Origin of the sequence: Winogradskyella ouciana (assembly GCF_009709615.1) — a bacterium.
GTDB lineage: Bacteria > Bacteroidota > Bacteroidia > Flavobacteriales > Flavobacteriaceae > Winogradskyella > Winogradskyella ouciana.
The window spans coordinates 57672-115342 of the sequence record NZ_WJYA01000002.1; the positions used below are offsets into that span (position 1 = coordinate 57672).

Consider the following 57671-nt stretch of genomic DNA (forward strand, 5'->3'; position numbering starts at 1 on the left):
CGGAAGTGTTCAACCAACAATTAGAAGAAGTACGTTTACAAGCTGCTTTTGAACGTATTTCAAAAAGCAAAATCATTTTGAAACATGCCAAATCTTTTACACCTTTGAGCTTCCCGCTTAAAGTTGATAGTCTTCGAGGAACTATGAGCAACGAGAGTTTGGATAAACGAATTCAGCGTATTAAAGCACAAGCATTTAAGATTGATTAATTGAATATCATTACCGAAAATATTTCCGTAAAAAACGAAACGTTGACACTCACCAATCAACGCGCCATCTTTTGGAAACGTGAAAACGCGCTAATTCTATCCGATGTACATATCGGCAAAACCGCACACTTCAGAAAACATGGTATACCCATGCCTGATGGTGTGCTTCAGAACGATTTAGAACGTTTGAAACAACTGATTCTTTATTTTAACGCTCAAAAACTGTTGATTGTTGGTGATTTATTCCATGCAGAAGCCAATGTCGACATAGACACTTTTCAATTATGGCTGAACCAGTTTGAAGATGTACAAATTGTTTTAATCAAAGGAAACCACGATCGACTTTCAAAAAGCATAGTTTCAAAGTTTGATTTTGAGATTGAAAAAGAATTGGAAATTACACCTTTCACCTTTGTGCATGAGCATTTAAAAAAGCATTCAGAACAATTTACAATTTCAGGTCATACCCATCCTGGTGTAAGGATAAAAGGTAGGGGCAAGCAATTCTTAAAATTACCTTGCTTCCAAGTGAATGAACATCAAATTATATTACCTGCTTTTAGCTTATTAACTGGGTTAAACACGCGCTCTCAGCTAAAGGACTCGGTTTGTTATGCTTTTACAGATACCTCGATTTTTAAATTTTAGAGCAGATTAGAATTATTTTTTCATCTTCTAAATTAGTAGTAAAAAACAAAAAAATAGTTCCACCATCCTTTACTTTAAATTTTTTACGAATGTTAGAAACAGATAGTGGAAAATTCCGAGTCGTGATATTTGCTTTTTGAATTTTTAATTTAGAAAAAGCCTTTTTATTAAAAGGAACAACATTTTCAATATTGAAACGTCTTCCGGGAAAATCAATTAATGTTTTAGAAGTATATAAATGCGAATGTTTATGAAGTTTTTTAACTCCCAAGTCATAGCTAACCGATTTAAAGGCTCCAGCTTTTAAAATAGCTGAATTTGGCTCGTACAAATAATTAGAAGGTCGGGTGTATTCAACTTTTGCAGTAGATTCTTCATCATAATAGAAGTCAAAAGTTTGTTGATTTTCTTTTTGAATATTGACGGTTTTGATTAAAACGGATCCAGAATAGTTGCGTTCTAAAATCCACAATAATTCTTTCACTTCGTTATTAACTGCAACGACGTGAATTTCCTTGACGTTACTTATTTCTAAAAGTGTGGCAGAAATATCCAATAAAGGTGATGTTTTTATCATCACGTTTTCTGCATATTTTAAAAATAACCCCTGATACGTTTTAACGTTTGGCGTACAATCCGTTATTAAAAACACCTTGTTTTTGGAATCGTCCCGTCGAGAAGGATCGATGTAAATCCAATCGAACTGCTGGTCCAATTTTTTTAAGGTTTCAATTCCATTTTCATTTATACATTCAACATTTGAAACTTGTAATTGATCAAAATTGTGTGCTACTATTTTAGATAATCCACTTTTGATTTCACAATGGATAACATTTTCAACTTGTTTTGAAAAATAAAACGCATCAACCCCAAAGCCGCCTGTGAGGTCTATTAAATTTTTTCCAGAAACCAAATCAGCTTTGTATTGTGCTGTGATTTCAGAGGATGTTTGCTCAGTGTTCAGTTTGTTGGGATAATAAATGTTTTCAGTTTTAAACCAGGTTGGTAACTTTTTTTCTGAACGTTTTTTCGCTTCAATCTGTTCTATAATCAGTTTGGCATCAATACCTTCAAAAGGTAAACCTTTCAACAATAAACTGGAAACATCTGAATTGATATGTGAATTTATAAATTCCTGTACTTCAATATTTAAAATAGCCTTGTTCAAACTATAGCTATAATCCTTTGGTAAGTTTATTCACTACTTTGTATTCTGATAAAAATTCTTTTAAAATAACCTTAATAGCTGTATAAGCTGGTATGGCAACTATCATACCAACGACACCGAATAAAATTCCGGCAATAATAATTATAAGGAAAATTTCTAACGGATGCGATTTTACACTTTTAGAGAATATAAACGGTTGGCTGAAAAAATTATCAATCAGCTGTGCCGCGATAAAGCCTATCATTACATAAGTAGTTTTAGGTAAAATCACCAAGCTAAAACTTTCACCTAGGTTACTAGACATACTTAATAAAAGCATTAAAAAACCACTAACCAAAGGGCCAACATATGGCACTAGGTTTATTAAAGCGCATAAAAACGCTATAACAACTGCATTGTCAATACCAAAAATCAATAGCACAATGGTATAGATTACAAATAGAATAAAAATCTGAAGAATAAGACCCACAAAATAACGTGACAATAGGTCTTTAATTTTTGTGAATGAGCGCTTAGATCGCATTTCGTTGCCCTTAGGAACGAAGGTCATAATACCGTCTTCAAATAACCTACTGTCTTTTAAAAAGAAGAAGGAAATGAACAGAACAGAAAACAGGCCAATACTAAAGCTTCCCAATCCGCTAATTAGACCATTGAAGAAATTTGGAATCAATGAAAAATCTAGCTTAGACAGTAAGTTAGAGTCCTTAATAGATTGTTCTACGTCAATATTATTGAACTCAAAATAGGTTACGATTTGCTGATAAAGGTTTTCAACATTGCTCTCTAGTTGTTGAAGGTTTAATAACGATAATTTTTGTCCTTGATCCGCAATTAGAGGAATAAACATACCAATGAGCCCAATCAACAACCCAATAAAAAAGACCATGGTAACTACAACGGCAATGGTATTGTTAAACTTCAATTTCCGTCTTAAAAACAAGACAATAGGTCTTCCGATGAGCGAAATCACAGCTGCAATAGCTATATAAACTATAACAACTTGAATTTTATAAAGAAAAAATAAAATCAGGGTAATGGCCAGCAATATACCTAAAGCTCTTAAAATACCATTTGCGATGATTTTTGAATTCATTAGTTTTAATTTACTCAAAGATGCTGAAATAAATTCAGCAAGACAAATTTAAAGATTGAGTTGCTTTGTTAATTCGTAAAGCGCAATGCTTGTGGCTTGTACTACATTCATACTACTATTGTTCCCGTACATATTGATATGTAAAATAGCGTCACATAGCTTTATTACATGTTCTGAAATCCCAAAATTTTCATCGCCTAATACTAATACAATAGATTGGTTTGTTTCTAATGTAAACTGACTGAGTTCAGTACTGCTTTCAGTGATTTCTAAAGCGATTATAAAATGGTTTGTTGCTTTAAAGTTTTTAATAACCTCATTAATGTTCGCTTCAACGCTATAATTCACATATTTTTCTGTAGAGCGTGATGTTTTGGTCATGCGCTTTCCTAAAGGAATATTATCTCCACAAAATATAATTTGCTCAATACCAAAAGCATCGGCTGTACGGAATAGACTCCCAATATTTGGTGCGTTGGTAATGTTGTCACATACCAAAGTAATGGGATGTTTTACTTTTTTAAAGTTGGAAGTGTAATGGGTGAGTTGCATTTTAAGTAGTCAGTGTTGAAGTCTAGCTTCTAGTTTTCCTCTCTAAAGTCTCAAGTCAGTTTTCAAAAGCATACTTCACAATATTAGCTCCCATTTTCAGCGCTTTTTCGCGTACGTCATCAGGGTCGTTATGCACTTCTTGGTCTTCCCAACCGTCACCCAAATCGCTTTCAAAAGTAAATAAGAGCACAAGTCTCCCTTCATGAAAAATCCCGAAAGCCTTTGGTGCTTTGCCATCGTGCTCATGGATTTTTGGTAAACCATTTGGGAAATCAAAGGCAGTACTAAAAATAGCATGATCCTTTGGTATTTCTCTCAGTTCATTATTAGGAAAAACTTTTTTGAGCTCTTTTGTGATGTAAGGTTCCATGCCGTAGTTGTCATCGATATGAAGAAAACCACCTGAGATGAGATAGTTTCTTAGGTTTTCGGCATCATCATCGTCAAAAAACACATTGCCATGACCTGTCATATGCAAGAGCGGAAATTGATAAATATCAGTACTACCAACTTCTACTGTTTGTATGTTTTCATTGATATTGGTGTCAATATTATCATTGCAATATTTTACCAAATTTGGTAGTGCTGTTGGGTTGCTATACCAATCGCCACCACCTTTGTATTTTAGTACTGCAACATCTTGGGAAAAAAGTTGGGAAGTAAAAAGTATTACAAATAAAGCGATTAAGTTTCTCATAAATTATCCATTTACAAAAGCTATGGAATGGCAAGCTGTAATTGCGGCTGTTTCAGTCCGTAAGCGCGTGTCACCCAAAGTTACTGGAATATAATTAGCTGCCAAAGCCATTTCAATTTCCTTAACACTAAAATCTCCTTCTGGCCCAATTAAAACAATACAGTCCTCATTTGTTTTCAACTCTGATTTCAAAGATTTTTTATCAGTTTCCTCGCAATGTGCAATAAACTTTTGACCTGAAAATTCTTGATTTACAAAATCCTGAAATGACATTGGAGCATTGAGCTTTGGCAAATAACATTGAAGAGATTGCTTCATAGCGGATTGAATGATTCTTTCAAAACGCTCTAGTTTTACAACCTTACGTTCACTATTATCACAGATAATCGGTGTAATTTCCTCAATGCCAATTTCTGTGGCTTTTTCTAAAAACCATTCGTAACGGTCGTTCATTTTGGTTGGTGCTACGGCCAGATGCAAGTGAAAATTCCGTTTAGGTTGTAAACTTTTTGAAGTAATATCCACAGAACAATGCTTTGCGTCTGCTGAAATTAACTCAGCTTCAAATAGCCAGCCTTTTCCATTAGTAATGTGCAATTGGTCTCCAACTTTTTTACGAAGTACTTTTACAATATGTCGGCTTTCGTCCTTATCGAAACTAAATACACTATCGTTTTCAGATATATTTGGGTTGTAGAATAATTGCATTAATCGGTAGCTTCGGTATATTTTAAAACTGTAATCTCTTCTATAGGTTTGGCATCGTAAGTTTTAAGTACAATATAATACCATTTGCCTTCTTCAATGTCTAAGGTAAAGATATCATTAGTATTATGATTTTTTATGGCTTCTTCAAATTCTGGGTGCATTTTCCCTTCAGGAAACCAGCCTAAATCACCACCACGATTGGCACTTATGTCCATGGAGTGTAGTTTTGCCAAAGCGTCAAATCTATAGCCTTGTTTGTATTGTGCCATAATTTTTGCTCTCTTTTTATTGATGTCCTCCAGGCTCATTTTATTACCGTCAAAATAGATATAGCTGGCTCTGTAGTGTAGCACGTTTTCTTTGTCAATAATTTTATAATAGGTGGTTTTATCCTCGCTTTTAACAACTTTTTTGGCACCTTTTGAGAGTTTAAAAAGGTCGTCTGCCAATCGTGTTTTGTGCTTTTCTTTATTGAAGGTATAGAGTTTGCTCTTATTGGCTTTTTTATGGGTTTTGGCAAATGTTTTTGCTTCTTCAGTAGTGCTTATGGAATCTAATTCTTGTTCTAATGAATCTTGTGAAAAACTTAAGACTGGAATAAAAAACAGTAATGCTAAAAGTTGCTTCATGTTATATAGAGATTGATTGTACCACAAAACAAATAAATTTTAAAGTGAAATTGAGCTATAGTGATTTAGCTTATCAACAGATGTTTTAACAATTTAACCTAATCTGTTTTTTGAAAGTACTTCACCAAACTAATAACAATATTTAAAATTAATATTAGCTGAGAAACAGATACTGTTACTATAATAGTAACTAATACCTTAGTATTTTTTATTGGATTGTCAAAAAGTGGAAATCGAGAATTCGCACCTGATGGACTGACAAAATCATAAAAACTTAAAAATATTGTAAATAATAAAACGCCAGCTATTGTTATCGTAGTGTGAATTTTAGAAAGACCATCTATCAACTTTATATTTCCTTTAAAAAGAGACCAATAAATTAAGGCTAATATTAAAACTGATAAAAACATAAATACAAAAATATCCGAATATAGAATGACAGAATATGTACCAACGATATTAAAAACAAAAGTCAATTTTAGAAGCTTAGATATTAAGTAGGCTAAAGCCATTAGCAATGCTAAAAAGAAATAATATTTATGAGTTTTTAGTTTTAGCATTATATCTTCAACCGAGCCGTAGCCATTACATCAAAATCAGCAAAATTCTTTTCCAGATACTTTAAGTAGCCGACAATAGCAATCATAGCAGCATTGTCTGTGGTATATTCAAATTTTGGAATGTATGTAGTCCAACCATGTTTTTTTTCGGCGTCTTTTAAGGCTTTTCTTATTCCTGAATTTGCCGAAACACCACCACCTATGGCAATGTGCTTTATGCCAGTTTGCTTTACGGCAAGCTTTAATTTATCCATTAAAATACCAATGATGGTGTATTGTATGGATGCGCAAATATCATTCAGGTTTTCTTCAACAAAATTAGGATTGGCTTTCGTTTCGCGCTGTACAAAATAGAGGATGGCAGTTTTTAATCCTGAGAAGCTAAAATTTAAGCCATCAACTTTTGGTTTGGTAAACTTATAGGATTTTGGGTTTCCGAGTTGTGCTCTTCTGTCAATTTCTGGACCAGCAGGATAACCTAAGCCTAAAACTTTTCCGCTTTTATCATAGGCTTCTCCAACCGCATCATCAATAGTTTCTCCCAAGACTTCCATTTCAAAATGGCTGGTCACTTTCACTATTTGTGTGTGGCCACCAGAAATGGTCATAGCCAAAAAAGGAAAAGGTGGTTTATTGTGATTATCCTCAGCAATAAAATGTGCTAAAATATGCGCTTGCATGTGGTTAACGTCTATCAATGGAATATCCAAACCATAAGCCAAGGATTTTGCAAAGGAAGTACCCACAAGAAGTGAGCCCATTAAACCAGGTCCACGAGTAAAGGCAATAGCACTTAATTGGTCTTTGGAAATACCGGCCTTTTCTAGCGCTTGATGCACAACTGGGACAATGTTCTGTTGATGTGCTCTCGATGCTAATTCTGGCACCACACCACCATATTCTGCATGTATTTTTTGGTCTGCAACAACATTGCTTAAAATTCTGTCGTTACATAGTACAGCAGCCGATGTATCATCGCAAGAAGATTCAATACCAAGGATATAAATATTTTCTTTTTCCATAGTCGATATTAGGCACAATAATTGTTAATTTTACCAGATAAGGTAAAACATTGTACAATACGGCATTTTGTGGTGTACAAATGTAGTGAAGATTTCATCAATTCATAAGCGTAAATTCTATCAAAAGAGTACTCAAAATAATAGGAAAAATAGTGGGCATATTTTTGTTGCTGTTTCTTATTATTTTTCTAATTCTGGGAATTCCTGCCGTACAGACCAAACTGGGTCAATATGTAACGGATAGGCTCAACGAGGATTATAAAACAGATATCAATGTTGGTCGCGTTGGACTTCAACTTAATGGAGATGTAGAATTAAAGGAAATTCTTATAAGAGATTATAAAAGGGATACGCTCTTTAGCATTGGTGAGCTCAACACATCGATTATCAGTTTCAGGAACCTTTATAACAGCAAATTGAATTTTGGAGATATAGACATTCAAAATTTGATATTTAACCTAAGAACTTACGAAGGTGCAACGGATACAAACCTGGATGTTTTCGTGGCAAAGTTTGATGATGACAATCCACGAAAGGAAAAAAGTGAATTTTTGTTTTCATCGAGTGATGTTTCTATAGAAAATGGTGTATTTCGGCTTATTGATGATAATAGAGAAATTCCTAAAATATTAGAGTTTACAGAACTCAATGCCAATACAACTAATTTTTTGATTGATGGGCCAAATGTTAGCTCACGTATCAATACCTTCAATTTTAACCATAGCCAAGGCGTTAGGGTAGAAAATCTTACAGCAGATTTTGAATATACTCTAAGCCATATGAACTTTGGTAATCTCGATATTAAAACGAAAGGATCACAATTAAAAGGGGATTTAAGGTTTGGTTATAAACGAGAGGATTTAAAGGATTTTACAAATAAGGTAAATGTTGATGCGAGTTTTAGGGATTCAAAAATCAATTTAACAGAATTAAATGCATTTTTTGATGAGTTTGGGGTTAATCAAAGTGCAAGTTTCAATGCTGATTTAACAGGCACTTTAAACAATCTAACAGCCAATAATCTTAATACCAGCACAACACGTAATACAAGAATTATAGGTGACGTCACTTTTAAAAATCTTTTTAGTAATAATGAAGAAGGTTTTACTATTGAGGGCGAGTTTCAAAATTTAGCCTCTAACTACAATGATTTAGTTGCTTTGCTTCCAAATATATTAGGGAGATCCATGCCTACTTTTCTTTCAAAGGTTGGAAATTTTAAAATCGTGGGAAAATCTTATGTTACTGCAAAGCAAATTGATGCAGATATTACCATAGATACCGATTTGGGTTTTATCGATTCCAATCTTAAACTTACAGAGATTAATGATATTGATAATGCTGTATATGTAGGTAATGTTGTATTTGATGAATTTGATATAGGTGCATTAATTGATGATCCGTCATTGAAAAAGGCTTCGTTAGATTTAGATGTAGACGGTAAAGGTTTTACAGTAGACAACCTAAGAACTGATGTAAAAGGCGATATTTTTAGTTTAGAATATAATGATTATGTATATCAAAATATAGTTGTGTCTGGTGATTTAGGTAATAAAGTGTTTAATGGAGAGTTAAAAGCAGATGATGCCAACCTACAACTAGAGTTTAATGGTTTAGCGGATTTCTCCCAAGAGCAAAAAAAATTCGACTTTAACGCTAATGTAGGTTACGCCAATTTAAAAACGCTGAATTTTGTCACTAGAGACAGTATATCAGAATTCAAAGGACTTGTAAATATGACCGCAACAGGCTCTACATTTGACAATGCCAGTGGAGCCATTAACATAACAAACACAACGTATAAAAATCAGGATAACACATATAACTTTCAGGATTTTGACATTGTATCTTCCTTTAATGGTAATGAACGTACCATTGCAATTAACTCTCCAGACATTATTAATGGAAATATAAAGGGGCAGTTTAAAACCAACGATATTTTGGATTTGGTTGAAAACTCCATAGGTAGTATATATACCAATTACATTCCCAATGAAGTTGAAGGTGGTCAGTATATAGACTTTAAATTTAATATATATTCTAAAATTGCCGCAGTCTTTTTTAAGGATCTAATATTAGGTAAAAACACGTTTATAGAGGGTAGGGTAGAAACAGACGAAAGAGGCTTTGAACTAACTTTCAATTCTCCCGAGATTAAATTTAAAGATTATTTTGCCAATAATATTAATGTATCAGTAGATAATAGCAATCCACTTTACAATACTTTTATTGAAGTAGATAGTCTTGGAGCTGGAGTATATAATGCTTCAGATTTCACACTTATAAATGTTACTAAAAGAGACACCTTACTCGTTAAGACCGAATTTAAGGGTGGTAAGAACAATCAGGATGAATTTAATCTCAATCTATTTTATACCATTGATGAAGCCAACAAATCTATAGTTGGTTTTAGAAAATCTGATGTAAAGTTTAAAGGTTATGATTGGTTTGTTAATTCAGAAAAAAATAGTTTTAATAAAATACGTTTTGATAGGCAGTTTAAATCCTTTGATATTTTTCCAATAACCATAAATCAGGGTAATGAGGAGATAGAGCTTTCGGGTATTATTAATGATAAAGCCAATAAAAATATAAGAGTAGATTTTAAGGATGTACAATTGGTTAAGATTACGCCTCGTATAGATAGTCTTTCATTGAGAGGTATAGTAAATGGTAAACTAGATATTGTTCAGAATAATGGAGTGTATCTTCCTAAGTCAGATGTAGAGATAAGCAGTCTTTTTGTAAATGATTACGATTTAGGAAATTTAACAGCAAGTATAGAGGGCAATAACTCAATTACAGATTATAATGTAGATGTGTCTCTTGTCAATGATAACTTAACATCGCTATTGGCAAAAGGAACAATCGATGTCGCAGAACGCAACCCGAAAATAAACTTAGATGTCACTTTTGAAGAGTTTTTACTAGATCCACTGAATCCGCTCGGAGAAGGTGTTATAAGTAATATAAGAGGTCTTGTTTCTGGAAATGCAAAAGTCACAGGCAGCTTAAGACAACCAAGTATAGATGGAGAACTATTGCTTGATAGAGCTGGTCTTTCCATTCCGTATCTTAATGTAGATTACGGATTTGATTTCGATTCTAAAGTTTCACTTCGTAATCAGCAGTTTATTTTTAATAATGTTGCAATGACCGATTCTGAGTACTTTTCTAAAGGTACGCTCAACGGCTATATTGAACACAATAATTTTTCTGATTGGAAATTAGGTTTAAGCCTAGAAACGGATAGACTTCTGGTGTTAAACACAGAAGAGTCTGAAGATGAGCTCTATTACGGAACAGCTTTTGTTTCTGGGAATGCAGCCATAAAAGGGCCAACAGATCAATTGGTTATTGATGTCGACGGAAGCACAGCACCTGGCACTGTGTTTAATATTCCCTTAAATGATTCTGAAAGTTTTGGTGATAACTCATTTATTCATTTTTTAAGTCCAGAAGAAAAGAAAGCTAGAATTAACGGCGAAATTACCGAAGCTATAGAGGTTAAAGGACTAGAGCTTAATTTTGATTTAAATGTAAATCAGAATGCAACAATAGAAATAGTAATTGATAAGGAGTCTGGTAGCACTATAAGGGGTAAAGGCGAAGGTAACCTGGTGTTCTTAATCAACACTAACGGTACCTTCAATATGTGGGGAGATTTCTCAGTATTTGAAGGGGTTTATAATTTTAGATATCGTGGTTTAGTAGAAAAAAGATTTGATGTAGAACAAGGCGGAAACATTGTTTGGGAAGGTGACCCAATGAAAGCTCAAATAGATATTAAAGCTGTTTACCAAGGCTCAGCAAACCCATCGGTATTATTAGACAATCCAATAAATCAAAGCATTCCTGTTGAGGTTGAAATTCATCTTACGGGTCAATTGGAACAACCAGATCCACAATTCGATTTTAGGTTTCCAACCGTAACCTCTACGGTAAAATCTGAGTTAGATTACAGGTTAGCTTCTAAGGATGAGCGCGATAACCAAGCATTAATATTCTTGGCAACAGGAAGTTTTGCAAGCGGTGTAAATGATGTCAATTTCTCTGGTACAATAGCAGAAAGGTTAAGTGGGATAGTAAATAATTTATTAGGTGGCAATAATGATAATTTAAATCTTAGTTTAGATTTAGAGCTTGGACAAGATACGCCAGAGTTACAAACTGATAGTAGAGTTGGATTTGTATTACAGACTAGAATATCCGATAAAATTTTAGTTAATGGGAAAGTAGGTGTTCCATTTGGGAGTGCACAACAAACTACTATTACAGGGGATGTGCAAATAGATTGGTTGCTCAATGAAGATGGAACATTTAGAGCTAAAGTATTCAATCGTGAAAATAATATTCGGAATTTTGGTGAAGAAATAGGTTATACCCAAGGTGTCGGATTATCGTATAATGTAGAATTCGATACTTTTAAAGAGTTGATAGATATTATATTTTCCGGAAAGAACAAAAAGGATAAAAAGGCAAAAAAAGAAGAAGAAAAAAAGAACAAGGAAGAGGATTCTATGATGCCAGAATATATGTCCATGAAGAAAAAAGAAGACAAAAACTAAGTCCTAAACTACACTTTCCTGCTTTTTATTAAAATACTTATTAACGAAAACGTTTGAATTAGTTTTCGCTCTGTTTTTTTATCATAATAGCCGCTTTTTTGTTTGCATTGTTTCTTAATTTTACTTTCAAAAGAAATACGTTAATGTCAAATTCAATTAAAAAAATAGGAGTAATGACATCTGGAGGTGATTCTCCAGGAATGAATGCAGCCATTAGATCTGTGGTAAGGGCATGTGCTTATCATAAAATTGAATGCTATGGAATCTATAGAGGTTATGAAGGAATGATTGATGGAGATTTTGTGCAAATGGATGCGCGTAGCGTTAAAGGGATTATTAATAAAGGAGGCACTATCTTAAAGTCTGCAAGATCACAAACATTCAGAACAAAAGAAGGAAGAGCCAAAGCACACGAGGAATTAATTAAAGCAGGTATTGATTCCCTTGTAGTTATTGGTGGAGATGGAAGTTTTACAGGTGCCATGATATTTAATCAAGAATTTGGTTTTCCGGTAATGGGTATTCCTGGAACCATAGATAATGACATTTTCGGTACAACACATACTTTGGGGTATGACACTGCGCTGAACACAGTTGTAGATGCCATAGATAAGATACGAGATACAGCAAGTTCACATAATCGATTATTTTTTGTTGAAGTTATGGGTAGAGATGTTGGTCATATTGCTCTAAATGTAGGTATTGCAGGCGGTGCTGAAGAGATTTTAATTCCAGAAGAAGACTTAGGTTTAGATAGATTAGTTGAATCTTTACGAAGAAGTAAAAAATCCGGAAAATCATCAAGTATAGTTGTTGTAGCTGAAGGTGATAAAATAGGAAAAAGTGTATTTGAGCTAAAGGATTACGTCGATCAGAATATGGAAGGTTACGATGTAAGGGTATCAGTTCTTGGTCACATGCAACGAGGTGGAGCTCCATCGTGTTTCGATAGGGTTTTAGCAAGTAGAATGGGAGTAAGGGCTGTTGAAAGTTTAATAGCAGGAAAAAGCAACTTTATGGTTGGTCTTAAAAATGATATTATTGATTTAACGCCATTTGACCAAGCCGTAAAAGGAAAATCTAAAATAAATATGGAGCTTCTTAGAGTTTCAGATATAATGTCAATTTAATATAAACGAAAAATTAATTAATAGTAAGATATATGTCAAATTTAAAATTAGGAATCAACGGTTTTGGTAGAATAGGTAGAATTGTATTTAGAGCTACTGTAAACCGTGATGATGTGGATGTTGTTGCAATAAATGACTTATTGGACGTGGAGCATTTAGCATATTTATTAAAGTATGATTCCGTACATGGAAGGTTCGATGGAGAAGTTGAAGTAAAAGACGGAAATTTGGTAGTTGATGGTAAATCAATTCGTGTCACCGCAGAGCGCGATCCTAAAAATTTAAAATGGGATGAAGCTGGTGCTGATATCGTAGCTGAGTGTACAGGTATTTTTACAACTTTAGAAACTGCTCAATACCATATAGATGGTGGTGCAAAAAAAGTTGTTATTTCTGCACCTAGTAAGGATGCACCAATGTTTGTTATGGGTGTGAATGACAATGAACTTAACGCAAGTCATACCATTGTATCAAATGCATCTTGTACTACAAACTGTCTAGCGCCTTTAGCTAAAGTTATAGAAGATAATTTTGGTATAGAAGAAGCGTTAATGACCACAATACATGCTACTACATCTACTCAATATACTGTAGATTCACCTTCTAAAAAGAATTATAGGTTAGGACGTAGCGCTCTTAATAATATTATCCCAACTTCTACAGGTGCTGCAAAAGCAGTGGGCAAAGTAATTCCTGAGTTAGATGGTAAATTAACAGGTATGGCGTTTAGAGTGCCTACAGCAGACGTTTCTGTTGTGGATTTAACTGTTAAGACCAAAAAAGAAACATCATTAAAAGAGATTAAAGCTGCTGTCAAAAAAGCGGCTGAGGGTTCTATGAATGGTGTTGTAGGTTATACTGAGGATGCTGTTGTTTCTCAAGATTTTGTAAGTGAGGTAAGAACGAGTGTTTTTGATGCTGACTCTGCGATAGAGCTTAACTCTACGTTCTTTAAGCTTGTAGCTTGGTACGATAATGAGTTTGGTTATTCAAATAAGTTAGTCGATTTAGCTCAGAAAATCAATAGTTTATAAAATGAATTTGAAGTTCTGTAGAAGTTTGAACATCTCTCTTTCTACAGAATTTTGATATAAGAAAGCATATGATTTTAATTACTGACGGTGGATCTACTAAGTGCGATTGGATTGCTATAGATAAGAAAGGAAAACAAGCAGCCGATAAAATAAGGACTAAGGGATTAAACCCTGCCATTATTGAAGAAAAAAAGCTCAGAAAAACCATTAGGAAGAATAAAGAGCTCATGGCTCTAGTTTCTGAAGTGACGCACATCTTTTTTTATGGTGCAGGTTGCGGAACCGAAAAACCTCGTCTATTACTAAAGTCTGTTTTAGAAGATTATTTTCCTCAATCTTTAGTTGAGGTTAGGGAAGATACATACGCTGCCGTTAGAGCTTGTATTAATACTAAGGACGAAGCCGCAGTGGTGTGTATTATGGGTACTGGTTCTAATTGTAGTTACTTTGATGGAAAGCAACTGCACCAACGTGTAGATAGTTTGGGTTATACTCTTATGGATGATGCCAGTGGTAATTATTTTGGCAAACAACTCATAAGAGATTACTATTTTAACAAAATGCCAGAAGTAATTAAGTTGGCTTTTGAACACAAGCATAACTTAGATGCAGACTTTATTAAGTACAACCTGTATAAACAAGCCAACCCAAGTGCTTATTTGGCGGACCATGCAGAGTTTATGTTTTTGAACAAAGATTCTGATTATGTTGTCAATCTAATAAAAAAAGGTGTTCGTCTTTTTACCGAAAATATGATACTTCAATTTAAAGAAGAATTAAAGAAGGGAGTTCCTGTTCATTTTGCGGGTTCTATAGCTTTTTTCTCTAAAAATGAAATTGAAGAAGTTGCAAAAGAGTACGGTTTTAAAGTCGGGAATTTCGTTAGAAGACCTATTGAAGGACTCGTAGATTATCATGTAAAGAATTTATAGTATTTAATAAGCTGTTAATAAATCTTAGTAGTGCTATTGTAAAACTTATTATTTGGTTATATCTTTGTGCAGCAATAAAAAATGAAACGCAATTATGTTCGAATTTGATCAATATTTAGGATTTTTAGCATTTTTAACCATATTAACAATTGGGTTTTGGTTAATGATTTTCCTTTTAACCTTTGTTATCCCTTACTGGGTATTTGGTTCGGCTATAGAGCGTTTTAAGGAAATTAGAGAAGAGAAGAAAGCAAAGCGTGAAAGTCTTTCACACTAAACATAACTACATATAAATTTAAGAGCGCAATTAGCGCTCTTTTTTTATGCCCAAAAATTAGGTAATTTAGTGAGCTAAATATCAACTTATGAAATTCCTATTCGTCTTCATTTTACTTTTTTCAATAAATCTCGATGCCCAACAAATATTACCAGAGCGTCAACGCGCTGAAGTAGTAGATGATATTTTGAAGGATAGATTTGATAATCTATTGCCAAAATTGATGGATGACACGGGTTTTGATATGTGGATTTTAATTTCTAGAGAATACAATGAAGATCCAGTTCTTAAGACCATGTTGCCTGCAACATGGCTTAACGCAAGACGAAGAACAATTTTAGTGTTTTACAGAGACAAAGAGAACAATACAATTGAGAAATTAGCTGTGGCGCGTTATAATTTTGGTGAGAATGTTATTTCTGCTTGGGACAAAGAAAAGGAACCGAACCAATGGAAACGATTGATTGAAATCATTGAAAAACGGAATCCTAAATCAATTGGATTAAACTATTCCGACCATTTTAACATTGCTGATGGTTTGGTAAAAACAGATTATGAAGCGTTTATGGCTCATTTGCCAAAACAATTTAAATCCAAAGTAAAATCAGCAGAGCAACTCGCTATCGGATGGATTGAAACCCGAACTGAAACCGAAATGGTGATTTACAACCAGTTGGTAGATATTACCCATAATATTATTGCAGAAGCATTTTCAGAAAAAGTCATTACACCCGGAATTACGACTACAACAGATGTGGAGTGGTGGATGCGCGATAAGGTAACTGCTTTGGGCTTAGAAACATGGTTTCACCCAACAGTAGATGTACAGCGCACAGCAGAAGAATTAGGGAACCATCTCTATGCATTTTCAAACCGACCAGAAGATATGGTTATTCTTCCTGGTGATTTATTGCATTGCGATTTTGGAATCACCTATTTAAGATTGAATACTGACTGCCAAGAATTAGCTTATGTCTTAAAACCCAATGAAACTGAACCTCCAAAATTTTTGATTGATGCGTTAAAAGAGGGAAATAGGGTACAAGATATATTTACCTCAAATTTTGAAACAGGAAAAACAGGTAACGCAGTTTTAAAAGAATCCTTAGATGAAGCAAAAGCTGAAGGTTTGCGACCTGCAATTTACACACATCCTTTAGGAACCTACGGTCATTCATCTGGTACCACTTTAGGTATGTGGGATTCGCAAGGAGGTATTCCTGTTAATGGAGATTATCCGTTGCATGAAAATACAGTATATGCCATAGAGCTAAATACAACAGTTACAATACCAGAATGGAAACGAGATATCAGAATTATGCTAGAAGAAGCAGGATTCTGGGGAAAAGATGGTTTTAGATATGTTAATGGTAGACAGACTAAATTATTAACTGTTCCTAGAGTTAAAGAACACTTAGGTGATTAAAATTAATCTGGATGAATAAAGCGACCAGCTGGCAATCCTTTTCTTAAATTCTCTTTACATTGTCTATGTTGGGCTTCAAATGTCTTTAGACTAGTTCGTTTACAAATGCCGTAAGAATAATGGTATCTTAAAATCTCTAAATCTATGGCTGTTAAGTGTTTACTGTCAGAATAACAATTTGCTACATAATTATCACAATCTAAATCGTCTTGTAGATAGAACCAACCTAGAGTTCCAAAAAATAATTCTCTAATCTTTTGAGTTGTTAATTTTTCTGAAAACATACGACTTTTTACAATTCTTAAATAACCACGTTCAATTTGATTTTTTCCATTCCATGAGATCCAATAATCAGATTTTTTTTTATTCTTTATCTCATTAAGATATTCGTAATCGGTATCATAGTAAATGACATAGTTAGAATCTTCTATTTTTTTAACCTTAGTGATTTTAAGACTATCTACTTCCTCATCTATTTTATGAGCAAACTCCATAACATCACGTATAACCGATTTAGACATATTTTCTGAGAAATAGATTCTAATATCATCTTTCCAATATTTCATTGGTTTTGTATTGGAAGAGTCTTTATGTATAGGCTGAAATGCAATCTTCTTATACAATTCTAAAAAAGTAGAATCTTTATATTCATAAGGTACAGAGGGACTTTTAGACTCTATATAATTTTCAACACGTATCAATGTATCACCGTCTCTGACAATAAAGCCTAAGGAATCCTTAGATTGATATTTCATGTTAAAGTGTTTTTTGGGCACATAGAACCGTCTTTCAATATTTTTATCCTGTGTGTAGGCAAGTATTGTAATAGTTAAGCAGATAAACGATATGAATATTTTTTTACTGTTCATTTTTGCAGATGGATTTAGCTAAATTGTTGAGTCTCATCAAATCAAATCTATCGAAAGTTTTGGGATAAATTTTATAATAGTGAGTGCTAAGTAAATTTTTGTCATAATTAGAAAGTTTGGATGTATCAATATACTCTGGGTTGAGTAAGCTCTTTTTTGAAATGTTTTTACGATAAGTAAACTGTCCCAAACTCATAAAATATAATTGTTTCAACTTTTTCAAAAGCAGATCTTCGTTATCTAGTAAACTTCGATCTACATACATATAGCAACCATAGATTTTATCATCGTTGTCCACTAAAACTCTATAATTACCCTTACTTAGAGGGTGATTTTCATTATATTTTTTCTTTTTGGTTTTTAAATTTGGCACTACAGTATCTGAGAATTTTATTATATAATTGGCCTTGTTTAATGAATTTGAAAAAGACATATTAAAATTGTTGATACTGTCTAATTGACGAAAAAAGTTCATAAATTCTTTGCGAATGTTTCTCGGAATGCGTTTATCTAAATATGTTATCACCTCACTATTCCATTGTCTAAAATGGGCTATACTTGAATTCTTTAGATAATAATATTGTATGGAAGATATTAATTTTTGAAATGACTCTTCCGATGCAAAATATTTACAGAAAGTTTCCAAATTATCAACTTTAGCTCTGTTATTAAGATTGACGAGTGTATCATTGTCAATGATTAAATAATCTTCAGTTTTATCCTTTAATTCTTTATCTAACGATTTAATTGAAACATAATCCTTCTTTTCGTCAAAGTCTAATACAAGATTTGATTGTGAAAAAGATAGTTGATATACTAATGTTGTTATAATTAAAACGAGAATTTTTTGCATTCCTAAATATATAAAAAAGTAAGAATTATAACACTTTTTTTGAATGCCAATAAAACAAATAAGAAGCCAATAATCCTACAAGGGTAAATATGCCCATAATACCAAAAGCATGTTGTAAACCAACAGCACCAGGATTAGCATCCAAGAAAAAGCCCATCAACAAACCAGCGAAGATATCTGGTGTATAGCCCACAACAGAAATAAAACCAACTGCAGTTCCTGTGACGGCTAAAGGGATTTTTGCTTCTTCGAGCGTAGCAAAATATAATACTCTTGCAGAATACACACCAATTGCCATGGTACCGATTGATAATACAAACAGTAGAGTGGTGCTATCATCTATAATTCCTAAATAAAATATAAGGCTTGTTATAGTCATTAATAGAAACCCTATGATTATCCATAACGAAGCTCTTGTTCTGTCAGCAAGTAAACCGATAACGACACCAATTACTGGTCGCATATATAAAAGAGACGTTCCAACTTTTGCAGCTTCAATTTTATTGTAATTCATAACTTGTTCAGCATACTTACTAAATAGATCAGTCATTTTGTATCCGTAATAGGCGCAAAGAATTATAATCATTAGTAGCCAAACCGCACGGTACTTCATTACGATTTTAAAATTCTCCATCGTCAGCAGTTTGGCATTAGGCTCTAATTTAATATCCTCTTCTTCGTTAAACCTTAGTAAAAAGAAAACTATAAAACCTATTAGCATTACTGCGATTGAGGTATATCTAATGACTTCTTTAAACGCTACACGACGCTCTTCAATTGAGGTCAGCTCAATGTCCTTTGTGATAAACAGAGAGAATATTACTACTCCAGCGGAGCCAAAAAGTGCGGCAACCAATCCGCGACCACCATCTAAAAATCCAAAAGCTATGCCTTGTTTGTTTGAGCCTCCCCAAATTCTGGTCGCTTTTATCATTGCTGCCCAAAACAAGAAAATAGTAGTAAAACCCCAAAATCCATAGAGGATATGAAGATTGACAAGGGTTGGGTAAGTTGATAAATAAAAGCCTCCTAAAGCAGTTAAAATTAATGCTACTGAGATTAAAACATTCGGTTTGAATCTATCTGCCAACGGTCCGCCAAAAAGATATGATACCAAGGCAACGGTTCCGTATGCTGCAAAACAACTACCTATTTGCGTATCATTAATTGAGAAGGATTCTAAAAAGGTAGTCCTAAAAATACGCTGTAATACAAACGGCAAAATAAAAACAGCCTCTGCTGCTAATATCAATAATAGTATTACATACAGAGGCTGTTTTTTGTTGGTGTCTTGCTGCATTTAAACCTGTAAAACACCTAAATTAAAAGGCTTTTCAATTGGAGCGTGGTTGGCAGCTTCGATTCCCATACTAATCCAAGTTCTTGTGTCTAACGGATCAATTACGCCGTCCGTCCACAATCTTGCTGCCGCATAATACGGTGAGACTTGGTTATCGTATCTCGATTTTATTTTGTTGAATAGTTCTTCCTCTTTTTCTTTAGTAATGGTTTCACCTCTCTTTTTAAGTGAAGCGGTTTCTATTTGCAATAATACTTTTGCTGCAGAGTTTCCGCTCATTACAGCAAGTTCGGCGCTAGGCCAAGCCACTATTAATCTTGGGTCATACGCTTTTCCACACATAGCATAATTACCTGCTCCATAACTATTGCCAATCACGATTGTGAATTTTGGGACCACAGAATTACTAACGGCATTAACCATCTTCGCTCCGTCTTTAATGATGCCTCCGTGTTCGGATTTACTTCCTACCATAAAACCTGTAACATCTTGCAAGAAAACAAGTGGAATTTTTTTCTGATTACAATTCGCTATAAAACGTGTGGCTTTATCTGCAGAATCATTATAAATCACTCCACCAAATTGCATTTCACTTGGTTTAGTTTTGGCACCAGTGGTTTTTACAATATGACGTTGATTGGCAACAATTCCAACTGCCCAACCATCTATTCTAGCATAAGCAGTGATGATGGTTTTACCATAACCTTCTTTGTATTCCTCAAATTCAGAGTTATCAACCAAACGCTTTATAATGTCTTTCATATCGTATTGGTCGGCTCTGCTCTTTGGAAGAATGCCATAAATATCTTCAGGATTTTCTTTAGGTTTTGCAGATTTTGAACGGTTATAGCCAGCCTTGTCATAATCGCCTATTTTATCCACTATGTTTTTAATAGTATCTAAAGCATCCTTATCATCTTTTGCTTTATAATCAGTAACTCCCGAAATTTCGCAATGTGTAGTCGCGCCACCTAAAGTTTCATTGTCTATAGTTTCACCAATGGCAGCTTTTACTAAATAGCTCCCAGCAAGAAAGATGCTTCCGGTTTTGTCAACAATAAGCGCTTCATCACTCATTATAGGTAAATAAGCACCACCAGCAACACAACTTCCCATTACGGCAGCAATTTGGGTTATGCCCATACTGCTCATCACAGCATTATTTCTAAAAATACGACCGAAATGTTCTTTGTCTGGGAAAATTTCATCTTGCATCGGTAGAAACACTCCAGCACTATCAACGAGATATATAATGGGTAATCGATTTTCAATAGCAATTTCCTGAGCTCTTAAGTTCTTTTTACCTGTAATAGGAAACCATGCTCCTGCTTTTACGGTGGCATCGTTGGCAACTACGATACATTGTTTACCTTTTACATATCCGATTTTTACAACAACTCCGCCAGATGGACAACCTCCATAATTTTCATACATGTCTTCACCAGCAAAGGCACCGATTTCAATGGACTTGGATTTGGGATCCAAAAGATAATCAATCCGCTCGCGAGCTGTCATTTTTCCTTTGCCATGATGTTTGGCGATACTTTTTTCGCCACCACCAAGTTTTACTTTAGCCAAGCGTTTTTTAAGATCAGAAAGTAGAAGTTTATTATGGTCTTCGTTCTTGTTGAATTTAATATCCATAGGCATTGCCCACACAAGTGGGTATCTATTTGTTGTAATTTTATTTTGCACGAATTTACGAAACCAATTGTTGTATAAAAAGTGAATGTTTTGTTAAATAATATTACATGGAAATATATTCCTTGGAATATAAATTTTATTTTCTTAAATTTGATAAACTAAAAAAACAACAGATGAAAAATATATTAGCCTTTGCAGGCAGCAACAGTTCAGATTCAATAAACAAGCAATTATCTATATATGCAGCATCCTTGGTTGAGGGTGCTAAGGCAACTATATTAGATCTTAATGACTTTGATTTACCTATTTACAGCAAGGATTTAGAAGCAGAAAAAGGCATACCAGAGAATGCTACAAAATTTTTGGATTACATAAAACAAAGTGACGGAATTGTATTGTCTCTTGCAGAAAATAATGGAGCATATTCAGCGGTATTTAAAAACTTATTCGACTGGCTTTCTAGAGCTGAGCAGAAAAATTGGTTGGGTAAACCGATGTTGTTAATGGCAACATCACCAGGAGCAAGAGGTGGGCAATCGGTTTTGCAGATGGCTGAGGATCGCTTTCCTCGTCACAATGCCAATATCGTTGGTAAATTCTCATTGCCGTCATTCAGCGATAATTTTTCGGATGGAAAGATCATTAATAACGATCTAAATAACAAATTAAATGAAGAGGTTAAACAATTTGAAAAAAGCCTATAATTATGAAAATTCAACAACAGGATAACGACAAAAAAGGGGAATTTTTTTATGAAGTTGATGGCCAAAAACTAGGTTTGATGACCTACAGCCATGCTGGAAATGATAAAATAATAATTGACCATACTGAGGTTGATGAATCGCTTCAAGGTCAAGGAGTAGGTTACAAGCTAGTTGAAGCGTCAGTAGATTATGCCAGGGAAAACAACCTTAAAATTATGCCACTTTGTCCATTTGCTAATGCCGTTTTTAAGAAGCGTAGTGAGTATAATGATGTAAGATTTTAGTTATGGGAAATTTTGCCAAAGAAATAAACTCAACATTCCCAAACAATAGAGTAAAGGCTTTGCTCAATATTGTGTATACGGCAAACTGGATTACGAGTTATCAAAACGAATTCTTTAAAAGTTATGGAATTTCACCACAACAGTACAATATATTGAGGATTTTGCGTGGTGCTGATGAACCTTTAAAAGTGCAAACTATAAAAGATAGAATGTTAGAGCGTTCACCAAATGCAACACGATTGATGGATAAACTTTGCGCTAAAAACTTAATTGAACGTTTACCATCTGAACATGATAGACGAGTGGTAAAAATAGAGATAACGGAACAGGGCTTGAATTTATTAAAGTCTATACCAAACGATTTAAATAGAGATTTGATCAAAAATTTAAGTGAAGAAGAAGCAGAGCAGTTAAGCCATCTTCTTGATAAAATGCGATAGAAAATTACAGAAATAAAAGAAAGGAAAAATTATAATGAAAACAATAGTGCATAAAGCAGATAGTAGAGGGTTTGCCAATCATGGATGGCTACAGGCCAATCACTCATTTAGTTTTGCGAGTTGGTACCAGCCAGATAAAGTTCATTTTGGTGCTTTAAGAGTGTTGAATGATGACATTATTGCCCCTAAAATGGGTTTTGGTACGCATCCACACGACAATATGGAAATTATTACCATTCCATTAAAAGGTGAATTAAAACATCGTGACAATATGAAAGACGATTGGCAAAAAGTACTTCCTGGCGAAGTGCAGGTTATGTCTGCAGGAACCGGAGTACAACACTCAGAAATTAATGGATCGGTTGATGAATACTTGAGCTTATTTCAAATTTGGATTATCCCTGAAAAGCGAAGTGTTGAGCCACGCTATGATCAAAAGAAGTTTAATGCAGAGGATAGAAAAGGAAAACTTCAAACACTGGTAACTTCATTCAAAGATAATGATGAGGAAAGCTTGAAAATTCATCAAGATGTAAAACTTTCGAGAATTGATTTATCTGAAGGAGAAACTTTTACTTATAATTTAATGAGTAAAGACCATGGTGTTTATGTTATGAATATTTCTGGCGAAAGTGAAATAAATGAAGAAAATCTAGATTCTAGAGATGCCGTTGGAATTTCAGAAACGGATTCATTTACTGTAAAATCTATTAGTAATACTGAACTATTATTCATTGAAGTTCCAATGATCGAATTATAAATATCGAAAGGTTTTAAGTTAGAAGCATCACAAATAGTGATGCTTTTTTTATTTAAAATGCGATATTTGTATTTCAACTAACTAACATAACTAAAACAGAACAAGAATATGGCGATGAATAAAAACACAGTATTGGCATGGGCAACCGTGCTAATGATAATAATGGGAGTGGTGCTTATCCTTATGGGCACGTATAGATATGATGATGTCGCTGGATGGGGATTTGCAACAGTCGGCTTTGGCTTTTTTGCAATAGCATGGGTGTTTAATGCATTAAAAGGGAGAGTATAATGAGTGATGACAAAAAAATAATTTTCTCAATGTCTGGTGTAACCAAGACATTTCAATCTGCAAACACACCAGTTTTAAAGAATATCTATCTCAGTTTCTTTTATGGAGCAAAAATTGGGATTTTAGGTCTTAACGGTTCTGGTAAATCTACATTATTAAAGATTATAGCTGGGGTTGACAAAAATTATCAAGGCGATGTAGTATTCTCTCAAGACTATTCTGTTGGTTATTTAGAACAAGAGCCTCAGCTAGATGATGATAAAACGGTAATGGAGGTTGTACGGGAAGGTGCTGCAGAAACCGTAGCAATTCTTGACGAATATAACAGTATCAATGACCAATTTGGCTTAGAGGAGGTCTATAGTAATCCAGATAAAATGGAAAAACTTATGAATCGACAAGCTGAGCTTCAAGATCAAATTGATGCTGCAAACGCATGGGAATTAGATACTAAATTAGAAATCGCCATGGATGCTCTACGCACACCTGAAGGCGATAAAAAAATTGGTGTATTATCTGGTGGTGAGCGTCGTCGTGTAGCCTTATGTCGTTTATTGTTGCAAGAACCAGATGTATTGCTTTTAGATGAGCCTACCAACCATTTAGATGCAGAATCAGTTCATTGGTTAGAACATCATTTAGCACAATACAAAGGAACGGTAATAGCCGTAACTCACGATAGATATTTCTTAGATAACGTTGCAGGCTGGATTTTAGAGCTCGATAGAGGAGAAGGTATTCCTTGGAAAGGAAACTACTCATCTTGGTTAGACCAAAAGTCAAAACGATTAGCACAAGAAAGTAAGACAGCATCAAAAAGACAGAAAACCCTTGAGCGTGAGTTGGAGTGGGTGAGACAAGGTGCCAAAGGTCGTCAGACTAAGCAAAAAGCACGTTTGAAGAATTACGATAAGCTGATGAGTCAAGATCAAAAGCAACTTGACGAAAAACTTGAAATTTACATACCAAATGGACCTCGTTTAGGAACCAACGTTATAGAAGCTAATGGTGTAGCCAAAGCTTACGGTGATAAATTACTTTATGAGGATTTAAACTTCAACTTACCACAAGCAGGAATTGTAGGTGTTATTGGACCAAATGGTGCTGGTAAAACTACCATTTTTAGAATGATAATGGGAGAGGAAACTCCAGATAAGGGTGAGTTTAAAGTAGGGGAGACAGCAAAAATTGCTTATGTAGATCAAAAACACTCCAACATTGATCCAGAAAAAACAATTTGGCAAAATTTTAGTGATGAGCAAGAACTCATCATGATGGGAGGTCGCCAAGTAAACTCAAGAGCATACTTAAGTCGATTTAATTTTTCTGGTAGTGAACAGAATAAAAAGGTGAGTCTACTCTCAGGAGGGGAAAGGAACCGTTTACATTTGGCTATGACACTAAAAGAAGAAGGTAATGTATTACTTTTAGATGAGCCTACTAATGATTTAGATGTCAATACGTTGCGTGCCTTAGAAGAAGGTTTAGAAAACTTTGCAGGTTGTGCGGTTGTTATTAGTCACGATAGATGGTTTCTGGATAGAATTTGTACACACATCCTGGCTTTTGAAGGTAATAGTCAGGTTTATTTCTTTGAAGGTAGTTTCAGTGATTATGAGGAGAATAAAAAGAAACGACTTGGTGGTGATTTAATGCCAAAACGAATTAAGTACAAGAAATTAGTGCGATAAGCTTAATGCATACCAACAAAAAATGCCCGCAACATGTGGGCATTTTTTGTTATTTCATTTTGTATCGGTAAAAGTCTTTATTAATTATCACCATAAAGATGACCACTGGTAAAATCTTTATAAGTCTCATCGACATCTTTAAACGCATTGGTCTCCATCAATTTCTTATTCTCAGCTTTCAACTTATACATCTTTATGATGGCTATAATTATGAATACAAGAAATATGGATGCTACGGCTATTAAAATCATAGTAAGTTGAGTGGTCGTCACTACTAAAGCCTTAGAAAGCAGTTTGTTAAGCATGATTAATAGTATTAGATTTGGGTTCTATGGTGCTAATATAGAAAAAAAACATAAGGTAAATGCTTAGTTTTAAATAATTTACACTAATGTTTTTAATATTTTCATCGTTAAAGCGATTGAAATATTCGACAAACCGCAGTGTTTTCGGCTAAAAGAACGATTTTAATGACTTGTTAACAATTCAAAAATTTAACATATATGTTTAATTAATACCACTCTAAAAGGAGCACTTCAATTGAATTATCACCTTCATTCACTATTTTTTTAAATTGACTAACATCGCTCATGCCGTCAGAACCTCTGTAATGATAAGGATATACTGTTTTAGGTTTAAAGTCTAACACCGCATCAGCAGCACTTTCAACTGGCATTGTATAAGGTAGATTCATACAGACAAAGGCTTTGTCAATGTTTTTAAGATTTCGCATTTCAGGGATGTCCTCAGTGTCGCCAGAGATGTATATACGTTTGTTATTAATGTTCAGTACATAACCATTTCCTCTTCCTTTTAGGTGAAATTTTAAAGCTTCCTCTCGTAAGTTGTACATTGGGATAGCTTCAATTTCAATACCTTTAGCGTTTGATTTCTCACCATTGTTTAGCACTTTAACATCCAAATTTAATGAACTTGGTATTTTATCAGCTACTGCTTTTGGTGCTATTATTGATGCATTTCCTAAATCTAAAGCTTCAAGTGTTTTTACGTTTAAATGGTCACCATGAATATCGGTAATTAGTACCAAAGTAGGTTTATTTTTGTTTTCAAAAGCTTCTGCACCTCCTGTTGGGTCTATATAAATAACATTATCTTCAGATTCTAAAATAAATGTAGCATGCTCAATGGGTATAATGTTTAGGCTACTTTCCGTTTTGGTATTTTCAGCCATTTTCTCATTTGACTCTGCTGTTTCAGTAGTTGACTTTTCGTTTTTGCAGCAAAACGTAGTTAGAAGAATAAGTAATAAAAGGTTGATTTTTATAAATTTCATAATTGCATGTTTTTCATAAAGATACCCAACAATAGCGATAACTTAAAATTTGTAACAATTTTATAACAATCACTACTTATAATTTAGTAGGCAAAATTTTTATACTCTCATAAAATTACCGAAATTGCTTATCCGTTAAATTGTTCAACTAAAATATATAATATAATATGTCTGATGATTTTGATTTATTAGAGACCAACTCACAAGAAAAAGCTGAAAAAGTAGATGTAAACTGGGGAAAAGCCATAGACCAAATGAAGTCTAAGTTGGCTCAAGAGGATGATCCAGAAAGTCGTCAGAAAATATTAAATGCCACATTAGACAATGTTGTTGATATGGCTGAAAAAGACCGAACAACACTTCTAGATGCCATTAAGGATTTAACAGACTATCAAGATGAAGTTGGTATTATGTTCGAAGGCTTTTCAGCATTAAATGCTGCTGAGCAAAAAATCATCGATGATGCTGTAAAACGTCTAGAGCGTGCTAAGGTTGAGCTAGAGGATGCCAAGGCAAAACCAGATACTTGGTGGAACAATCTTTGGGGACGAAAAAGCAAAATCAGAAATGCTGAAGAAGAACTAAGAGAAGCACAAAAACAACGTGACGGTGCAGATAATAGGGCAAAAGCTATGTTTCAACAACGTATAGAAACCGCTGATGTACAAACACTTCTTAATGAATTGTCATTTAAAAGTCAGGCTGCCATTAAACGTTTAAAGGATAGAGAGCTCGAAATAAAAGAGGTTGAAGAAAGTCTTAAAACAGCAATTGTTGAGGCGAGTAACAACCATACCAAAGCGCTTCAAAAGAAAAAAGAAGTAGAGGCCAAGCTCGAAGAACAATATGCGTTATTAAAGCAAGCAAGACAAGCTTTAGAAGAAGTGGCTGACAAGCAATCCACGGAATATTCTGAAGCATTGGAAAAAGTCACAGGATTAGAGCAAAAGGTTGAGGAATTAGAAGGCCTTAAAAATGCTTACACAACTTTAGCTGCTTCTAAAGATAGCTTTGTACACAAGCATAACTTAACCATTAAGGTGTTGACATCTTTGAGAAGTAATCTTCAAACGCATCGAGCAAAATTAAAATCGGACACTGACGAGCGACTCAAATATTACGATGGTTATGTTGTTGCGCTTAAAGCACGTACAGACCAAGAGTTTGCCGCAATCCTAGAGCATTTAGGTGTTAAGACCGATGAGCATATTGGAGAAACTTTAGCAGCTATGCATACTGCAAGTGCTAAGGCACGTCAGGAAATGATGGATAACATCCCAGTTCACGAAAAAGTAATGCAAGGTGTCTATGGCAGTTATGCTGAAGCCTTAAAGGATATTAGAGCAAAAGATGCTGAAATCCAACAGAACTTCGCTGATCGTTATGGTATTGACATGAAAGAAATTTTTGACGAATACTATAAAGCAGATCCAAACGCACCAGCGGATGGAGGTGAGCCAGCAGGTGAACCAAAGCCAAAAACTAATGAAGATGACCTTTTAGGGTAAATTCAGTAATAAGTATAAAGTAACAAGTCATTACATTTAAGTTTCTAATAGAGCTTGTTTACTTTACACTTTGTACTTAATACTTGTTACTAAAATATGATTGTAACTCCATTAGATTCCGCAGTACTAGATTCCAAAGAGCAATATGTGTTCTATCACAAGATGTTAGATTTTACGCTCAAGGAACTCATAACTGCTGTTCAGGCAAAACAAATACTTAATCAGCAAGAGATACTATTGTTTAAACAATACACCGATTTGTTGTTGTATTCTGTTGAAGCCATGCGTGTTAAGTATATGTACGACGATGAGGAAAACATGAAGGTGGATCTTACGGATTCTGGTTTCCCTAATTATTTAGAGTTCCGTTATTTGTTTAATGATTTAGAACTTAGGGAAGAGTTTCTTAGCAAGCTTACTAATATCGATGTCCTTAAGGATGAGTTTTTAGACACTTTAATGCGTAAAAAAGAGCCTATTACTAAGCGTAGGTTATTTCAAGCCGCATCAATAGTGTATTATACTTCTGCGAAGAAAGAATATATTTTTAATCGATTTGTTCAGGGAAAGATATTGGATGCACCTCAAGGTTCGCCTGGCGAATTTATGGTAAGCTGGAGTTTTTATGAGGTATCTCACAATAGACCCTTTATTTGCTACATGTATTTTAATTATGATGGTAGAGACCCACTCAAGGATAGAGAAGATATCTATTACGTATTAAAGACGGTTGCAGATAGAGAATTGAATATAGACACAATGGCGTATGCCATCGATAAAAGATTGCCTAAGGTAATGCCTAAGCTTATAAAACGTGTGGATTTAGGACCAATTCACAATGTGTTTGCAAAGGACGAGAACGAAGTCACTCATGCTATTTTAGATGGTATTGCCAAGAAAAATATTCCGCTGGAATCTTATGCTATTTCATTCAAAATTGACGAAGTGAGTTCCAAAAGTGAATTTAAGGAAGGTAGTTTCTTTAGCAAGCAGACCTTTCAAAGATGGGCAGGTTTATATAGAAGACGTTATGTCTTTGCACCACACAGAATCATACAATTATTGTATAACAAAACACCAGAAATTATGAATAAGCTGGAAATTCCGCCAGTAGAAGTGAGCAGTATGCAGTCGTCAGTTAGCAGTAAGTAAAAATAAAATGGGATTTAAGACACTTTTGGCATATCAAAAAGGATTCAACTTGGCAATGGAAATATTTCATTTAACAAAGGAATTCCCTAAGTCAGAAATGTTTGGGTTGTCTTCTCAGATAGTAAGATCTAGTAGGTCAGTCTGTTCAAATATTACTGAAGGTTACCGTAAAAGACAATATGAAAAGCACTTTAAAAGTAAAATGTCGGATGCTGATAGCGAAAATTCTGAAACTCAATTATGGCTAGAATTTGCCTTGGCCTGTGAATATATTTCAGAAGAAAAGTTTGAAGACTTAACTGGTAAAAGCAAAGAGGTTGGAAAATTAATAAATTATATGATGAACAATCCAGACAAATTTAAATAAACCGATAATTGACTGCAGGCTGAGTACTGTGGACTGAATACTTAATAAATGGAACACAATTCAACATTCCCAATAAAACTTAACGAACTCGATATGCTTCGTGATGAAGCTACGTCTTATCTAAAATCCATACAATGGGAGCAGAGCCAACGTGCCAAAAACAAGAATAATGACGGCAAAGACGAGTCCATTTTATTGTATTTATCAAGAGCTAACAAAGGAAGCAATGTTAACGTCACATCTGTTTCAAAAACTATTCTGGGATTGAAGAAACGTTTATTGCCAGAGTCTGTAGCGATTCCTATTTATCTAAATCAATCATTGTACGCCGTTCAAGAAGGTATTACCTTGGGTATTTGGGTTAAGGATAGTTATTACGATGCTTCTGGTTTGTCAACACTTAGCGAAAACAAATCGGCATTGGACAGTTCGGGAAAGCGCGAGTACGAAAGTAAAATGCACACGGCTACGGCTTTTATGCTGTTTGCTACGGCTTATAAAATTCTTCACGATTTAAAACCACACGCTTCAGACGATTTATCGGTGATGAAGCAGAAGTTTGCAGGAATTCCTGAAGTATCGTTTTTATCACCTTTAAAAGGAATTTCATGTCAACTGTTTTATTACGATAAGTATTTAGGGCATCCAGATATTATAAAAACGGATAAAGATGTCATCGATTTTACAGTGGTTTATTTTGAGGCTTTAATTGATGAAATTCAATTACGAAAAAGCACTTTGGAATATACGGATACCATTGAAGACAGAACCTATAAACTAGAAAAATCAGACTTTGCGGTTGACGGTTGGAACAATGTATTTGCCGGAACAGCCGTAAGTGTCGAGTTCAATAAAGTTCAATTTGAACAAATTGTAGGTAATAAGGATGCAAAGCACTTTGCCAGACGATTGACAGAGCGATTGTTGAGTTACGATTTTGAAGCTAAGAAAAATCCATTTCAAGAATTGGGCGGATTTATGCCAGTTTTTATGGGTTACGGAATTCCAGGAACAGGAAAAAGTATGCTCATTGCTGCCATTGCCACACGATTGAAGGCACACAGTGAAAATTTGGATATTCCTTTTTTGTTCCACCCAATGCCAGATACGTTGATATCAACATTTCAAGGTGGTTCTGCCGAAAAAATGGTAGAATGGATGAAACCATTGCAAGATCCAACACGTTTGATTTTTGCACCAATCGATGATGCGGAAAACAATCTACAAGAGCGTACAGCACAAGGTGTTTCTGCTGGTGTTAAGGAAGTGATTGGTGTGTTTTTAAGATATACCGAAGGTGCATACGCTGTAAATTATGGAAACAGTTCTATCGGCTTATTTACCAATTTACCCGAAATGTTGGATAAGGCGGTCATTTCGCGTGTGCAAGGTCGATTTAAGATCGATGGTGCACGAAATCAAAAAGATTTTGTGGATCAGGATTACCTATGGTGGAGAAAGCTGGAAGAAACGATGCCCAATTTCATAAATATGGACAATCCAGATAATTATAAATATCTCGATGCACAGAAAGTAGCGAAGAACTTAGGTGAAATTTTGGAAAAAATAGAGAGGCCAACTGAAGAACGTGTTCTGAACACTTTTGATAAAGTTGCTAGCAAGTATAAGGATGATGAGCATATGTTCTATGCTCATTTATACACGGAGATTCAGAAGATATTTCCATTCTTTTCATCTCGTGATGTGAGGAACATTCAAAAAGCAGTATCGTTGAGATTAACGGATTTTGACTTGGAACCAGATTGGTTTGAAAATCCTGAAATTTATTTCAAAAAGGATTATGATACCAAATTTAATATGCTGCAAGAATTGATGCGAGCCAATATGAAAGGCCTCGACTTCAGTGACATTAGACGACAAGAAGTAGTAAGGTATTTAGATAATGTGGCAACCATTGCGGATACAGACTTTAAGCGTAAAGTGGATGCGAGAATCAACCAATTGAATATTGAGGCTGAGGCAAGAGAACAATTTGGGAAAAGAAATTGAGCATGAGTAACCGTATTAAAAACATAAATCGAAAAATTCTGTCCGATAAGTACTTTACCTTATCCGAAGTTAAATTCGATTATCAATTAAAAAGCGGTGATTGGGTTAAAAATACTTGGGAAGTTTTAGAACGAGGCAATGCAGTAGCTGCCTTACTCTATAGCACCGAAAAGCAAACAGTAATCTTGGTAAAGCAGTTTCGCCTACCAGCATACATGAATGGCGTAGAAACAGGGTTTATGTTAGAAGTGCCAGCAGGCATATTGGAAAATAACGATGGCTCAGCAGAAAAAGCTATGAAACGCGAAATACTGGAGGAAACAGGATATAAAGTCCCGAAGTTGACCAAAATCTATGATGCTTTTGCCACGCCAGAAGGCAGCACGGAGCGATTTTCGTGCTTTGTTGGAGAATATTCAGATGAGATGAAAGTTGAGAATGGTGGAGGGCTTGATGATGAAAATGAAGATATTGAGATTGTTGAAATGCCTTTTAAAATTGCTATTGAGAAAATAAATTCAGGAGGAATTATTGATGCAAAAACGATAATGTTGTTGCAGTATGCTCAGATTAATAAATTGATAATTTAAACCTAGATGTCCCACTGAGCGCAGTCGAAGTGCTTAGGTAGGATTATAAGATTTCCACCTTCGTGGAAAATGAATATGAACAAACTTAAACAAGCAAATCTATATAGAAGTGAGCTCATTCCCGTGAGCGGAAAATTGGTGGAGCGCTATAACAAGTGTCTCAAAACCTTGGGTTTTAAGGAAACCAAGCTAAAATCCTTTTCCATTGATGGAGTGGGTTGGAGCCCAGAAGTTGCAGAAGAGCGAAAGGATGTGCATTATCTTAATCATGGAGATGCCAATCCACACGGTATTATTATTTCGCCTTTGCAAAGAGGAAAACCTGTCTATTTGCCGTTTCACTCATTCGATAGGGAAATGATGCAACATGTGTTTAGAACCCATGGCAGAAAGATTAATGATATTACAAGAGATTCGGCTATTTGTATTGATTTCGATCAAGATATAGATGTGTTTTACGAACCTTTGGATGTTTTAAAGTATGACGATGTCAGTATAACATTCCGGCTTATTGATAATCTCGAAGACAAACAAAAACAGCAATTGGCATTGGTCGATAAATTCCGTACCGGAAATAACTTTATTGACGAAAGCATTCACCAAGAATTACTGGATTCTGCCAAGACTTACGGAGATTTACGTGATAGGGATTTAAACCTACATCCATTACATTTTTCAACTGGGTCGTTTTTTACTAGAGCCTTTGGAGGCATCTATTTGCTTAGGGATTTTATAAAACCAATTGTTGTATTTGAGAGCAAAGACGCTTATAAAGAAGCGATAAAAGATACCGTTCATGATGTATTGATTTATCATATTGCACAACCAGAATTAATCGACAAGCTAAAAGATCATATTATTATTGAATGTGATTTGGAGTACATGGTCAAAACACCGAATTACGATCGTATTAAGAAGTTTGAATTATTTAACGCCCTTAAAGATTGTGAACACACAATAAAAGATATCTTAACTAATAAGCCACTTTTTAAAAGCTATTTGAACAGAATAGATATCAAAGCGCGTAAACAGGTGATGGGAGTAGAGTTATACCTTGAAAAACTAGAACGCAGTAATGCCTACAAGTTGGAGGATATGGTAGACCAAACCATGTATTTTGCCTTGCACCAACCGCATTCATCTTTATCAGCAGAACATCGTGATTTAATACATAAACTGCTCATAAATATTGCACCAAAAGATGTTTTGTTTTTGTATTGGTACGATAAGGAACAGTTTTACAAAAGTTACGAAACTTGGGATGACTCTTTTAAGGACTGGGTAATAGAAACGATTAGTAACAACATATAGATGAAGCGTGAAGCATGAAGCACGGAGTTGGGAGCTGAAATAGTAACAAAACTCAAAACTTTAAGACTTATATAATGAAGTTTAAATTTGAAGATTTATTGATTTGGCAAAGAGCAATGGACTTGGGTGATGATATGGATAGACTAGCGGATTTGTTTCCTAAGAAAGAAATGTATAATTTATCTTCACAAATAAGAAGAGCTTCGGATTCCATAGCGTTGAATATATCTGAGGGCTCAATTTTGCAATCTGGACCAGAATACCGAAAGTTTTTGGGTTATTCTATTCGCTCAATTGCAGAAGTAGTAACTTGTTTGCATAAAGCCAAAAGAAGAAATTATATTGAAATGGTAATTTTTGAGAAATATTATAAGGATTGCTTCGATTTAATCAACATGACCATAGCATTTAGAAATAAAATAAAATATTAATAAAGTTGGGTATGAACTTCAAACTTCATGCTTCCAACTTCCAACTTTTTTATCATGGGAATAGAACTCGTCATTTTTATTGCAGCTATATTATTCGGAATATTTCTTTACTGGAGAGAATCCAATGGCAATGGAGCCTATCGCTTTCTAAATAAGGTTATGAACAGCAAGGAACTACAAATGAGTGCTGATAATCCCAAAGGGTTTGTCTATAAACAGGCCTTTTTACCACGATTGATTTTTGTAGTTGCTTTGGTACTAGTAGCAGCTTTGGTAGTTGAGTTTTTAACACCTCTTGCTGTGTTTTCGAGTTATGATGGTATTTCTGCATTTTCCTCATTTGCTGTGGGTACATTGATAGGTACTTACGTGGCAAGTTTTGTCATAAAGTCTTCTGAAGTTATTGAAACCCAAAGTGAATCACTAGAAGATAAATTTGATAACGTCGTTGAAAAAGGAAAGGATTTCATTGAAGATCTAAAAAACAAGGACAACAAGGCCGTTGAAAAAGCTAAAGAAGAAATAAAGAACGAACCCGAAACCAAAACGAACGAGAAGAGTGCGAGAGAACGATTAAAGGATAAAGGGTTGATGAGATGATGCGTCATTACGAGGAATAGAATGACGAAGTAATCTTTTAAATTGAAGCTAAACTAATAATAAAAAGATTGCCACATCCCGAAACTTCGGGATTCGCAATGACAAAAATATACCATGATAAAATCATACTGGAAAAAAGGAGCAAAACAAAAACGAATCACAATTTTTGTCGGTTTACTAATCCTTATTTTATTGTTCTTTTTTAGGGACGATTACCAACCTGTACTATTATTTTTCAGAAAATACATTTTCATCATTTTAATCAGTGTTTTGATACTTGTATTGGGATTGAGGAAGTTTAGGAAAATTGCAAATACAGGTGGTCGTTTGGGTATTTTAGGGTTACTGATCGTGTTTTTCGGACTGTTATATTTTCTGGGTTGGAATCAAGGTCTTTATGACTACATGAAAACCTATAACGTCTTCAATAATCTAAATAAGGTCGAAATAGATGAATTACCATTAACCCAAAACGAGCGCATTCAGCCGTTGCGAAACGTTCATTCCATGGCAAAAGAACGGGTTGCTGAAACTAAGGATGTGTCATTGCCACATTTGGTGAGAATTGGCACTGAGAACAAATGGACTATGGCCATTCAGCCGAGTGAAAAGTACATCATGCAGCGTATTAATGATAATACTGAGGAAGTCTTTTCGGTGAGTAGTACAACGCCTTTTCCGAGGTTTTCCAACGAAAATCGTATTCCTGTGACCTTTTCAATAGGCGAATCGTTGAAATTTAGCCGAAACACCTACAATGCCGTGGTGCAACGTTTTAATCCTTGGATGCTGTTTAACTACGAGCCAAGAGATACTTTTTACATGAAGAATGATAATGGAGATTGGGTTCAAGTGGTCAGTTTAATCAAATGGAAAGGCTTCTTTTTTCCATATCCAACTTTTGGTGGAGTTATGATTATTGACAATGGTGAGCACGATTTTAATGACTATCTAGAGCGTATTACCATTGGAAAAGGAACATTTGTAAGTCCGGATGATATAAAGAATTACCCATTCCTAAATAAGCAGAATACACTTGCTGAAAAAGTATCGCAACTTCAGGCAGAGTCACTAAAATTTCTTGGTGGATTCAGCGATCCATTACCTTGGAACATGGAAACAGCGGTTAAGATTCCATTGATGCCTAAAGACCAGAATCAACAACCTTATGTAACGGATTTTGATTTTGCAGGAAGTAATTCTGATGCCTACAGCGGACTCTACCATTGGTTTGGATTAGAACCCGTTGGAGATGACCGCACCAGTTTAAGTTACAGTGTTTTTATTCCAGCAGACGGTACGGATAAAATATATTATTACGACCATGCGTCTAAAAAAGAAGGCTTTGCAGGCGTTTCCGCAATGCCGTTAAAGGTGAAAGAATCACGAAAAGAATATGATTGGAAAGCCAGTACACCAGTAGAATTCAGACCATATATAAAAGACATTGCAGGTAGAAAGCGTATGTTTTTTCTTGGTACGGTTTCTTCAATAAGTGATACCAATGCACAACAGTTTGACGGTTCTGCAACACCAGATTTGGTATTGATAGACAGTGAGTACAGTGATGTGATTTGGATTGATGTAAAACATCCAAGCACTTGGGACGAAACCGTTTACAATCAACTCAATGAAGCTTGGAGAGCAAGTGAGGGCATTGGCTATTATTACCAAGAACAGCCAAAAGATGAAGATATTATGGAGCGCCAAATGGATTCGTTAAAAGCGATACCAAAAGCCAACGATAACTCTAAACAAATTGAGGCTTTACAGCGTCAACTCGATTCTTTAAAGGCTATTGAAAATTAAAGATTCTTCAAAAAAAATTATTAAGTCTTACAATTGGTTTGGTATCAGTTTCTATGAAAAGAAACGAATTTCCGAAAGTCCACTTCAACTAGATTTTGAACCTGTTCATTGTGAAGATATAGGTTTATATGTTATTGGTAAATATCCTAGATTAAAATATAGCAGTTTGCCTTATGAGGAAAACTTCAATTGGCAACATCAAGCTATTGCAACCATTAGGTTAACCATATTAAACCTTATAAACAATGGTGATGTAGAAATTATTAAAGTTAAAAACAAGACATCTTACTTATATAAGACATTTCCAAGTGAAGACACCGATTACTATTTTAAAGTATCGGATTTACAATTAGATAAAGATTGGTTTTCTCAATTAGTGTATAAGACGATTAATGAAGTTAACCGATCCAAGCATCCTAATTTATTTAAATATGTAAGAGCTATTTTAGATAAGATCGTTTATTCTCAAAGTACGTATAGAAAACCTGCAAGAGCATTTATAATTCAAATCCTTAGAAAGTACACTAAAACGCATTCTTGGATTCAATTAGATACCAAATCGCGTTTTTTAGGGTTGTTGGAAAATAATAGCCTAAAAGTTGCAGAGATTTACATTCCTAGGATTAATATGCAGCATCAGTCTCTAACCAATTTGGATAATACTTTAATCCGAAATCATAAGGACTACTCTCATTTTTGCAAAAGCCTGCATTATGAAATTAAAAGAGATTTCAAACGTAGGCAACCTAAAAGCAATTAAATACATAAAGATTTCTTGTAACAAAGGCGATTAAAGACATACCTATAATATAAACTCTTGGTTTTTGGGTTTCATGGGATTTGGTATGAAGAAATGAAATTAGTCTATGAAGAAGTTAAAACATGTTCATTTTGTTTATTCAATAGTCCTTCTATTATTTGTTATTTATTCTATAATGGCTATTATTGAATTTCCAGAGCTGCATAGTCGAATTGAGAATGACTATAGTATAGATTCTATTATCAGGACTTTTAGATTACATAATGTCTATAAGGTGTTCCCATTTTTATTAATCACAATTTTTGCTGTTTTCTATAAGAGTAAATTAAGTTGGTTCTTGTTACTTAGTTATTTTTATTATTTAATATGTAATATAATTTCTGTTTCATTTTTCGATATAAAATATGAAGGTGAATTAGATACAATTTTTGTTTTTACGATAATTGGTCTCTTGATATTACTATCAGTTTCACTATATATATTGAATTCACGTAGTACTTTTAAGGATATTTACTGTATAGAAAAAAAGTCAGTAATGCTCTATAATTTTATAGCATTTATACTTGGGTACGGTATAAGTCTGTTTTTAATTATAAACAGATTTAGTCGTTATTATGAAGATTTACAGTTCTAACAGCATCTTAATATCAGAACGTTGATAAGGACTGTTGGGCTCAAGTTCCAATTCCTTAAAACCATATTTTCTATATAGATATATAGCGTTTTCTAGCTTTGTTGCAGAATAGAGTAGAAGTGCCTTAAGGTTTTTAGACTTGGCAAAATCAATACAATGCTGTAATAATTTTTGACCGATTTTTTGTCCACGCTCTTCTGGCAGTACAGCCATTTTGGTTAGTTCTAAAATTCCGTTTTCTTCTGTAGGCATTAAAGCCACTGTGCCAACAACCTTATTTTCTTTCATGGCAAAGAAAATATAGCCTCCCTTGTTAATAATGTATTTATCGGGTTTGCTTAGAACTTCTTCGTCATATGGTTCTACATAAAAGTAAGTCTTTAACCATTCAATGTTTAAATCGTAAAAGTTTTTGGCATATTTATTATCGTAATCTATAATCTCAATTCCCATGTGATCTTATAAAATCTGTTATTAAATAGCTGATGAGTTTTCCAACTGTAGTTTCAGTTTTCTTAGTTGGTGCAGCTTCGCAAATATGCAGATAACTTGCATTAGGGTGTTTGGCAACGTTATGAACAAATTGCCTAGCTTGCTTTACGCTAAAGCCACTTGGTGTTGTCGCACTACTGGGTATATTGGCAATGGCATCACAATCTATCTCAATTCCAAAACTATTGCTAGAGACATGGTCTAAGGCCTTTTCCAATTCAGAATTGTAATCTAAATCACATCTAACCTCTAGCGCTTCATAAGTATTGTATTTTATATCCTTAATCTTCTTTATGGTTTTAAATAACTTATCTGAAGTATAGTTTTCATGTAATCCAAAGATGAAATAATTTTTTAAAAACCCTTCGGCATAGGCATAACTAAAACCATTACCGCTATGCCTCCCTTCTTCTGGCCTAAAGTCGGTATGCGCATCAAAGTTTATAACATTGACTTTGTCATTTTTTGCCAATGCCAGACCTTTTATATTTCCATAGGCATTATTATGTCCTCCGCCTATAATTACTGGTGTCTTTCCTGCTTTAATAATTGACGATACTATATGAGAGACATCATTATCAATGTCTTCAACAAAATGTCTTGCCTTTTTTATGTTTTTCTTCTTAGAAACATCTAAGTTAGTTAGCTCTTTTCTTTGAGTATCATAATCTAAATGACCCAATATTAGAACACGACTGGCTTTTGTAAAGTCATTATTTTGTGTATTTAACAAAAATTTAATCACAGTGCTCCAAGCTTTGTATGTACCTGTATGACCGAGGTTTGCAAAGACTCCAATATCCTCAGAAATCCCAAAAATAACATAGTCAACGTCTAAATTAACAATGTCATCGTATATGTTAGTGAGGTTAGGTAATAACTGAATATGTTCTCCAAATTTTGATTCTCCTTTACGAGCTTTTAAAAGTGTATCGCGATCTTTTGAAGTTAATAAAACGAGATTTTGCATATTGGATTAATATTTACAAAAATAAATGTACAGCTTTTACTTTAAACTCAAACTAAATAAAAAAACAAGAATTACAATAACTTAAAAACTAAAATTTATGGAAAATTCGCAAAAAACAAGTACAGGTTTAAAAGTCGGATTAGGAATTTTATTGGTATTATTTTTAGGAACAGCTTTTTATGCTTCTAAGCTTTATACAGATAATAAAGAAACCGAAAAAACACTCATTACAGAAAAGGAACAAGTAATGAACGACCTTAACATAATGGCCGCACAATATGATGAAGCCATTGCTGAGAGTGAAATTAAAAATCAAGATTTAATTGCTGCTAGAGAAAGAATTACAGGTTTAATGGATTCTTTAAAAGTATCTCAAACAAGTGTAAATAGCTTATGGAGATACAAAAAGAAGTTTATGGCATTACAGGAAGAAATGGATGTCTTAATGGCTGAAAATGATAAACTGAAAGTTGAGAACGAATATTTAGCAACATCCTTAGATAGTACTCAAGTACAATTAGCTGAGCGTACAGTATTTACAGATTCTTTATTAGTTCAAAATACAGAATTAGCTACTGTAGTAGAAGATGCTGCTGCTTTACAAACTGTTGGTTTAATTGGTATGGGTGTGATAGAAAGAAGTAGTGGAAAGCAAATACCAACTGAGCGTGCTAAGCGTAGTGACAAAATTAAAGTTTGTTTTACGGTAGCTAAAAACAAATTGACTGAAGCTGGCGATAAAGAATTGTATGTACAGGTAATCGACCCTAAGAACAACGTATTAGGTGCTAATGAACAGATTCAGTTTGAAGACCAGGTTTTAAACTACAGTTTAATTAGTCGTTTTAACTACGAAAACAGAAACTTAAACATTTGCGAATATATTAACGTACTTGAAGACTCTAAGTTTGAAGAAGGTCGTTATAAGATAAATGTATTTAATGATAAAGAGTTGATTTCTTCTTCAGAATTTGTAATGAAGTAAGAGTTGATTATTTGATTGATTGATAGTTAAAAATCCGGAAGTATATGCTTCCGGGTTTTTTTGTGCATTATTTTTAAATTTTCATAGGGTAAAAGAATTACAAAGTGTCTTAAGGGTGAATTATTAATCCAAATTATTACACTATGAAAATGATTACCAAAAGAGGTTCAAAAATAGCTTTAGCCTCTATAATAGTATTAGTTGCCCTCGGAATTTCTTATTTTTCTATTAAAAACCAAAACATAAAATCAGAATTAGAGCAAGAGAAAATCGCATTGATCGAAGAACTAGAAAATATGTCTAATTCTTACGATGAACTTTTGGAAGAACGGAACTGGAAAAATGACGAACTACTTGATGCTAAGTTAAAAATTGACAGGCTCGTAGATTCTTTAGAAACCACTACAATAACCTTAAAATCTTTATTGGCACTTAAAGACAGGCAATTAGAATTACATTCTACACTAAAGGGATTGATTAGAGAAAATAATGAGTTGAAGCAAGACAATGGGCTTTTAGTACAATCTCTAAATATTAGGAAAAATGAATTGTCTAAGGCTCATAATCAACTAGTGTCTTATCAAGACCAAAACTCACAACTTCAGGAAGAGAAAGAACAATTAAATGAGAAAGTTGAAAGTATGGCTTTTCTTAATATGGTTCACCTTGATGCTAGAGCATATAAAGAACGCTCTTCGGGTAAACAAATTGAAACCGATAGAGCTAGAAAAACCGACAAGTTTGAAGTTTGTTATACCATTGCCAAAAACCCTTTGGTAAAAGAAGGCACAAAAGAACTTTATGTTCAGGTTATTGGTCCTAGACAGCTCGTTGTATCACCAAAATATAAACGCTTTAAGGAAGAACGATTTGAATTGAACTATTCCTTCATTACAGCATTTGACTATAAGAATGAGAATATAAATAAATGCGACTATTTAGATATAGAAGATTCTGAAGAACTCTCAAAAGGTATTTATACAGTAAATATTTATGATAAACAGAGTCTAATTACGAGCTATAGATTAGAGTTGAAATAACAGTTTATTGAGATAATGCTATATCCGGAAGTTCTCTTCCGGATTATTTATATCCTTTAATTGACCGTTGATAATAACTTGCTCAACAGGATTGTGAGCAAAGGCATAAGGAATTTCGCTATAATGATTTAGAGGTTTTGTGATAATGAGATTAGCCTTTTTGCCTCTTGTAATGCTTCCATACAGATTGCTTATTCCCATAGCGTAAGCACCATTTATAGTCGCTGCATTTATTGCTTCTTCTGGTGTCATTTTTAACTTTACGCAAGCGGCACTTACAATAAAATTCATATTACCACTGGGAGCGGAACCTGGATTATAGTCCGTTGCAATTGCTATTGGAAGTCCTGCATCAATAAGTTGTCTTGCTGGTGTATAAGGAATACTTAAAAAATATGAGCAACCAGGTAAAGCCACTGGTATAGTGTCGCTATTTTTTAATGCTTTAATATCATCTTCATTCAGTTCTTCCAAGTGATCAACCGATAATGCATTGTGTTTTACGCCAACTGCAACTCCACCAAGAATATTAAATTGGTTCACATGAATTTTTGGTCTCAGCTTATGTTTTAAGCCAGCCTTTAAAATGGCTTCTGTATCATTAATATCAAAATAGCCTTCTTCACAAAAGACATCTATATAATATGCAATATTCTGTTTGGCTGCTTTTGGGATTAACTGTTCTGTAATTAATTTAATGTATTTATCTTTTTTAGTACGATAAGCTTCGGGTATTGCATGAGCGGCTAAAAGGGTAGGTGCTATTTTGGCTAGGCTTTCCTGCTTTATACGTTTTATAACACGTAGCATTTTCAATTCGGCATCAACAGTAAGTCCATAACCGGTTTTAATTTCAAAAGCTCCTGTTCCCATTTTTATGAGTTCTTCCATTCGGTTTATGGATTGCTCATATAAATCTTCTTCAGAAGTGTCTTGAAGTAATTTTGCAGAGTTTAAAATTCCACCACCACGATTGGCGATTTCGGCATAACTCAAGCCATTGATTCTATCAACAAATTCTGATGTTCTATCACCTGCATAAACCATATGTGTATGAGAGTCGCACCAAGAAGGTAAAACAATTTTGCCAGTGGCATCAATAACGGTTTCTGCTTCAAGACCATCACAGTATTTCATTTCACCGTATTCTATAATGGTATCGTGCTCAACATATAGATAAGCATTTTCTAACACTGGTAGTGTTTTCATGTCTTTGCCCTTTACAAGCGTAACATTAGAGTCATGAACTTGTAAAAGTTGCTTAATATTGGTGATGAGTATAGACATGGGTTTGCTTTTTTGTAAAGTTCTTTCTTTTTTTTGAATAAAAAAAACGCTAGCTGATAGAACTAGCGCTTAAGATTTTAAAATATTTATATCTTTATTCTTTTATGAATTTTGAAGCAAATTTACCATTGATACTAATGTTATATAGACCAACTGCTAATTCTGAAACATCTAAAGACTCATTAGAATTATGAGCTTTGGTCATAATATTTTTGCCTAATATATCTGTGATAGTAATATCAATTACGCTGTCGTTAAACCCTTCAAAATTTAATACGTCTTTGGTAGGGTTAGGGAAAATGCTAACCCTTCTTAAATCAAATTCGGCAACATTTAAAGTTTCAAATAAATTTTCAAAGTAATTTAAATCATCTTCATTGTATGCACAACTAACAATATCCATATCACCATCCTCATCAAAATCATTAACAGCATAAACAAAGGTTTGACTTTGAGTATTATCAATAACGGTTTCACTACCAAAACTTCCAGATCCATTATTCTTAAACCATACCAAATCATTACCCGAGCCAGAAGACCCGCTACTTAATACAATATCCTCAACTCCATCGGCATCCACATCTTTAAATTGAGCTACGGAAGGATTTACTATGGTAGTTGTAAATACAGTTTCAGTATAACCAGCTCCATTATCCTCATACCAATATAGATTTCCTGTGGGACCTCCACCAAAAGACACTTCTGTAGCAAGTATGTCAAGGTTTGAGTCACCATCTAAATCTTCGAATGAAGCATTGAAAATACCAACTTTACCAGTAGCAACAGAGGTCGCATCTTTAGAAAATGCAACTGTACCACCTGGAACTAGGTCATTTCTAAAAATTTCTATAACATCAGCTGCATAAGCTGCAGTTGCAACCAGAGCATCTAAATCTCCGTCGCCATCTATATCACTTAGATTTACAACTCCAGGAGAACTTAAAGTATCATCAATTTTGGCTGATTCTAAAGTAAAGCTTCCTGTACCATCATTAGAAAACCACACCACTTCATTGCCATCATAGGCAGTTATAGCCAAATCAACAAAGGTATCACCATTAATATCACCAAGTGAAACTCCAGAAGCTCCACTTACGGTACTTGAAATAATAGTTTCCATTCCGAAGTTGCCCGAACCATCGTTAGAGAACCATACTACAGAATCATTGTTATAGCCAGTAGCCAGTATATCTAAAAACGTGTCTCCATTAAGATCCACTAGTTTAAGCGCACCAATGCCATTTAATGTATTGGTGATTAGTGTTTGAAATGTAAAAGTTCCATCGCCATTGTTTTTGTACCATTCTATAGTGTTCCCAAAGTACGTCCCAATGACGACATCAGAAAGTGCATCTCCATCAATAATTCCAGAAGCTATTGTGTATGGTGCATCACCAGTAGATGCATTTATCGTAGATTTTGCGGCCCAAACAGTTTGGGCATTTACTGATAAGGCAATGCAAAATATTGATATTAAAGTAAGTAAAGTTCTTTTCATAATTTCTTTAGATTTGTTTTTACTAATGTAAGAATTTATTTTATAATCTTATTATTCTGCTTGACATTCAATAACTTACATTTACTTTAAGCTACCAACCATATCTTCTGGTTTTACCCATTCATCATACTCCTCAGCAGTAACATAACCAAGGTTAATGGCTTCCTCTTTTAATGTGGTTCCGTTTTTATGGGCTGTATTTGCTATTTCGGCTGCTTTATAATAACCAATCTTAGTATTTAAGGCGGTTACCAGCATTAAGGAGTTATTCAGTAATTCTTTAATCACTGCGTGATTGGGCTCTATACCTTGTGCACAATTCTCGTCAAAACTTACACAAGCATCACCTATTAACTGTGCAGATTGTAAAATATTAGCTGCCATCATAGGTTTAAACACATTAAGCTCGTAGTGACCTTGCGTACCACCAACAGTAATGGCAACATCGTTACCCATCACTTGCGCACAGACCATGGTTAAGGCTTCACTCTGCGTTGGATTTACTTTTCCTGGCATAATAGAACTACCAGGCTCGTTTGCAGGAATTATAATTTCTCCAATTCCAGAGCGTGGGCCAGAAGCCATCATTCTTATATCGTTAGCTATTTTATTTAAAGAAACCGCCAAAAGTTTCAATGCTCCATGAGTTTCTACAATTGCATCGTGTGCTGCAAGTGCTTCGAATTTATTATCTGCCGTAACGAATGGCAATCCTGTAAAATCAGCAATATATTTGGCAACCAAGACATCATAACCTTCTGGTGTGTTTAAGCCAGTACCTACTGCAGTACCTCCAAGTGCCAATTCACTTAGATGTGACAAAGTACTCTCTAACGCTTTTAAACCATGGTCTAATTGTGAGACATAACCAGAAAATTCCTGACCCAATGTTAACGGAGTCGCATCCATAAGATGTGTTCTACCAATCTTTACACAATCTTTAAACTCTTGGGATTTGTTATGAAGCGTATTTCTTAACTGAATCACTCCAGGAATGGTTGTTTCTACCACTTTTTTATAAGCCGCAATATGCATCCCAGTAGGGAAGGTGTCATTTGAGGATTGTGATTTATTAACATCATCATTGGGCTGAATGGTTTTGTCGCCCTCACCAATAACCTTACCAGCCAATTGGTGTGCTCTGTTGGCAATAACCTCGTTAACGTTCATGTTACTTTGCGTACCAGAACCCGTTTGCCAAATCACCAGCGGAAACTGATCGTCGTGCTTACCTTCTAAAATTTCATCACATACCTGCGCAATTAAATCACGTTTGTCTTTGTCTAAAACACCTAATTCACAATTGGTATAAGCAGCCGCTTTTTTAAGATAGGCAAAACCATGCACCACTTCTAAAGGCATGGATGCAGGTGAGCCAATTTTAAAATTATTGCGAGAGCGCTCGGTTTGCGCTCCCCAAAGTTTATCTGCAGGGACTTTAACCTCGCCCATGGTATCTTTTTCAATTCTATACGTCATTGGTCTTATTTTTAATGGATACTACAAAATTACGGATTTAAGCCATTTTTGGAAACGGAAACAAGCCTTTTATTTTAATGCTGATAGCTTAAAAAATACGTAATGCTGCGTATGGACATATGGAGATTAAAATGGTAACTTGCTTACCTATGTTGAGCCTGCTTCTTTAACAGACGATAAAATCAACCTATGGTTGCAATATTAAAGCAGAATCGAGATACTGAAATTTAAACAAAAAGCTATTTCAAAATGAATAAAACATTTTTTGTTATCGGATTGATTGTAATAGTTGTGATTTTGATTTTTCAATTTGGATTAAAACCATCTTCACCTGACTTAAGTAGTAAAAATAGACCGAGCGATACACAAAAACCATCCAAGCTGATTGAGAATGATAAATTAATTTTAGTAAAAAATATAAAACTGGATTATTTAAAACAGGCTATTGAACAATTTTGTAATATTTATAACCAAGAGACATATATTGCTCAACCTAGATTATTTCTTCTTAACAATGAATTCGTTATTACATTCCCTTATGACATTGATTTTGAGCGATACTGTTATTTTATTAATTATTTGGTAAATGCTCATGACTTGAGTTTAAAATCTGATTATAAACCTGATGTTAAAGGATGGTATTCGACAGAGACTGGAGATGCTTGGATGAGGGAAGACTTAGTAAATAAAAAAGTTATGATTTTTATTCCTGATTGGGACGAGGAACATGATAATGTATATTTAACAACTAAGGACAATATTGGTTATAAAATGGGATTCGCAATTGGACACACAAGTCAAAAACTGGATAGACCAGTAAAAAGATTTGAGGAAAATCCTATTGAACTAACTAAATTAACAGATAGGGAAACGATTGATTTTGAATAAATTACTGCAATTAAAGAAATTAACGGCGATTACGGAGGTTCTGACTATATCGGTATCCACTCGGAATCGATAAAGTCTAAAAATAACCTGAAAATTACCATATATGAATCTTTAACTGTCGGTTATATAATAGATATATAAGCCTGACACAAACCTATCCCACAATCTTCCCATCCACCATAGTCAATTGCCTGTCTGCCATTTCTGCGAGTTCTTGGTTATGGGTAACAATAACGAAGGTTTGTTTAAACTCATCCCGTAGCTTAAAAAAGAGGTTATGCAATTGCTCAGCGGACTCACTATCTAAATTCCCAGAAGGTTCGTCGGCAAATATAATTTTAGGTTCGTTAATTAAGGCTCTGGCTACAGCGACACGTTGCTGTTCACCACCAGACATACTGTTGGGCTTGTGGTGTAAACGCTCTGACAACCCTAAGTAATCGAGTAGTTCCTTAGCGCGGAGCTCTGCTTTGGCTTTTGGTGTGTTATTTATAAAAGCTGGAATGCACACATTCTCTAAAGCTGTAAATTCTGGCAGTAATTGGTGAAACTGAAAGATAAAACCGATATGGTTATTTCTAAATTTCGCTAAGGCTTTATCGTTTAAAGATGTTATGGATTTTCCATTGATAGTGAGGTCGGTATTAGCCTTATAATCGGGTTTATCTAAAGTACCCAAGATTTGCAAGAGTGTTGTTTTACCAGCACCAGATGCACCCACTATGGATATAATTTCACTTTCAGAAATGGTTAAATCGACACCTTTCAATACATGAAGGTCGCTATAGGATTTATGAATATTTGTTGCCTTAATCATAGTGTTAGCGAAAATACTATTTTAATACGATTATTGCATCATGTTTTATGGTAGTGTATTAAAAGTATTAAATGGTCTATTGTTAAATCTACTCGCTTGCCCTGTTTGAGTAGGTGTTTTCTTTTTAAAGACGGATTTAATACCATTAAAATCTATAAAGTACTGTACTCTAACTGAAAGTGTGTGCTGCATCGGTTGATCAAACAATGTATTTAAACTTTCCGAATAACTGTCTTCCGACATGGTATCAAAATTAAACAACTGATTTCTATACAAAGCTGTTAAAAAACTTCCTGGAGCAAATTGCCATGAGTAGCTTAGATCTATGTTCCACGTACTAAAGTTAATGTTTGGACTGTTACCAATATTATCTACAGTGTAACCAGATTCTGTAGTTAAGCGACCATTGTCTAATAGGGTAAATAATTCATCGTCATAGTTTACAGTATCCCAATAATGTCTAAACGTTAATGCCAATGAGTTAAAAGGATTAAAAGTATAGTTTGCTGAAATACTATTGGTTAATCTTTTACGGTTTCGCTCGCCAAAAATAGGCTGGTTATCTACTCTTGTGGCATAACCTCTGGATCCGTTGGACATATTAAGATTCATGCTATATACCACTTGGAATTTATCGTTAAACCTGAATCTAGGACTTAAATTTAGGTTGTACCCAAATAAATCCCTTCCATCTTCAAATATCTTAAATATGTTAGCATTAATATCATAAGCAAATTTTTTGTTATAATTTGAAGAGTAGTACCCACCACCAGATACAATATCTTCGTATATAAAAAATCTGCCATCCCTAGACTCAAAATAATCGTATTGTTTGCCTGGTTCAATATTCATATTAAATCCATAATTATTCAAAGCTTTGGTCTGTGCATTGTAGTTTGCTCCAAAATTTATACCTGTAAAGGTTCCTGGATTAGCTAGGTTTTTGTAATTGATATATGCACTTATACGGTAGTTATTAAGATTGCCTTGGGGCTCAAAGATTCTATAGGATACATCTGCTCCAAAGTTATTGTAGTTATTTCTAAAGATAAGTCCAAGATCATTAATATCAAACTTTGTGTCTGCAAAGCTGTGGTCAAAACTATATCTAAAATTACCATGTGCTTTTCCTATAAAAAAGAACGTACTGTATCCGGTTTCATTATCATCAAATTGACGGTTAACATTGCTCATTTTAGCTTCGCCAATTATTCTATACGTGTTACGTTTATTCTGTATGCTGGTAACTAATGCGGTTGCATTAGCATCTCTAAAACTACCTTCTCTCAGTACATTGGTATTGATTAAACTAATAGAGGAGTTGCCATTAAATTGTTGGTCTACAACAAGAATATTGTAATTGGCAAAAGGCTCTACAACTTCATTACGTTTTTCATTGGTGGTTGTATTTGTAATTGTTGCCTCTGTTTTTTCGGTAATGGCATTAAAAATTCCAATACCCAATCCTTCTTTTGTTCGTCCGGAAATTTTTATCGCATTTAAAACCTTTACCTCACTTGGTACATTTGCTACTTCGTCATCAGATAGATTTAGTCTGCCACTTGGTCTGTTACCTACGCGTCTTGAAAAGAACAAATTACCTTTAGAGAATAATTCTACACCTTCGGTGAAAAACTGCCGTTGCTCAGAAAAGGTTTGCTCAAATGGCCCAAGGTTTAGTGTTACGTTATCAAAACCAGCTTGGCTAAAGTCTGGTACAAGAGTAGCATCTAATGTAAAGTTGTCTGTAATACCATATTTTACATCCATACCAAAGGTTAAATCGGTATCGGTTTCTCCATCAAAATCATTTATAATTGCAGTTGAAAAAGGGTAGAGGTTAAGCCTCACAGGTGGTTTAATGTTTTTTAAACCTGTTAATTCTCCATGATAGATTCCAATATTTCCTTTTGTTGGGTCAATTGGGTTCCATGTGTATTGCGACCGTTCTCTTCTAAATTGTCTATGGAATTGTAAACCCCAAGTTGGCTCTTCCTGATCTGTAAATCGTAAAGCACGATATGGGATTTTTACTTCTACAATCCAGCCATCATCAACAATTTTAACGGAACTTTCCCAAACAGCATTCCATCCAAAATCTTCACCAATTGTAGGGTTTGCAATAGCATCAGCTTGCTGACCCGAGCTAAAGATGAAGAACTGTATATCGTTTTGAGCATCATTGTTTGGATTGATTACGATACCAAAAAAATCATTTTGACCAAAATTATCTCTACTCGTCAACTGTTTCATGATTTTTGTAGGATCATCGTAAAGATAGGCTCCAATATAAATGGCCTGGTTATCGTAGGTCATTTTCACCTCGGTTCGTTCCTCAGGTGGACGTTTATCACCGATTTCTGGTCTAAATGAAATAAAATTAGTGGCTATCTCAGCATTTTGCCATGCTACATCATCTAGAACGCCATCTATTTTAGGAGCTTGTTCTGCTCGATTGATGTTTAATGATTTTTTTTCTCCAGGAAGGATGACCTCGTCTTGGGATATGGCAATGCTTGAAAAACAAATAAATAGCAATAGTAGAATTGAACGTAAGTTCATAATGGATTGATGATTGATGATAGTTTAGTATATTGTTAAAGACATAATTATTTTGCGGTTGTTACACTTCAACTTTGCAAAACTAACTTGTCAGGTTACGCAACGGTCTTAACTAAAAGTTAAAAAGCCTTAAGTTATGTTAATGGAATTTTTCTGACGAAGCGACAGATGCCATATTTTGGAACACTTCTTGCTCTTAAATTCATAAATTAAATATGAAAAAATACCAAATACTATTTCTAGGTCTATTGTTTGACGCATTAGGCTTTGTGTCCTTCATCATACCTGGTGTCGGAGAATTCTCTGATATTATCTGGGCGCCAGTTTCAGGTTGGTTGATGACCAAATTATATAAAGGGAAAGAAGGAAGAATTGCTGGTGTCATCACTTTTGTTGAAGAGGCTTTGCCTGGTTTTGATATCATACCATCATTTACTCTAATGTGGATTTACACCTATCTTATTAAAAAAGAGAAACCCTTAGATAAAGCATAAAAAAAAGCACTCATTTGAGTGCTATTTTTTTTATAAGGTATAAGTAATTCCCAAATTAACATTACGCCCCATATTCAAAATACCATCTGGCTTAAGGCGCGATAAATGGTGAATATATTCCGTATCTAACAGATTAGTGGCAGATAGTGTTACTGCCATATCATTCTTTAAAAACTCAAAAGAACCACCAATGCCAACACTTAAGAGGTTGTAAGCATCTGATGCAGTTTCAAAAGGGTTCGTGTTATTTTGTGCGAAAGTTGAGCGCAACTTTACAAAAACATAACTGTCTTTAACCGATTTAAAATCGAATTCTACCCTTACCGTGTTTGTCAATGAATTAGCAGGAATTAACGGTAAATAATCATCATTATCCAATTTTCCGGTAACGGTTTCAAAACTGCTTTCAAAATGCAACCAATCTAAAGGGTGTGGATGTAAGTGTAAGCCAAACTCACCACCATAAAGTGTGGCATCTTGTTGCTCATAAATGAAAACAGGGTCGTCTTCTATAAATTCACCATTAGGATTTAAGTAGATATAATCATTAACTTTGTTATAGAACCCATTTGCAAATAACTCTACATGTTCGTTCTTATACTCAAGAGCTAAATCTACCTGTAAATTTTGTTCATAATCAAGATTAATATTTCCGATTTCATAACGGTTTGTACCTTCATGTGTACCATCAGAGGCTAATTCTGCTAAGTTTGGCGCCCTAAAGCCAGATGCCAAATTAAGTCTCGCTGTTACTCTATTAAAAATATCTGTTTTAAAGCCCAAAGCGCCGTTAAACGAGTTAAAGCTTTTTTCGGCATTGTTCTCTATAGCTATATTTCTGTAGTCATAACGCGCACCCAATTGCACATCAACCGTTTCAAAATGAATATGAGAAGTTGCCAGTACACCAAAATCATTAGTTGTTGCATTCGGAATTAGAATCTCTTCACCATAATTTGTGTTCGCCTGATTCATGCCTTGCACACCGAGGATGGTCTCAAAACGCCCAAGTTCAGGCAGATTATATTTAACGTTATAGCTAAAGGTTTTTAGCTTCATGTGAAGGGCTGGCTCAGTAATCTCTTCATCTTCATCATGTTCGTCTTCGTGATCTTCCTCATCCTCATGATCATCTTCATCTTCGTGCTCGTCTTCATCATGATGGTGATGCTCTTCAAACTCTTTTCTATTATTATAGGTGTAACCTAAAACAACATCTAAGCTCGAATCTTCAAAAAATAATGTGGACTTAGAACTGAAAATATGATTATCGATATTTTGATAAGGCAATAATGGAGCTCTGTTTGTGGATTGAATACCAATTTCTTCTGGAAGTCCAATTTTGGCATTATTCAAATTATAACGGAACTCTATTTTAAATTTTGATGCCTGATACCCTAAACCTGCTTTAAAATCCTGTTCCCTATAGCGCGAATTCGTTACTCTATAACGATTGGTTTCATAATCTGAGTGTTCAGTAAGACTACCTCTAAACAAAAATTTAAAACCATCCTTAGAGGCTTTGTAGCCAGCATTTGTTGCATAACCTCTTGTATTACTAAAGTAATTTACTGAAGCATCTGCTGACGATTCATTTGCATTAGCAAAACGTTCTGGGTTTAAGTATAACACACCACCTAAGGCATCACTACCATACAGTAGAGAAGCGGGTCCTTTTATAACCTCTACACTTTCTATACCTGCATCGTTAATGCCAAGACCGTGCTCGTCCCCATATTGTTGGTTTTCTAACCTCACGCCTTGTGTGTAAACCAACACACGATTGGAGCTTAAACCTCGTATTACGGGTTTACCTATGCTATTCCCTGTGGTAACACTCTCCACACCAGCAATATTAGTAATGCCTTCCGCTAAGGTAACGGCTCCAGAAGCCTTTAATTCCTTAATTTTCTTTTGTTCTACCTTCATCACGTTTTCACTCTGTAACTTATGAAAAGGTGTTGAAATGATGACTTCTTCCATCTCTATTGCAGATTCCGAAAGCGCTATAATAAAGCCTTCGGACATCGGAATCTTTATCTGCAACGATTTAGTTTCGTAACCAATACTCGAAACAACGAGTTTAAAGGCGCCAGAGCCTATTTCTATTGAGAATTCACCGTTCTCGTTTGCGGTAGTTCCGTTTTCAAGTTCTGGGAAGTAAATTGTGGCAAAACTAATACTTTGTTGTGTTGTATTATCTATGACTTTGCCTGTAAATGTATGTTGTGCATTTATGCCAAAGCAATACAAGCTTATGGCCAATGCCAATAATTTTTTCATGATGTAATGATTTAATAATTTGGAAAAAAATTTGTATCCTGTGTATATTAAATCAGTTGAGGAGGCCCTCTGAGTGCAGTTTGTAATTTTTGAAAGGTACTAACAAACTCATACTGAGAGTTTGTTATTTTATAATTGTCTTCAAAAACCTTGAAGTCTTCTAATTTTAACTTGAAATAAAATTGACTTGTAAGCTTAAACTTATAGAAATCACAATCTAAATCAAACTCATGAAAATGCGTACTTTTATCTGCATCGTCATTCTCGCAAACTTCGTGCTCATGATGATTGAAAACATGCGACAACTTTACTGCTGTTGGCAACAACACTGAGAGTGCTAACGTAAATGCTAGAACTTTAAAAAGGGATGTTATAATGGTCTTAATTCTCAATCTAAAAAGCGCTTTAAACCAAATCGTCTCAACATTTTCTTTTCAAATTCCCAAAAGAATTTAAATTGACCAAACAGCCAACCAAAGAAAACCAATAGGATTTGGTAAAAAATTAGCCCAATTATAATGAATAAAATCCAATAGAGCAGAGGATTTAAGTTTTCTTTAGTAATACCCATTAGCTTCATTATTGGTCTACCTATAAGCATAGACGATGAACCGGTTATGGCAAATACTATAAACACTCGAATCATTTCCCATTTATAATCGAGTATCCACTTGTTTTCCAGTTTTTTGAAAATGAATAAGGTTAGCTTCAATAGGCTATAAAAAACAGGGACTGTAGCTACAATTGTAAATGCAATAGGGTAGTCCTTTAAAAAAGCATTAGAGAGTTTAAAGGCAGAATAGCCTAAAGCGAGTAAACCAAAAATGGGAAACAACAACTGCCAATTGTGTTGTATTTCCCATTGTTTTTTGAATTTTTCCATAACACTTTTTAAGTGCTGCAAATTTAAGCTAAATTCTAGGAACCAAAGATGTTAACCTTTGGTTATATTTTAACTGAAAATATAAAAAATAGTTATAGAGTTTATAGTTAACATCATAACCATAATCTGTGCGTGTATCGTAATCTATCCGTAGCTGATATAAATTTGGGTCATAGACCATGGGTTGTAGATTCCTTTGGTTCCACGATTGTACCAATAAGGCATTACGAGACTCTAACCATTGTTGAGAGTGAAACCCTCTTGGTCTGGCTCTAGATTGCAGCCAAGCATTAAAACCCGGTTCAATGATTATAATTTCGTAGTCACTTTCGTCACTACTAATGGAAACCGTATCGTTTTCCACTAAACCACTATCATTACTGTTGTTGATAGTTTGGTCATTGTCGTAAGATTTGCAACTTGCAATAAGGGCTATAAGTACGATAAATGGGATAATCTTTTTCATATTACTAAAGATATTAAAAATTAATGAGTGTTGTTTATATTTTAAATTCGATTTAACACTACAAAGCAAGGTAAAATCACATCTATTTTATAGCCCCATTTTGTAAACAGGTCGTTTCAATGAGTAAACAATCCTTTTTTTAGTCTATTGAAGAATAGCAATAAAAAAAGCAGCTCCAATAGGAACTGCTTTTATATATCATAGTATTTAAATACTATTTTCCGAATAGACCGCCTAAAAGACCACCGAGTCCGCCTCTTTTCTTTTTTCCAGCACCTAGCACCATACCAGCAACATCATCGATGACACTACCATCACCATCGGCATCTAATATTTTCTCAAGAAAACTTTGCTCATTGCTAGTCTTACTTCCTCCTAATAAACCTCCTAGTAAGCCTCCTAAATCACTTTGTGAACTTACATTGTTCTGACGAGCTTGTTTACCTAAAACACCCATTAATATTGGTGCAGCAACTTTAAGGATATTGCCAACAGAACCTGCATCTAATCCTGCTTTCTGCCCTAACACTTGCTCAACACCATGACGTCTTTGACCCAAAACATGGCCAAGAATTTTATCTCCATCAGTTTTTACGTCTTCATCGACTCCACCTCCAAAAAGACCACCTAAGTTGTCTAAGATACTTCCGTCGTGTTTGCTCTTTAATGCTCCCATTAAACCTTGAGCTCCTTCTGGCGTAGAAGCATTGCGCTCCATAGCTTTCATAAGAACAGGCAATGCCATGGTTAAAACACTACTTGTTTTATTTTGGTCTGTTCCTGTAGATCCAGAAACACCACTTATGATGGTTTTTCCTAAGTCACTGTTTAATAAGTCTAAAATTCCTTCCATTTTGTTTTGTGATTACGGTTAATAAATTTAGTATTTGAAGGTACAAAAAAAAGTCCCACGATTGTAGGACTCATATTTTTTGCTTTGGTCACATTTTTAATGACTTAACTTAAAATACTTATGATTTGCTCAGCTAACTCCACACCAATTCTATCTTGTGCTTCATTTGTTGCAGCACCTGTGTGAGGAGTTAATGAAAGAGAAGGATTCATTAACAACTGAATTTCTGGAGCTGGTTCTTTTTCAAAAACATCTAAAGCCGCTCTAGCCACTTTTCCGCTTTCGAGAGCTTTGACAAGCGCCACTTCATTTACAACTCCACCACGTGCAGCATTGGCGATGATTACACCATCTTTCATTTGGTTAAACTCTTTTTCATCTATTACATACTCTTTTTGAGCAGGTACATGTAGCGTTAAGAAATCTGATTGCTTTAAGACGTCTTCTTTAGAAATGGTTTCAATTTCAAAATTTAAGTTTTGTCCGTCAAAAAACTCTAGTTCCAAATCTGCTTTTTCAATAAAAGGATCAAAGGCAACAACTTTCATTCCTGCTCCGATAGCTACTTTTGCTGTAGCTTGTCCAATTCTTCCAAAACCAATAACTCCAAGTGTTTTTCCTTTTAGCTCTGTTCCTTTTGCGTAAGATTTTTTTAAGCTTTTAAAATTAGTATCACCTTCTAGTGGCATATCACGATTAGAGTTATGAAGAAAACGAGCCAAGCCATAGAAGTGTCCAAATACTAATTCGGCAACAGAATGAGAAGATGCTGCTGGTGTATTGATAACATGTAAACCTTTACTGCGTGCATATTCTACATCAATATTGTCCATACCAACACCACCACGGCCAATAACCTTAAGGTTAGGACAGTTGTCGATAATATCCTTTCTAACTTTTGTGGCACTTCTTACCAAAAGGACATCAATGTTATTTTCGTTAATGTAATTTTGTAATTGCTCTTGCGCAACTGTAGTTGTTATGACTTCATATCCAGCAGCTTCCAAAGCATCAATACCGCTTTGTGAAACTCCGTCGTTTGCTAATACTTTCATTATTCAGTTTTTTGTCATTGCGAGGAAGAATGATGTGGCAATCTCATTAAAGAGATTCCTTTACTTCGTTCGGAATGACGATTATTAATTTTATGTTTAAGTAAGCATTATAAACTACAAATGCTTACTGAAGGCTTTCTTAAGCCTTACTCTCAAGTTCGCTCATAACTTCCACCAGTACCTTTACGCTATCTAGCGATAAGGCATTGTACATTGAAGCTCTATAGCCACCAACACTTCTGTGGCCATTTAATCCGTTAATGCCAGCTTCTTTCCACATGGCATCAAAAGTTTCTTTAAGATTTTCGTTTTCTAGAGTGAAAGTGGCATTCATATTAGAACGATCTTCTTTAACGGCATAACCTTTGAATAAAGGGTTCAAATCAATCTCAGAATAAATCAATCGCGCTTTTTTGTCATTTTCCTCTTCAATAGCTTTTATGCCACCTAAATCCTTTAACCACTGCAAGGTCAGCATACTTGTATATACTGCAAATACAGGTGGTGTGTTAAACATACTGCCTTTGCTAATGTGAACCTTGTAATCCATCATTGATGGAATCTTACGAGACACTTTACCTAAAATATCTTCCTTCACAACAACTAAAGTAGTACCTGCAGGACCCATATTTTTCTGTGCGCCAGCATAGATCAAATCGAATTTAGTAAAATCCAATTGACGTGAAAAAATATCACTACTCATATCACATACCATTGGGATTGGTGATGTAGGAAAATGTTTCATTTGTGTCCCGAAAATGGTATTGTTAGAGGTGCAATGAAAATAATCGTAATCTTCAGGGATGTCGTAACCTTTTGGGATATAATTAAAATTAGCACTTTTGGAGGATGCTACTTCATATATATCATCATAGATTTTAGCTTCCTTAATAGCCTTATCCGACCAAGTACCAGTATTTAAGTAACCTGCACGTTTTTCTAATAGATTTAAAGCGACCATCAAAAATTGAGTACTCGCTCCACCTTGTAGAAACAACGCCTTATAGCCTTTGCCCTCTAATCCTAGAAGTTCCAACGCCAATGACCTGGCATTTTCCATTACATCTACAAAAGGCTTACTACGGTGAGAAATTTCTATAAGGGATAGTCCATCATCAAAGTTTATAAGGGCTTCTGATGCTTTTTCAATTACTGATTTTGGCAATACACAAGGACCTGCGCTAAAATTATGCTTTTTCATTTTATCATGAATTTATTTCAGAATCTCTTAAATATCCTGAAGAGTCATTTTTAAACAGCTACAAAGGTGCTAATTTATCAGGGATTAAGTATTAATAAATTGATAATTTTTAGGTCAAATTTTTAACAAGAATTCAACAGTATCCACATTATCTGCATAATCCCAAAGCTGTGGTTTTTGGGTCTCACCAAAATCCACCTCGTTTTTCATAAAGCCGTCAGCCACGACACATTGAATTTTATCTGAATCTGATTTGAGTTTTTTCTTTAAATCGTCTTCCGAATCGTAGGTTTCATAAAATACAGTAGCAATAGGCGAAGCATAGCTTGGATCTTCCTTAACCATTAGAAATCCATTTTCAAGCATATCAAACTCGCTCATTAAATAAACAGCCTTGTTGTAATCATAGTTGTTGGCATATTTTGCTTCGTGGATAACATGGTGCCATTTATAAACCGCC

General features: G+C 34.6%; 57 protein-coding genes (2 of these 57 cut by a window edge). 28 read left to right on the top strand and 29 right to left on the bottom strand.

Going from position 1 to position 57671, the window contains the following annotated elements; translation table 11 throughout:
- Together F1003_RS01055 and pdeM are read left to right on the top strand one after the other, a co-directional pair.
- A protein-coding gene (locus F1003_RS01055) for a ligase-associated DNA damage response DEXH box helicase (protein ID WP_235898259.1) crosses the window boundary here: on the top strand, positions 1-209 show its 3' end. 2245 nt of this gene lie to the left of the window's left edge; only the last 209 of its 2454 coding nucleotides appear in the window; its start codon lies off the left edge, out of view; it ends in the stop codon at positions 207-209.
- On the top strand, positions 210-857 hold the full coding sequence (gene pdeM / locus F1003_RS01060) for a ligase-associated DNA damage response endonuclease PdeM (RefSeq protein WP_155087348.1): 648 nt from the start codon (positions 210-212) through the stop codon (positions 855-857). It begins immediately after the preceding gene.
- On the opposite strand, the gene F1003_RS01065 is transcribed toward pdeM, so the two are convergent.
- The 8 genes from F1003_RS01065 to tsaD form a co-directional block, all read right to left on the bottom strand.
- Entirely contained in the window at positions 847-2025 is a 1179-nt protein-coding gene (locus F1003_RS01065; protein WP_155087349.1) for a THUMP-like domain-containing protein, read from the bottom strand. The two genes, pdeM and F1003_RS01065, sit on opposite strands and share 11 nt — an antisense overlap.
- Before the next feature lie 7 nt (positions 2026-2032).
- Positions 2033-3121, bottom strand: a complete 1089-nt coding sequence (locus tag F1003_RS01070; RefSeq protein WP_155087350.1) for an AI-2E family transporter — start codon at positions 3119-3121, stop codon at positions 2033-2035.
- Positions 3122-3169: 48 nt separating this feature from the next.
- Positions 3170-3673: a TrmH family RNA methyltransferase gene (locus F1003_RS01075; RefSeq protein WP_155087351.1), complete on the bottom strand. Its 504-nt coding sequence runs from the start codon at positions 3671-3673 to the stop codon at positions 3170-3172.
- A gap of 55 nt (positions 3674-3728) precedes the next feature.
- Entirely contained in the window at positions 3729-4370 is a 642-nt protein-coding gene (locus F1003_RS01080) for a DUF4159 domain-containing protein (protein WP_155087352.1), read from the bottom strand.
- A gap of 3 nt (positions 4371-4373) precedes the next feature.
- Complete coding sequence (locus F1003_RS01085; RefSeq protein ID WP_155087353.1) at positions 4374-5078, bottom strand: 16S rRNA (uracil(1498)-N(3))-methyltransferase; 705 nt, start codon at positions 5076-5078, stop codon at positions 4374-4376.
- Positions 5078-5707, bottom strand: coding sequence for a peptidylprolyl isomerase (locus tag F1003_RS01090; RefSeq protein ID WP_155087354.1), 630 nt, complete (start codon positions 5705-5707; stop codon positions 5078-5080). Before F1003_RS01090 ends, F1003_RS01085 begins: the two co-directional genes overlap by 1 nt.
- A gap of 98 nt (positions 5708-5805) precedes the next feature.
- Positions 5806-6267 carry a hypothetical protein gene (locus F1003_RS01095; protein ID WP_155087355.1) on the bottom strand — a complete coding sequence of 154 codons (462 nt, stop codon included), beginning with the start codon at positions 6265-6267 and terminating at the stop codon, positions 5806-5808.
- Complete coding sequence (gene tsaD / locus F1003_RS01100) at positions 6267-7289, bottom strand: tRNA (adenosine(37)-N6)-threonylcarbamoyltransferase complex transferase subunit TsaD (protein ID WP_155087356.1); 1023 nt, start codon at positions 7287-7289, stop codon at positions 6267-6269. Before tsaD ends, F1003_RS01095 begins: the two co-directional genes overlap by 1 nt.
- A gap of 152 nt (positions 7290-7441) precedes the next feature.
- Between tsaD and F1003_RS01105 the strand changes: the two genes are divergently transcribed.
- The 6 genes from F1003_RS01105 to F1003_RS01130 all read left to right on the top strand — a co-directional run bounded on the left by F1003_RS01105 (position 7442) and on the right by F1003_RS01130 (position 16656).
- Positions 7442-11857, top strand: coding sequence for a translocation/assembly module TamB domain-containing protein (locus tag F1003_RS01105; RefSeq protein WP_368732346.1), 4416 nt, complete (start codon positions 7442-7444; stop codon positions 11855-11857).
- 143 nt (positions 11858-12000) lie between these two features.
- Positions 12001-12987: a 6-phosphofructokinase gene (gene pfkA / locus F1003_RS01110; protein WP_155087357.1), complete on the top strand. Its 987-nt coding sequence runs from the start codon at positions 12001-12003 to the stop codon at positions 12985-12987.
- A 32-nt stretch (positions 12988-13019) separates the two neighbouring features.
- Positions 13020-14021: a type I glyceraldehyde-3-phosphate dehydrogenase gene (gene gap, locus F1003_RS01115; protein WP_155087358.1), complete on the top strand. Its 1002-nt coding sequence runs from the start codon at positions 13020-13022 to the stop codon at positions 14019-14021.
- Between the two features lie 68 nt (positions 14022-14089).
- Entirely contained in the window at positions 14090-14953 is an 864-nt protein-coding gene (locus tag F1003_RS01120) for an N-acetylglucosamine kinase (RefSeq protein WP_155087359.1), read from the top strand.
- 94 nt (positions 14954-15047) lie between these two features.
- Positions 15048-15230, top strand: a complete 183-nt coding sequence (locus F1003_RS01125) for a hypothetical protein (RefSeq protein WP_155087360.1) — start codon at positions 15048-15050, stop codon at positions 15228-15230.
- An 88-nt stretch (positions 15231-15318) separates the two neighbouring features.
- Positions 15319-16656 carry a M24 family metallopeptidase gene (locus F1003_RS01130; RefSeq protein ID WP_155087361.1) on the top strand — a complete coding sequence of 446 codons (1338 nt, stop codon included), beginning with the start codon at positions 15319-15321 and terminating at the stop codon, positions 16654-16656.
- Between the two features lie 2 nt (positions 16657-16658).
- On the opposite strand, the gene F1003_RS01135 is transcribed toward F1003_RS01130, so the two are convergent.
- From F1003_RS01135 to F1003_RS01150, 4 genes are all read right to left on the bottom strand, one after another.
- Positions 16659-17411: a hypothetical protein gene (locus F1003_RS01135; RefSeq protein ID WP_155087362.1), complete on the bottom strand. Its 753-nt coding sequence runs from the start codon at positions 17409-17411 to the stop codon at positions 16659-16661.
- Between the two features lie 103 nt (positions 17412-17514).
- Positions 17515-18378 carry a hypothetical protein gene (locus tag F1003_RS01140; RefSeq protein ID WP_155087363.1) on the bottom strand — a complete coding sequence of 288 codons (864 nt, stop codon included), beginning with the start codon at positions 18376-18378 and terminating at the stop codon, positions 17515-17517.
- A gap of 25 nt (positions 18379-18403) precedes the next feature.
- Entirely contained in the window at positions 18404-19678 is a 1275-nt protein-coding gene (locus F1003_RS01145) for an MFS transporter (RefSeq protein ID WP_155087364.1), read from the bottom strand.
- Positions 19679-21322, bottom strand: a complete 1644-nt coding sequence (locus tag F1003_RS01150; protein WP_155087689.1) for an acyl-CoA carboxylase subunit beta — start codon at positions 21320-21322, stop codon at positions 19679-19681.
- Positions 21323-21495: 173 nt separating this feature from the next.
- Here F1003_RS01150 and F1003_RS01155 point away from each other — a divergent pair, with 173 nt between their 5' ends.
- The 6 genes from F1003_RS01155 (at position 21496) to ettA (ending at position 25492) form a co-directional block, all read left to right on the top strand.
- Entirely contained in the window at positions 21496-22026 is a 531-nt protein-coding gene (locus F1003_RS01155; RefSeq protein ID WP_155087365.1) for an NADPH-dependent FMN reductase, read from the top strand.
- Between the two features lie 2 nt (positions 22027-22028).
- A complete protein-coding gene (locus F1003_RS01160) occupies positions 22029-22310 on the top strand; it encodes a GNAT family N-acetyltransferase (protein ID WP_155087366.1) in 282 nt (93 codons plus the stop codon).
- A 2-nt stretch (positions 22311-22312) separates the two neighbouring features.
- Positions 22313-22750 carry a MarR family winged helix-turn-helix transcriptional regulator gene (locus F1003_RS01165; RefSeq protein WP_155087367.1) on the top strand — a complete coding sequence of 146 codons (438 nt, stop codon included), beginning with the start codon at positions 22313-22315 and terminating at the stop codon, positions 22748-22750.
- Between the two features lie 34 nt (positions 22751-22784).
- The gene (locus tag F1003_RS01170) at positions 22785-23510 is read left to right on the top strand and encodes a pirin family protein (RefSeq protein WP_155087368.1); all 726 of its coding nucleotides are present in this window, start codon (positions 22785-22787) and stop codon (positions 23508-23510) included.
- Between the two features lie 108 nt (positions 23511-23618).
- Complete coding sequence (locus F1003_RS01175; protein WP_155087369.1) at positions 23619-23801, top strand: CAL67264 family membrane protein; 183 nt, start codon at positions 23619-23621, stop codon at positions 23799-23801.
- Positions 23801-25492 (top strand): energy-dependent translational throttle protein EttA, encoded by a 1692-nt coding sequence (gene ettA, locus F1003_RS01180; RefSeq protein ID WP_155087370.1) that lies wholly within the window; start codon positions 23801-23803, stop codon positions 25490-25492. The genes F1003_RS01175 and ettA overlap by 1 nt, the downstream gene beginning before the upstream one ends.
- 80 nt (positions 25493-25572) lie before the next feature.
- On the opposite strand, the gene F1003_RS01185 is transcribed toward ettA, so the two are convergent.
- Together F1003_RS01185 and F1003_RS01190 are read right to left on the bottom strand one after the other, a co-directional pair.
- Positions 25573-25797: a hypothetical protein gene (locus tag F1003_RS01185; RefSeq protein ID WP_155087371.1), complete on the bottom strand. Its 225-nt coding sequence runs from the start codon at positions 25795-25797 to the stop codon at positions 25573-25575.
- 206 nt (positions 25798-26003) lie between these two features.
- Positions 26004-26786: an MBL fold metallo-hydrolase gene (locus tag F1003_RS01190; protein WP_155087372.1), complete on the bottom strand. Its 783-nt coding sequence runs from the start codon at positions 26784-26786 to the stop codon at positions 26004-26006.
- A 167-nt stretch (positions 26787-26953) separates the two neighbouring features.
- Between F1003_RS01190 and F1003_RS01195 the strand changes: the two genes are divergently transcribed.
- The 10 genes from F1003_RS01195 (at position 26954) to F1003_RS01240 (ending at position 37324) form a co-directional block, all read left to right on the top strand.
- Positions 26954-28294, top strand: a complete 1341-nt coding sequence (locus tag F1003_RS01195; RefSeq protein WP_155087373.1) for a coiled-coil domain-containing protein — start codon at positions 26954-26956, stop codon at positions 28292-28294.
- A 96-nt stretch (positions 28295-28390) separates the two neighbouring features.
- The gene (locus F1003_RS01200; RefSeq protein WP_155087374.1) at positions 28391-29446 is read left to right on the top strand and encodes a hypothetical protein; all 1056 of its coding nucleotides are present in this window, start codon (positions 28391-28393) and stop codon (positions 29444-29446) included.
- Between the two features lie 7 nt (positions 29447-29453).
- A complete protein-coding gene (locus tag F1003_RS01205; RefSeq protein ID WP_155087375.1) occupies positions 29454-29813 on the top strand; it encodes a four helix bundle protein in 360 nt (119 codons plus the stop codon).
- Between the two features lie 48 nt (positions 29814-29861).
- Positions 29862-31823: an AAA family ATPase gene (locus F1003_RS01210; RefSeq protein WP_155087376.1), complete on the top strand. Its 1962-nt coding sequence runs from the start codon at positions 29862-29864 to the stop codon at positions 31821-31823.
- 2 nt (positions 31824-31825) lie between these two features.
- Complete coding sequence (locus tag F1003_RS01215; RefSeq protein ID WP_155087377.1) at positions 31826-32413, top strand: NUDIX domain-containing protein; 588 nt, start codon at positions 31826-31828, stop codon at positions 32411-32413.
- A gap of 75 nt (positions 32414-32488) precedes the next feature.
- The gene (locus F1003_RS01220; protein ID WP_155087378.1) at positions 32489-33724 is read left to right on the top strand and encodes a DUF6638 family protein; all 1236 of its coding nucleotides are present in this window, start codon (positions 32489-32491) and stop codon (positions 33722-33724) included.
- A 74-nt stretch (positions 33725-33798) separates the two neighbouring features.
- Positions 33799-34155 carry a four helix bundle protein gene (locus tag F1003_RS01225; RefSeq protein ID WP_155087379.1) on the top strand — a complete coding sequence of 119 codons (357 nt, stop codon included), beginning with the start codon at positions 33799-33801 and terminating at the stop codon, positions 34153-34155.
- Positions 34156-34209: 54 nt separating this feature from the next.
- The gene (locus F1003_RS01230) at positions 34210-34755 is read left to right on the top strand and encodes a hypothetical protein (RefSeq protein ID WP_155087380.1); all 546 of its coding nucleotides are present in this window, start codon (positions 34210-34212) and stop codon (positions 34753-34755) included.
- A 114-nt stretch (positions 34756-34869) separates the two neighbouring features.
- Positions 34870-36564 (top strand): hypothetical protein, encoded by a 1695-nt coding sequence (locus F1003_RS01235; RefSeq protein WP_155087381.1) that lies wholly within the window; start codon positions 34870-34872, stop codon positions 36562-36564.
- A complete protein-coding gene (locus F1003_RS01240) occupies positions 36554-37324 on the top strand; it encodes a hypothetical protein (RefSeq protein ID WP_155087382.1) in 771 nt (256 codons plus the stop codon). Before F1003_RS01235 ends, F1003_RS01240 begins: the two co-directional genes overlap by 11 nt.
- A 622-nt stretch (positions 37325-37946) precedes the next feature.
- Here the strand turns inward: F1003_RS01240 and F1003_RS01245 are convergent.
- Positions 37947-38411: a GNAT family N-acetyltransferase gene (locus F1003_RS01245; RefSeq protein ID WP_155087383.1), complete on the bottom strand. Its 465-nt coding sequence runs from the start codon at positions 38409-38411 to the stop codon at positions 37947-37949.
- On the bottom strand, positions 38401-39420 hold the full coding sequence (locus tag F1003_RS01250) for a formimidoylglutamase (protein ID WP_155087384.1): 1020 nt from the start codon (positions 39418-39420) through the stop codon (positions 38401-38403). The genes F1003_RS01245 and F1003_RS01250 overlap by 11 nt, the downstream gene beginning before the upstream one ends.
- Positions 39421-39517: 97 nt before the next feature.
- On the opposite strand from F1003_RS01250, the gene F1003_RS01255 reads away from it, so the two are divergent.
- Positions 39518-40405 carry a DUF8428 domain-containing protein gene (locus F1003_RS01255; protein WP_155087385.1) on the top strand — a complete coding sequence of 296 codons (888 nt, stop codon included), beginning with the start codon at positions 39518-39520 and terminating at the stop codon, positions 40403-40405.
- A 143-nt stretch (positions 40406-40548) separates the two neighbouring features.
- Positions 40549-41445 (top strand): DUF8428 domain-containing protein, encoded by an 897-nt coding sequence (locus F1003_RS01260; RefSeq protein WP_155087386.1) that lies wholly within the window; start codon positions 40549-40551, stop codon positions 41443-41445.
- Positions 41446-41463: 18 nt separating this feature from the next.
- Here the strand turns inward: F1003_RS01260 and hutI are convergent, their stop codons facing one another.
- The 3 genes from hutI to fumC all read right to left on the bottom strand — a co-directional run bounded on the left by hutI (position 41464) and on the right by fumC (position 45709).
- Positions 41464-42732 (bottom strand): imidazolonepropionase, encoded by a 1269-nt coding sequence (gene hutI / locus F1003_RS01265; RefSeq protein ID WP_155087387.1) that lies wholly within the window; start codon positions 42730-42732, stop codon positions 41464-41466.
- Between the two features lie 94 nt (positions 42733-42826).
- Positions 42827-44230, bottom strand: a complete 1404-nt coding sequence (locus tag F1003_RS01270; protein WP_155087388.1) for an FG-GAP-like repeat-containing protein — start codon at positions 44228-44230, stop codon at positions 42827-42829.
- Between the two features lie 81 nt (positions 44231-44311).
- Entirely contained in the window at positions 44312-45709 is a 1398-nt protein-coding gene (gene fumC / locus F1003_RS01275) for a class II fumarate hydratase (protein WP_155087389.1), read from the bottom strand.
- Between the two features lie 249 nt (positions 45710-45958).
- Between fumC and F1003_RS01280 the strand changes: the two genes are divergently transcribed.
- On the top strand, positions 45959-46597 hold the full coding sequence (locus tag F1003_RS01280) for a hypothetical protein (RefSeq protein ID WP_155087390.1): 639 nt from the start codon (positions 45959-45961) through the stop codon (positions 46595-46597).
- Between the two features lie 154 nt (positions 46598-46751).
- Here F1003_RS01280 and F1003_RS01285 read toward each other — a convergent pair whose 3' ends face one another.
- Positions 46752-47414 carry an ABC transporter ATP-binding protein gene (locus tag F1003_RS01285; RefSeq protein ID WP_155087391.1) on the bottom strand — a complete coding sequence of 221 codons (663 nt, stop codon included), beginning with the start codon at positions 47412-47414 and terminating at the stop codon, positions 46752-46754.
- A gap of 45 nt (positions 47415-47459) precedes the next feature.
- On the bottom strand, positions 47460-49976 hold the full coding sequence (locus F1003_RS01290) for a DUF5916 domain-containing protein (RefSeq protein WP_155087392.1): 2517 nt from the start codon (positions 49974-49976) through the stop codon (positions 47460-47462).
- 215 nt (positions 49977-50191) lie between these two features.
- On the opposite strand from F1003_RS01290, the gene F1003_RS01295 reads away from it, so the two are divergent.
- The gene (locus F1003_RS01295) at positions 50192-50470 is read left to right on the top strand and encodes a hypothetical protein (RefSeq protein WP_155087393.1); all 279 of its coding nucleotides are present in this window, start codon (positions 50192-50194) and stop codon (positions 50468-50470) included.
- A 30-nt stretch (positions 50471-50500) separates the two neighbouring features.
- On the opposite strand, the gene F1003_RS01300 is transcribed toward F1003_RS01295, so the two are convergent.
- The 8 genes from F1003_RS01300 to F1003_RS01335 all read right to left on the bottom strand — a co-directional run.
- Entirely contained in the window at positions 50501-52753 is a 2253-nt protein-coding gene (locus F1003_RS01300; RefSeq protein ID WP_155087394.1) for a TonB-dependent receptor, read from the bottom strand.
- Positions 52754-52800: 47 nt separating this feature from the next.
- Positions 52801-53145: a hypothetical protein gene (locus F1003_RS01305; protein WP_155087395.1), complete on the bottom strand. Its 345-nt coding sequence runs from the start codon at positions 53143-53145 to the stop codon at positions 52801-52803.
- A complete protein-coding gene (locus tag F1003_RS01310) occupies positions 53142-53636 on the bottom strand; it encodes a DUF6787 family protein (RefSeq protein WP_155087396.1) in 495 nt (164 codons plus the stop codon). Before F1003_RS01310 ends, F1003_RS01305 begins: the two co-directional genes overlap by 4 nt.
- A gap of 28 nt (positions 53637-53664) precedes the next feature.
- A complete protein-coding gene (locus F1003_RS01315) occupies positions 53665-54102 on the bottom strand; it encodes a DUF6146 family protein (protein WP_155087397.1) in 438 nt (145 codons plus the stop codon).
- Between the two features lie 214 nt (positions 54103-54316).
- Entirely contained in the window at positions 54317-54955 is a 639-nt protein-coding gene (locus tag F1003_RS01320) for a DUF937 domain-containing protein (protein ID WP_155087398.1), read from the bottom strand.
- A 104-nt stretch (positions 54956-55059) separates the two neighbouring features.
- Positions 55060-56010, bottom strand: coding sequence for a D-2-hydroxyacid dehydrogenase (locus F1003_RS01325; RefSeq protein WP_155087399.1), 951 nt, complete (start codon positions 56008-56010; stop codon positions 55060-55062).
- A gap of 139 nt (positions 56011-56149) precedes the next feature.
- Positions 56150-57211 carry a 3-phosphoserine/phosphohydroxythreonine transaminase gene (gene serC, locus F1003_RS01330; protein ID WP_155087400.1) on the bottom strand — a complete coding sequence of 354 codons (1062 nt, stop codon included), beginning with the start codon at positions 57209-57211 and terminating at the stop codon, positions 56150-56152.
- 114 nt (positions 57212-57325) lie between these two features.
- Positions 57326-57671, bottom strand: partial view of an acyl-CoA reductase gene (locus F1003_RS01335; RefSeq protein WP_155087401.1) — the 3' portion only. It continues 713 nt past the right edge of the window; the window shows 346 of its 1059 coding nt (coding positions 714-1059); its start codon lies beyond the right edge, outside the window — the gene reads right to left on this strand; the stop codon is at positions 57326-57328.

What these genes read in the sequence shown, in the direction of transcription:
- F1003_RS01070 (WP_155087350.1), bottom strand. Translation starts at nt 3,121, where the DNA reads ATGAATTCAAAAATCATCGCAAATGGTATTTTAAGAGCTTTAGGTATA.
- F1003_RS01075 (WP_155087351.1), bottom strand. Translation starts at nt 3,673, where the DNA reads ATGCAACTCACCCATTACACTTCCAACTTTAAAAAAGTAAAACATCCC.
- F1003_RS01080 (WP_155087352.1), bottom strand. Translation starts at nt 4,370, where the DNA reads ATGAGAAACTTAATCGCTTTATTTGTAATACTTTTTACTTCCCAACTT.
- F1003_RS01085 (WP_155087353.1), bottom strand. Translation starts at nt 5,078, where the DNA reads ATGCAATTATTCTACAACCCAAATATATCTGAAAACGATAGTGTATTT.
- F1003_RS01090 (WP_155087354.1), bottom strand. Translation starts at nt 5,707, where the DNA reads ATGAAGCAACTTTTAGCATTACTGTTTTTTATTCCAGTCTTAAGTTTT.
- F1003_RS01095 (WP_155087355.1), bottom strand. Translation starts at nt 6,267, where the DNA reads ATGCTAAAACTAAAAACTCATAAATATTATTTCTTTTTAGCATTGCTA.
- tsaD (WP_155087356.1), bottom strand. Translation starts at nt 7,289, where the DNA reads ATGGAAAAAGAAAATATTTATATCCTTGGTATTGAATCTTCTTGCGAT.
- pfkA (WP_155087357.1), top strand. Translation starts at nt 12,001, where the DNA reads ATGTCAAATTCAATTAAAAAAATAGGAGTAATGACATCTGGAGGTGAT.
- gap (WP_155087358.1), top strand. Translation starts at nt 13,020, where the DNA reads ATGTCAAATTTAAAATTAGGAATCAACGGTTTTGGTAGAATAGGTAGA.
- F1003_RS01120 (WP_155087359.1), top strand. Translation starts at nt 14,090, where the DNA reads ATGATTTTAATTACTGACGGTGGATCTACTAAGTGCGATTGGATTGCT.
- F1003_RS01125 (WP_155087360.1), top strand. Translation starts at nt 15,048, where the DNA reads ATGTTCGAATTTGATCAATATTTAGGATTTTTAGCATTTTTAACCATA.
- F1003_RS01130 (WP_155087361.1), top strand. Translation starts at nt 15,319, where the DNA reads ATGAAATTCCTATTCGTCTTCATTTTACTTTTTTCAATAAATCTCGAT.
- F1003_RS01135 (WP_155087362.1), bottom strand. Translation starts at nt 17,411, where the DNA reads ATGAAATATCAATCTAAGGATTCCTTAGGCTTTATTGTCAGAGACGGT.
- F1003_RS01140 (WP_155087363.1), bottom strand. Translation starts at nt 18,378, where the DNA reads ATGCAAAAAATTCTCGTTTTAATTATAACAACATTAGTATATCAACTA.
- F1003_RS01145 (WP_155087364.1), bottom strand. Translation starts at nt 19,678, where the DNA reads ATGCAGCAAGACACCAACAAAAAACAGCCTCTGTATGTAATACTATTA.
- F1003_RS01150 (WP_155087689.1), bottom strand. Translation starts at nt 21,322, where the DNA reads ATGGATATTAAATTCAACAAGAACGAAGACCATAATAAACTTCTACTT.
- F1003_RS01155 (WP_155087365.1), top strand. Translation starts at nt 21,496, where the DNA reads ATGAAAAATATATTAGCCTTTGCAGGCAGCAACAGTTCAGATTCAATA.
- F1003_RS01160 (WP_155087366.1), top strand. Translation starts at nt 22,029, where the DNA reads ATGAAAATTCAACAACAGGATAACGACAAAAAAGGGGAATTTTTTTAT.
- F1003_RS01165 (WP_155087367.1), top strand. Translation starts at nt 22,313, where the DNA reads ATGGGAAATTTTGCCAAAGAAATAAACTCAACATTCCCAAACAATAGA.
- F1003_RS01170 (WP_155087368.1), top strand. Translation starts at nt 22,785, where the DNA reads ATGAAAACAATAGTGCATAAAGCAGATAGTAGAGGGTTTGCCAATCAT.
- F1003_RS01175 (WP_155087369.1), top strand. Translation starts at nt 23,619, where the DNA reads ATGGCGATGAATAAAAACACAGTATTGGCATGGGCAACCGTGCTAATG.
- ettA (WP_155087370.1), top strand. Translation starts at nt 23,801, where the DNA reads ATGAGTGATGACAAAAAAATAATTTTCTCAATGTCTGGTGTAACCAAG.
- F1003_RS01185 (WP_155087371.1), bottom strand. Translation starts at nt 25,797, where the DNA reads ATGCTTAACAAACTGCTTTCTAAGGCTTTAGTAGTGACGACCACTCAA.
- F1003_RS01190 (WP_155087372.1), bottom strand. Translation starts at nt 26,786, where the DNA reads ATGAAATTTATAAAAATCAACCTTTTATTACTTATTCTTCTAACTACG.
- F1003_RS01195 (WP_155087373.1), top strand. Translation starts at nt 26,954, where the DNA reads ATGTCTGATGATTTTGATTTATTAGAGACCAACTCACAAGAAAAAGCT.
- F1003_RS01200 (WP_155087374.1), top strand. Translation starts at nt 28,391, where the DNA reads ATGATTGTAACTCCATTAGATTCCGCAGTACTAGATTCCAAAGAGCAA.
- F1003_RS01205 (WP_155087375.1), top strand. Translation starts at nt 29,454, where the DNA reads ATGGGATTTAAGACACTTTTGGCATATCAAAAAGGATTCAACTTGGCA.
- F1003_RS01210 (WP_155087376.1), top strand. Translation starts at nt 29,862, where the DNA reads ATGGAACACAATTCAACATTCCCAATAAAACTTAACGAACTCGATATG.
- F1003_RS01215 (WP_155087377.1), top strand. Translation starts at nt 31,826, where the DNA reads ATGAGTAACCGTATTAAAAACATAAATCGAAAAATTCTGTCCGATAAG.
- F1003_RS01220 (WP_155087378.1), top strand. Translation starts at nt 32,489, where the DNA reads ATGAACAAACTTAAACAAGCAAATCTATATAGAAGTGAGCTCATTCCC.
- F1003_RS01225 (WP_155087379.1), top strand. Translation starts at nt 33,799, where the DNA reads ATGAAGTTTAAATTTGAAGATTTATTGATTTGGCAAAGAGCAATGGAC.
- F1003_RS01230 (WP_155087380.1), top strand. Translation starts at nt 34,210, where the DNA reads ATGGGAATAGAACTCGTCATTTTTATTGCAGCTATATTATTCGGAATA.
- F1003_RS01235 (WP_155087381.1), top strand. Translation starts at nt 34,870, where the DNA reads ATGATAAAATCATACTGGAAAAAAGGAGCAAAACAAAAACGAATCACA.
- F1003_RS01245 (WP_155087383.1), bottom strand. Translation starts at nt 38,411, where the DNA reads ATGGGAATTGAGATTATAGATTACGATAATAAATATGCCAAAAACTTT.
- F1003_RS01250 (WP_155087384.1), bottom strand. Translation starts at nt 39,420, where the DNA reads ATGCAAAATCTCGTTTTATTAACTTCAAAAGATCGCGATACACTTTTA.
- F1003_RS01255 (WP_155087385.1), top strand. Translation starts at nt 39,518, where the DNA reads ATGGAAAATTCGCAAAAAACAAGTACAGGTTTAAAAGTCGGATTAGGA.
- F1003_RS01260 (WP_155087386.1), top strand. Translation starts at nt 40,549, where the DNA reads ATGAAAATGATTACCAAAAGAGGTTCAAAAATAGCTTTAGCCTCTATA.
- hutI (WP_155087387.1), bottom strand. Translation starts at nt 42,732, where the DNA reads ATGTCTATACTCATCACCAATATTAAGCAACTTTTACAAGTTCATGAC.
- F1003_RS01270 (WP_155087388.1), bottom strand. Translation starts at nt 44,230, where the DNA reads ATGAAAAGAACTTTACTTACTTTAATATCAATATTTTGCATTGCCTTA.
- fumC (WP_155087389.1), bottom strand. Translation starts at nt 45,709, where the DNA reads ATGACGTATAGAATTGAAAAAGATACCATGGGCGAGGTTAAAGTCCCT.
- F1003_RS01280 (WP_155087390.1), top strand. Translation starts at nt 45,959, where the DNA reads ATGAATAAAACATTTTTTGTTATCGGATTGATTGTAATAGTTGTGATT.
- F1003_RS01285 (WP_155087391.1), bottom strand. Translation starts at nt 47,414, where the DNA reads ATGATTAAGGCAACAAATATTCATAAATCCTATAGCGACCTTCATGTA.
- F1003_RS01290 (WP_155087392.1), bottom strand. Translation starts at nt 49,976, where the DNA reads ATGAACTTACGTTCAATTCTACTATTGCTATTTATTTGTTTTTCAAGC.
- F1003_RS01295 (WP_155087393.1), top strand. Translation starts at nt 50,192, where the DNA reads ATGAAAAAATACCAAATACTATTTCTAGGTCTATTGTTTGACGCATTA.
- F1003_RS01300 (WP_155087394.1), bottom strand. Translation starts at nt 52,753, where the DNA reads ATGAAAAAATTATTGGCATTGGCCATAAGCTTGTATTGCTTTGGCATA.
- F1003_RS01310 (WP_155087396.1), bottom strand. Translation starts at nt 53,636, where the DNA reads ATGGAAAAATTCAAAAAACAATGGGAAATACAACACAATTGGCAGTTG.
- F1003_RS01315 (WP_155087397.1), bottom strand. Translation starts at nt 54,102, where the DNA reads ATGAAAAAGATTATCCCATTTATCGTACTTATAGCCCTTATTGCAAGT.
- F1003_RS01320 (WP_155087398.1), bottom strand. Translation starts at nt 54,955, where the DNA reads ATGGAAGGAATTTTAGACTTATTAAACAGTGACTTAGGAAAAACCATC.
- F1003_RS01325 (WP_155087399.1), bottom strand. Translation starts at nt 56,010, where the DNA reads ATGAAAGTATTAGCAAACGACGGAGTTTCACAAAGCGGTATTGATGCT.
- serC (WP_155087400.1), bottom strand. Translation starts at nt 57,211, where the DNA reads ATGAAAAAGCATAATTTTAGCGCAGGTCCTTGTGTATTGCCAAAATCA.